Raw genomic sequence first — 56732 nt, 5'->3', positions numbered from 1 at the left:
GCATCTGCAATTGCGGTCGCATTCGCGCCGGTCACATGGTCAATAGCCCCGTTGGTACGATACACTTACCCCTTCTATTGCCTGGGGTTCTTACTCGCCCATTCGGTCGAGTGGAAGACAAGTATCATCGGGCGCCACAAGTCAGTTTTAGTTACCTTGCTTTCGATAGCAGCGTTCATATGCTTTCTGAATTGGGGAAAAAATACGTATGTCTACAACAATCTTGTTTTGATATACGACGAAGCGTCAGCGAAACACGTGTTGCTAATGTTCGCCGGCTCGGGAGCGGCGTCTGCGGTAGCTATGCAATTAATATTCCTATGCTGGAGAGCTAGCCATTCAACTCGATTAGCTCATTTTGTCGCGGAGGAGCTTGGTCAGAGCACACTGCTGCTTTACCTGGTCCAGGGTGCCGTTTTTCGCCTCATGGATTTTATACAGTTCGGAGAACCCTGGAATATCACGACTAGAATTGGGGTCGCAAGCGTGGTTGGAGCTGCGATTGTTGTCACAGGGATGACAATTCGCAGGATTGTGCGCCACCTTGGATATCTGTCGCCATGGCGAAAATTTATCTGGCGACGCTGTTCAAGCGGCGCTCTGCCGTTTGGTTTCGATAACCTCAATTCCGTCTGGGAACACCTACCTTCTTGCAGAAAGCGCCGCGGCCACGAGACGGGAGAGCGTCAAGGAAGAAGCTGATCAAAACCTGATATTTCAGTGCAGACGCGGGATTCGAAAACCGCTCTCTCCGCCGGTACATGCCGAAATCATCAAGGTTCAATTTCGGATACGCTCCATAGTCGGTCGGCGGTAGCGGACCTCTGGCTCAATCCACCACGCTACTTAAATAGCGCGCTGCCGCATCGACAGCTCCTATTCGGGAATCGAACTTACCCACAAGATTATTTTGTTGGTATTTTTGTTGTAAACTTCGGAGATATATGGACTCCAAAGGTTTGAAAACAAAGTCAAATTCATTTCACTTGGATTCCGCCTCTGGGCACCATTTTTCTTGGGTCCACTCTGAAGAAATCAGGTGACTGACCTCTTACCGGCGGCTCCAGACGGATCTCGGGACGCTGAATATGCCGGTGCGCCTCCGCAACCGAACTATGACCTGTCGGCGCGCACAGTCTCCACGCCCAGCGAGCCGGCCGGAAGCGGCTGCAGCAGTTCGGCTTCCGGCTTCGTCAAATCGAGCCAGGCGGACCAGTTCTCGGGCTGAAGGACCACGACTTGCCGATTGTGATAGGGCGCGATATCCAGTCCAGGCTCGGTCGTCAGCATGGTGAAGGTTGGCGGCTTGTTGCCGACGGCTTCACGCCAGAGCCCTGCGATGGCCATGAACGGAGAGCCGTTGAGGGTGAAGCGATGCTTGGCCTTCGGATATTTGGTGCCGGTGAATTCGAAGAAGCCGGATGCCGGCACGAGACAGCGTTTGCTGCCCCCGAATTGCCGACCTTCGGAGCGGAAGTTAAACACCGGTCCGCCTTTCGGTCCGGCCGGTGGAAATCCGAACGTCATCGAAACCAGTTCAACAACGCCGGTGTCGCCGGCGGCGCGCATGATCGGGGCCGGATCATTGATGTGGATGTCGTCCGCCTGCGGCAGGTCGAGTTCGGTTTGGTGGGTGGGGATCTCGAGGGCCAACGACTCCAGCATCCGGCAATATTCAGCCCAGAGAATATGCTGTTCATAATCGTTGCACATGGAAGGCTCCGGACCGGACTGCCAAGTCTACGTTACGGCAAACAAAACGGCGATGAAAAGCAACGGGCCGCTCTAGGCATCGCGCTCAACCAGTATATCGGCCTCGATCGCCGCATTGACGAAGGCGGCGCGGGCATAGCGGGCCTCTTTCAGGCCTTCGAGTGCGCCAAGGCAAGCTTTGCGGGCCGCGACGTGATAGCGGCCCGTCTTCACCGGCCAGCGGTTGATGAGGATGTCGGCGGCCTGGGCGACACGCTCGACCTTGTAGATCGTGTTTCTGGACCTGCCGAGCGCGACGCGAACCGGCTCATCGAAATGCTGGTCTTGCATGCTTTCCCTCCCGAACGCGACCGCAAGTCAATTCGGGAGAGCCCGTTCGGTTCCACAGGCACGATTTGCCAGCACAAAAACCCCGCTTGCCGAAATCACTTTGCGCGCATGGGCCAGATCGCGGATTTGATTTGCTTGGTAATCCCCTCTTCCTAGGGCAAACTGCCTGCCGGGGCTGCAGGAGGAGAAATGCGAGCACGCGCAGCTACGATCGGCGATCTCGAAAGTGTTTTTCGGGATTTGTCCACGCGTATGTCGGACGAGTATGCGGCCGCCGGCAAGGACAGCAAGGCCGCCTACGACAATCTGATGATGAATTTGAAGGAAGGCCGCGCTCACGCGCTGGTCGAGGGCGACAAGACGGTGGCGATCATCGCCTGGCATGAGAACAGCGACGCCGCCGACACGCTGTTTGCCGCGCAGGAGGGTTTTTTCAGCGCCGCGACGGTCCGCTTCTGCCGGCGCCACATCCGCCATGTCCAGGCGCTCGCCGGCAACCTTCCCATCCACTCGCGCAGCTGGCTGCAGCGGGCCGACGTCGCCAAATGGTTCCGCGTCATCGGTTATGTCGAGCGCGGCCAGGAGAACGGCGCCACTGTGTTCGAATTGCCGCCAGCCCGGGCAGCGCAATCGATGCGTGCCGCATAGGGCTGCGCCCTCACGGAGGCAATCATAGAAAAGCCCACCGCCAAGAAGGCGATGGGCCGCATTCGCCTGCAGCGGGCTTAGATTTCGGGCTGATCGAGCGCCTCGTAAATCAACCGTTCCAGCGAACCGAAGTCCTCTTCGATCTCGCTGACCTCAAGGCCTGAATGCCGAGCATCCAGGGCTGCCAGCGTGGTCAGGATTCGAGCTGTTGCCTTGTCGACAGGCAGTTCACCCGGCAGGTGCTCGTGTATCCAGCCTTGCATAAAATCAACGCCGCGCTCGCTCATCTGTTTATCCATCTGGTCCCCAACGATTATTCACCCAAAATCACCCCGGAGGCGACAATCTGGGCTGTCAGCCTGGTGAGCTTCCCCCGCTTCACGAGCGTCGGTTTTTCGTAGGTTTTCTTCATACCAATGCCCTTCGCGACAGTTCGCTCGTCAGCAACAACGTCTTTCGCAAGGCCGCGTTCCATGGCCGACGCTGAGCCCGACGCCCCTGAGTTGGAGAACTCGTCTTCTGTCGAGCATGTTGCGCCACCATCGCGCCGCGTGGCATCTGTCGCTGCCGCTCATTGTGATGCAGAACAGGATTATGGCGCAGCCGCCCAATATTAACCGACAATCGGCCCCGGGCACAGGCGTCAGTCTGAACCGGGCGCTTTCCAAGCTTGGTCTGTGTTCGCGCAAGCAGGCCGAGCTGCTGATCGCCGAGGGGCGCGTGCGGGTCGGCGGCAAGGTGGTGCGCGATCCGTCGCTTCGCGTCGATCTCAATCGTGACCGCATTGCCGTCGACGGCGCGCGCATCGCTGCCGAGGCAAAGGTCTATCTGATGATCAACAAGCCGCGCGGGCTGGTCACCACCCGCGAAGACCCGCAGGGGCGCGGCACCGTTTATGACTGCCTCACCGGGCTCGACCTGCCTTTCGTGTCGCCGGTCGGGCGCCTCGACAAGGCCAGCGAGGGCCTGTTGCTGATGACCAACGACACGCGTTGGGCCAATGGCCTGCTCGATCCGGCGTCGCATGTCGCCAAGACCTATCACGTGCAGATCGGCGCCGCGCCCGACGAGCCGATGCTGGCGCGGTTTCGCGAAGGCGCTGATGTCGACGGGGAACTGCTGACCGCAAGCTCGATCGATCTGCTGCGCAGCGGCGGCCGTACTGCGTGGCTGGAAATCGTGCTCGACGAGGGCCGCAACCGCCAGATCCGCCGCCTGCTCGGCGCCTTCGACGTCGAGGTGCTGAGGCTGATCAGGGTGGCGATCGGCGCGTTGCATCTCGGCGAGCTCGCCAAGGGTCAGGCGCGGCATCTGACATCAGAGGAATTGGCGCTGCTGGCGACTGCGGGACTGCGTTAGCCCCCTCACCCGGATTGCAACCGAATTGCGAAGGGCAATTCGGACAATCCGACCTCTCCCCGAGGGGAGAGGAGATCAACGCCGACGCTGACATATGCCTCTTCTCCCCTCGGGGAGAAGGTGGCCGCGAAGCGGCCGGATGAGGGGCCTCGCGCATCCGTCAGAAGTACAGCCAGGACTATTTCTGGTTCCACTTGCGGATGACGGGCTCGGTCAGGTCGTGCTCGTAGCCGAGGATGCTGATGCTGGCGGTGTCGAGTACGAAATGCGCGCCGCCATCAGGCGGCAGGCCGAGCCAGCGTGCTGCCAGTACTCTGAGGAAATGCGAGCTCGAAAACACCAGCACGTTTCCCTCGATGGCGCGCATCCGGGCGATGATTGTGTCGGCTCGCGCCCCGACATCCGCGGCGGTCTCGCCGCCGGGACAGCCATCGCGAAACAATTGCCAGCCGGGACGCTTGGCCAGAATCTCTTTGGTCCTTACGCCCTCATAGGCGCCATAGTCCCATTCCTGCAGATCGTCCTTCTTCACCGCAGCAGAACCGAAGCCGGCAAGCGTGCAGGTGTTGAAGGCGCGCTGCGACGGGCTCGACCACACCGCCTCAAAGGACAGGCCCTTGAGCCGGTCCGCGACGCCGCGGGCGGCGGCCTCGCCCGCCGCCGTCAACGGGATGTCGGTGCGGCCCGTGTGCTTTCCCGACGCGCTCCATTCGGTCTCGCCGTGACGGACGAGGTAGATCTCGGGATACGCGCTGCTCATTCACTCACCTTCGGCTTGGACCCGAGCGCACCCTAGCCGGGAACGCCCAGCCCGCACCAGCTGTGCCGCACTCCGGCTCCAAAACAAAAAGCCGCAGCCGGCGAACCGGCTGCGGCCTCATGTACGAACGTCAGCGTTCCGTAATCAGGCGGGCTGCAGATCGCCCGACAGCGCCAGGTCGGCCTCCTCGGACAATGTGCCGGCCATGGCGGCGGCGAACTTGGTCTGGTCGAGTTCACCTTCCCAGCGCGCCACGACGATGGTCGCCACCGCATTGCCGACGAAATTGGTCAGCGCCCGGCACTCCGACATGAAGCGGTCGACGCCAAGGATCAGCGCCATGCCGGCGACCGGCACCGTAGGCACGACCGAGAGCGTGGCGGCGAGCGTAATGAAGCCGGCGCCGGTGATGCCGGCAGCACCCTTGGAGCTCAGCATGGCGACGAGCAGCAGCAGGATCTGGTCGCCATAGGTGAGCGGCGTGTCTGTCGCCTGGGCGATGAACAGGGCGGCCAGCGTCATGTAGATGTTGGTGCCGTCGAGGTTGAAGGAATAGCCGGTCGGGATGACCAGGCCGACCACCGAACGGGTGCAGCCGGCGCGCTCCATCTTGGCCATCAGGCCGGGAAGTGCCGCTTCGGACGACGAGGTGCCAAGCACCAAAAGCAGCTCTTCCTTGATGTAGCGGATCAGCGCCAGGATCGAGAAGCCGTTGTACCATGCGACAGCGCCAAGCACGACCAGCACGAAGAGCAGCGAGGTCAGGTAGAAGGTGCCGATCAGAAAGGCGAGGTTGGCGATCGCGCCGATGCCGTATTTGCCGACGGTGAAGGCCATGGCGCCGAAAGCGCCGATGGGGGCGGCCTTCATCAGGATGGCGACCAGGCGGAAGATCGGCGAGGTCAGCGCCTGCAGGAAGTCGACGACCGGGCGGCCGCGCTCGCCGACTAGAGCGAGCGAAATTCCGAACAGCACCGAGAAGAACAGCACCTGCAGGATGTCGCCCTGCGCAAAGGCGCCGGTGATGGTGTCGGGGATGATGTTGAGGAGGAAGCCGACGATGGTCGTGTCATGCGCCTTCTCGGTGAAGGTCGCGACCTTCGAGGGATCGAGCGTCGCCGCATTGATGTGCATGCCGGCCCCAGGCTGGACGACGTTGGAGACGACCATGCCGACGACCAGCGCCAGGGTCGAGAACACCAGGAAGTAAATCATCGCCTTGCCGGCGACGCGGCCGACCTTTTTCAGGTCTGAGACGCCGGCAATGCCGGTGGTCACCGTCAGGAAGATGACCGGCGCGATCACCATCTTGACCAGCTTGATGAAGGCATCGCCGAGCGGCTTCAGCGAAGCACCGAGTTCGGGATAGAAATGACCGAGCAGAACGCCGGCGGCAATCGCCGTCAGCACCTGCACGTAAAGATGCCGGTAAAAGGGTACTTTGCCGCGCGGTTCGGCGGCAGCGAATGCTGGCTGCATGACGTCCTCCATGGCGCCCCGATCGAAAGCTCGACCTCCCGGGGCAAGTTGTTTTGACCTCCAGCAGCCTCGCGACTGCTGAATGGATCATTGCAACTGCCGTGCCAGACCGCGTGGCGAGGTCGTACTCCTTGATTTTGTTGATTATTTCGATCGATCGAGGTTAATGTCGCTCAGACGCAAGGGCGGACATCCGCATGGCTGAATTGTGCTTTGTGCGAAATCATGCACAAATGGGCGATGCTGCAACGCCCTGCCGCTGCCTTGTCATCGACGCCGGAGCAACTCGGCAAGCGGGCACGCCGCGCCTGGCTGCTGTTTGCGGGCATAGCGCTTGTGTTCGTGGCGACGGCGCTCACCGGCGCTGGCCTCTATGCGCGCCGTGCCGAGGTCGCGACGCTGGCGGCGCAAGGCCGCACCGATGCCAATCTGAAGGTTGCGCTGCTGCGCGCGGTGCTGGAAAGCCCGCGGGCGCTGCCGCTGCTCCTTTCCGAGGATCAGCAGGTGCATGACGCCCTGCAGAACAAAGGCGCAGTCGCGATCGACGTGCTCAACCGCAAACTCGAAGGGCTGGTCTCCGGCACCAAGGCGTCAGTGCTTTACGTCACCGGCGTCGACGGCTTCGCAATCGCTTCCAGCAACTGGCGTGAGGCGACCAGCTTCGTCGGCAACGACTATGGTTTCCGCGCCTACTTCTCCGGCGCCATGCAATCCGGAACCGCCGAGTATTTCGCCCTCGGCAATACGAGCAAGCGCCCCGGCCTCTATATTTCGCGGCGCGTCGGCAATGCGGCCGCCCCGCTCGGCGTCGTCGTTGTCAAGATGGAATTCGACCAGCTCGAGGCCGACTGGCACGAGGCCAATCGCCCAGCCTATGTCAGCGATGATCATGGCGTCGTGCTGATCACCAGCGTGCCGTCCTGGCGTTTCATGACAACGGCACCACTTGCCGGCCCGCTGGCTGCCACCATCCGGAGCAGCCAGCAATTCGGCAACGCGCCGCTGATCCCGCTGCCGATCACCCGCCCTGAGGCATTAAGCCCTGACGTATCGATGGTGCATGCGGTGACGCCCGGCGGCAGCGATGCCGAATATCTCAGACTTTCGACACTGGTCCAATCGACGCCATGGCGGCTCGACTATCTCGTCCCGGCCGAAGCGCCGATCGCGGCTGCGGTGCGTGAAATGCGGCTGCTGGCGCTGGGCGTGGTGGTGCCGCTGCTGGCGCTGGCCGGCTATCTCCTGTGGCGACGGCAGTCGGCGCAGATGCGCATTGCCGCCGAACAGGCGGCGCGCATCGAGCTCGAACGCCGCGTCGTCGAGCGCACGCATGATCTGAGCCTGGCGCGCGACCGGCTGCAGGCCGAGATCACCGATCACCGCAGCACGGAGGCCAAGCTGCAGGTCATGCAGCAGGAACTGGTGCAGGCCAACCGCCTTGCGACCCTCGGCCAGGTTGCCGCCGGCGTCGCGCATGAGATCAACCAGCCGGTGGCGACGATCCGCGCCTATGCCGACAATGCGCGTGTGTTCCTGGAGCGCAAGCAGACCGCCTCGGCCGAGGAGAACCTTGGCGCGATTGCGGCGCTGACGGAGCGCATCGGCGGCATCACCGAGGAGTTGAAGGTCTTTGCCCGCAAAGGTCGCACCGCGGCCGAGCCGGTCGAGTTGCGCAGCGTCATCGAAGGGGCGGTCGTGCTACTCAGGAGCCGCTTTGCCGGCCGGCTGGACGCGCTTGACATCACGCTGCCACCGCAGACACTCAAGGTGATGGGCAACCGGCTGCGGCTGGAGCAGGTGCTGATCAATCTTTTCCAGAACGCGCTGGAGGCGCTGGACGGCCGCGACGGCGCCAGGGTGCAGGTGTCGGCGCAGGAAACGGCCGACGGCGTGGCGCTTGCCGTCGCCGACAACGGACCGGGCATTTCGCCCGCTATCCTCAAATCGCTGTTCACGCCGTTCAATACGTCGAAGGAGAAAGGCCTTGGGCTCGGCCTCGTCATCTCGCAGGATATCGTCGCCGATTATGGCGGTCGCATCGAGGTGGCGAGCGGCAGAGACGGCACGCGCTTCACCGTTCACCTCGCCAAGGCTCGATGATGGACACCGCACCGGTCATCCTGATCGACGACGACAGGGAGCTGCTGAGAGCCACTCGGCAGACGCTGGAGCTTGCCGGCTTTTCGGTGTCGGCCTTTGCTTCCGCTGCCGAGGCGCTGGCCGGGCTCGACGCCAACTTCTCCGGCGTGGTGGTGTCAGACATCCGTATGCCCGGCATTGACGGCCTGCAGCTCTTCGATCGCGTTTTGCAGCTCGATCCTGACATTCCGGTGATCCTGGTCACCGGGCATGGCGACATCGCGGTTGCAGTCAAGGCAATCAAGGACGGCGCCTACGATTTCATCACCAAGCCGTTCGCCGCCGACCGGCTGGCGCAAAGCGTGGCGCGCGCAGCCGAAAAGCGCCGCCTGGTGATGGAGAACCGCGCCTTGCGCGAAAGCGCCGAACAGGCGCAGGACGGGCTGCCGCTGATCGGCCAGACGCCAGCCATGGAGCGGCTGCGCCGCACGCTGAGGCAAATCGCCGATACCGATGTCGATGTGCTGGTAACCGGAGAGACCGGCTCCGGCAAGGAGGTGGTGGCGAGCCTGCTGCATCGCTGGAGCCGGCGCGCCAAGGGAAATTTCGTGGCGCTGAATTGCGGCACGCTGCCGGATACGGTGATCGAGAGCGAATTATTCGGCCATGAGGCCGGCGCCTTCACCGGTGCACAGAAGAAGCGGATCGGCCGCATCGAGCATTCGAGCGGCGGCACGCTGTTCCTCGACGAGATCGAAAGCATGCCGGTCTCGACCCAGGTACAGATGCTCAGGGTGCTGGAAATGCGCGAGGTGACGCCGCTCGGCACCAACGAAGTGCGGCCGGTCGATCTGCGTGTCGTTGCCGCCGCCAAGGTCGATCTCGGCGATCCCGGCCAGCGCGGCGCCTTCCGCGAGGATCTCTATTACCGGCTCAACGTGGTGACGATCTCGATCCCGCCGCTGCGCGAGCGCCGCGACGACGTCGCCTTGCTGTTCTTCTATTTCGCCGAGCGCGCCGCCGCCCGCTTCCACCGTCCGGTACCCGTTGTGCCGGCTTCGGTACATCGCCATCTCGGCCAGCATGACTGGCCGGGCAATGTGCGGGAGCTGGCGCATTTCGCCGAGCGTTTCGTGCTTGGGCTTGAGGAAGCGGCGCAAGCGTCGCTTTCCGCCTCGGCGGAAACGGACGACGCCGGTTCGCTGCCGGAACGGCTGGAACGCTATGAGGCCGATGTGATTCGCGAGACACTTGGCCGCAATGACGGCGATGTCCGGCGTACGATCGAGGCGCTCGGCATCCCGCGCAAGACCTTCTATGACAAACTGCAGCGGCACGGCATCGTGCGCAGCGATTTTTCCAGGTAATGGGGTGTGAGCCTCTATCTCTTTGTTTCGGCGCAATTCCCAAGGGAAAGCGCTACGCGCTTTTCCCGGGAAAACCGATCACACTTTTCCTGGAATTTGCTTTAAAAGCGTGGCGGATTTTGCGACCCTGTCCGAAAAAACCGTGGCAAGTCGGCATCAGAAGGTGTTGAAGACCGCATCGGCCGCCTTCGGCAATGCGCGATCCGGTTGCGCTCGGCAGATGTTGATGATTTGTTGCCGGTCAGCGGAGAATGAGTGATGCGAGAACCTGTCGGTCAAGATGAATATGGGTCGACCAGTCCCTTCGATCCGGACGATCTGCCGAATTTGAACGCGATCGGCCCGGCCATGGGCGGCGGCAACGACTTCGAGAAATACGCCGTCGCCGTGATCATCGTGTTCGGCGCGCTCATCATTGGCGGGCTGATGGCCGCTTCCATGACCTTCGGCCACCGCAACGGCTTCCTGTTTGCGCTTGGCGGCGCGACCGCCGCCTGGATATCGGGCAATGCGCTGCTACTCGACCGGCCGCGCATTTACGCGCTGTTCGTTGGCATCGCCGCGCTGATGCTGGTCGGATCGACCCTCACGCTCGTCCTTTGATCGGTCCTTGTTTGATCGTGACCTAGTATCCTAGAGCCTCGCCGGATGCGGCGCGGCTGTCGATGGCGCCGTTGTAGCGGGCGCCGCCACCCTTCTCGATTTCCGCAAGGCTCTTGCCTCCGACAAGAATGCCGGCCGCCTGGCCCCAGGTCGAATCAGCGAGATCGAGGTGGTAGCCCATGCCGGCCAACAGCTTTTCGGTGTCGGGCGACAGGCCGAACGGTTCGACATAGATCGTATCGGGCAGCCACTGATGATGGATGCGCGGCGCGTCGATCGCCTCCTGGATGTTCATGCCGTGGTCGATGACGTTGACGATGGCTTCCAGCGTGATGGTGATGATGCGTGAGCCGCCAGGGCTGCCGATGACCATGAACGGCTTGCCGTCCTTGGCCACGACAGTCGGGCTCATAGACGACAGTGGCGTCTTCTTCGGCTGGATGGCATTCGCCTCGCCCTGGACCAGACCGTAGAGATTGGGCACGCCGGGCTTCTGGGTGAAATCGTCCATCTCGTTGTTGAGCAGGATGCCAGTGCCGTCGGCAACGACACCGGCGCCGAACGAGCCGTTCAGCGTGTAGGTGACCGCGACTGCGTTGCCGTCATTGTCGATGATCGAATAATGCGTCGTCTCGTTCGACTCGCCAAAGCCCTTCGGCATCAGGTCCTGAGAGACTCCCGCCCGGAACGGGTCGATCTTGTCGCGGATGCCCTTGGCGTACCCCTTGTCGAGCAGTTTCGAGACCGGATTGTCGACAAAATCGGGATCGCCAAGTGCCGAGTTGCGGTCAACATAGGCATGGCGCATCGCCTCGACCATGACATGCACAGTCTCGGCCGAGTCGGCGCCGAGATAGGATAGCGGGTACCCTTCCAGCACGTTGAGGATTTCGCAGATGATGACACCACCAGAGCTCGGCGGCGGCGAGGATGTGATCTCGTAGCCGCGATAGGTGCAGCTCACCGGCTTCAGTTCGCGCACGGCGTACTGCTCGAAATCGGCCTTGGCCAGAATGCCGCCCTTGGCGCCACTTGCCTTGACGATGGCATCGGCGATGGCGCCTTTGTAGAAGGCATCGGCGCCTTTTTCGGAAATGGCGGCGAGCGAGGCGGCAAGGTCGGGCTGGAGGAGACGCTCGCCGGCGCCATAGGGCTTGCCGTCCGGCTTCAGGAAGATGGCGGCCGCGGCAGGGTCCTTCGCCAGCCGCGCGGCATTGCTTGCGAATGAAGCAGCGTCACCCTGGTCGAGAACGAAGCCATCCTTGGCATAGGCAATTGCCGGCGCCATCAAGTCCTGGCGTGGCAGCGTGCCGTATTTTTCGCGTGCCATCTCGAAACCGGCCACAGAACCCGGCACGCCTACCGCGAGATAGCCATCAAGGCTGGCGCCCTTCACCGGCTTGCCATCCTTGTCGAGATACATGGTCTTGGTTGCCGCCAGCGGCGCGCGCTCGCGAAAGTCGAGGAAGGTCGATTTGCCGTCCTTGAAGCGTATGGTCATGAACCCGCCGCCGCCGATATTGCCGGCATTAGGGTAGAGGACCGCGAGCGCATAGCCGACTGCGACCGCCGCATCGACGGCATTGCCGCCCTTCTTCAGCACCTCGACGCCGGCTTCCGACGCTAAATGCTGGGCGGTCACGACCATGCCGTGCTCGCCTTTGGCCGGTTGCGGCGAAGCGGCCTGGAGCGCGGCGGATGGCGCGAGCGCAATTGCGAGCGAAAGGGTGACGCCAATCAGCGTCCGGCGGGTCAAGGGCATGGCGGTGCTCCAAGTGCAGTGTGCTAGGAAAGACCCTCAAAGCCGCCAAGTCCACCGCCAATGGGACTGGACCAGATCAATTAGGATGTCTGCCTGTCAGACGATCCCGCCGCTGCCGCCCGCAACCGCAGGCCGCTCCGCTGCGACCTTCGCCCTGTATCCTGCCGCACGATAGGCGGCGACCGGATCGATGGCGCCGCCGCTCTTCAGCCGCGCCATGGCCAGGATCGGCTCGACATCGGCGCGGTAGGCGCTTTTGAGCGTTTGCGTCGCCATCAGCGCGTCATTGCCGTCCTGGAAACCTTCCAGCGCCTTGCGGTCGACCAGCAGCGCCTGGGCATAGGCGCGCTGCACCTCGACCGCCGACAGCATCAGGCTTTCGATGGGGTCGGTGACGTTGTGGCTCTGGTCGAGCATGTGGGCGGGGTCAAAGCCTTCAGCGCCGGAGAGCTCGGCATCGACCAGTTCGTTGAAGACGAGGAACAGCCGGTAGGGGTCGATCGAACCGGCATCGAGATCGTCGTCGCCATATTTGGAATCGTTGAAGTGGAAGCCGCCGAGTTTTTTGAACTGGATCAGCCGCGACACGATCATCTCGATGTTGACGTTGGGCGCATGGTGGCCGAGGTCGACCAGGCAGAAGGCCTTGTCGCCGAGCTCCCTGGCGATAAGGTAGTTGGTGCCCCAATCCTGCACGACGGTGGAATAGAAGGCCGGCTCGTACATCTTGTGCTCGGTGAACAGTTTCCAGTCGGCCGGCAGGCCAGCGTAGATCTCCTTCATGGCGTCGAGATAGCGCTCGAAGGCTTTGGCGAAATTCACCTGGCCCGGGAAATTCGAACCGTCGCCGATCCACACCGTCAGCGCCTTCGAACCAAGCGTCTTGCCGATCTCGATGCATTCGAGATTGTGCTCGACCGCTTGCCGGCGCGTGCCGGCATCGGCATGCGACAGCGAGCCAAATTTGTAGGAGAGCTTCTGATCCCTGGCGTCGGAGAAGGTGTTGGAGTTCATGGCGTCGAAGCCGAGGCCGAACCGCGAGGCCGCCTGCTTCAGCCGGCTCGGGTCGGCCTTGTCCCAGGGGATGTGCAGCGAGACGGTCGGTGTCGCCTGCGTCAACTGGCTGATGACGGCGCAGTCCTCGATCTTGTCGAAGATGTCGCGCGGCTCGCCGGCGCCGGGAAAACGGGCAAAGCGGGTGCCGCCGGTGCCGACGCCCCAGGACGGGATGGCGACGGCGAATTTTTCGACCTTGTCGCGGATGGCGTCGATGGTGATGCCGCGCCGGTCGAGACGTTCGCCAAGCGAGGCGTAGTCGCGTTCGAGGTCGGGCTTGCGGGCGGCGTTACTCTTTTCCACGACGTCAGCCGAGATGATCAATTCGGACACTGCACTTCCTCCCAAATTCGTTTCGTCGGCGCCGCCCCTCACCCTTACCCTCTCCCCGTGAAGAACGGGGAGAGGGGGTCGCCAGCGTTGGAGCTAGACCCTTCTCCCCGTCTCTATACGGGGAGAAGGTGCCGGCAGGCGGATGAGGGGCTGCGCAGCCCTCAAAGACAATCGCCTAGCGCGTAAAGCTCTGCGCGTTGCCGGCGTCGACATTGATGATGTTGCCGGTGGATTTGGCCGACATGTCGGAGGCGAAGAAATAGATCGCTTCGGCGATGTCTTCCGGGAAGACCGAGCGCTTCAGCATCGAGCGCGAGCGGTAGTGCTCCTCCAGATCGTCGGTCGACATCTTGTAGGCGGCGGCGCGCTGTTCCTTCCACTCGCCGGTCCAGATTTTCGAGCCACGCAGCACGGCATCCGGATTGACGACATTGACCCGGATCTGCGCTTCCGCGCCCTCCAGCGCCAGGCAGCGGGCGAGATGGATCTCGGCGGCCTTGGCGGTGCAATAGGCGGCGGCGTTGGGCGAGGCGGCCAGGCCGTTCTTGGAGGCGACGAAGACGACATTGCCGCCGATCTTCTGGGCGCGGAACAGCCGGAAGGCTTCGCGCGAGACCAGGAAATAGCCGGTCGACAAGATGTCCATGTTCTTGTTCCACAGCGCCAGCGTGGTTTCCTCGATCGGCGCCGAGGACGCCAGGCCGGCGTTGGAGACCAGGATGTCGATGCCGCCGAACTCGACTGCCGTCTCGGCAAAACCTGATATGACCTGCTCTTCGGCAGTAACGTTGATCAGCACCGGGCGGACGAAATCCTTGCCATAGGCCTCGGCCAGCTCGTCGTTGGCGCTGGCGAGAGCGGCTTCATCGATGTCGGCCAGCACGACGCATGCACCCTCGCGCAGCAGCCGGTTGGCCGTTGCCCGGCCGATGCCGCCGGCGCCGCCGGTGACCAGTGCGATCTGGCCGGCTAACGACTTCGGCTTCGGCATGCGCTGTAGCTTCAGATCCTCGAGCAGCCAGTATTCGATGTCGAAAGCCTCCTGCGCGGGCAGGCCGACATAGGACGAGACGGTCGAGGCGCCGCACATGACGTTGATGGCGTTGACGTAGAATTCACCCGAGATGCGGGCCGTCGCCTTGTCGCCGGCGAAGGTGAACATGCCGACGCCGGGCATCAGGTAGACCACGGCATTGGGATCGCGGATGGCGGGCGAGTCCGGGTGCTTGCAGCTGTCGTAATAGGCTTGGTAGCCGACACGATAAGCGGCAATGTCATCGGCAAGGCGCGCGATGACCGCATCGACATCAGGCTTGGCCGGATCGAACTCGATCACCAGCGGCCGGATTTTTGTTCGCAGGAAGTGATCCGGGCATGAGGTGCCGAGTGCGGCCAGCGGGCGCAAATCCCTGGAGTTGACGAATTCGAGCACGGCGGGCTGGTCGTCGAAATGACCGAGCTTGTGGCCCTTTTCCGAGATCAGGCCGCGAATCCTCGGCATCAGTTTCGCCGCAATGGCGCGGCGCTCAGTGGCATCGAGCGACTTCACCGCCTCGCCGCCGAAGATCGCGAGACCCTCGGAGCGGCGCTCGAACCATTCGATCGCCTGGTTGATGACCGAAATCGTCGTCTCGTAGCATTCCTTGGGTGTGTCGCCCCAGGTGAACAGGCCGTGGCTTTCGAGAATGACGCCTTTGGCCTCGGGATGTTCGACGCAGAATTTTTCCAGCCACAGGCCGAGTTCGAAGCCCGGCCGCTTCCACGGCAGCCAGCCGATGGCGTCGCCGAAGATCTCCGTGGTCAGCGCTTTGGAGTCCTTGGCGGCGGCAATGGCGATGATGGCATCGGGATGCATGTGGTCGACAAAAGGCTTCGGCACATAGGCATGCAGCGGCGTGTCGATCGAAGCCGCGCGCGGATTGAGGTTGAAGGTGCAGTGGGGGAGGTAGCCCACCATCTCGTCCTCATGCGCGACACCACGATAGAGGCTTTTGAGCGCGCGGAGCTTGTCCATGTAGAGCGTGGCGAAGCCGTCAAGCTTGATCGAGGCGCTGTCGCCGCCCGAGCCCTTGACCCAGAGCACTTCGACCTCGGCGCCGGTGAGCGGGTCCTTCTGCCGGATCTTGGACGAGGTGTTGCCGCCGCCATAGTTGGTGACGCGCTTGTCGGAGCCGAGCGTGTTCGAGCGATAGACCAGAAGCTCAGGCCCGCTCATCCCTTCGGCTTTCGCATCGTCCCACAGATTGGCAAGGCGCGAGCCGGAGCGCTTGTCGAGCATGATTATCCTCCCTGGGACGCAAAAAGGCGCGATCCATTTTGCCGGAAATGTCTACGCAAGCACGCTGTTTGTCAATCACAAACGATCAATATCAATCATATTGCACTGCACAATGAAATTATATGATCGGAAATGATTGACACTGGTTGTTTTCTAGTGCCTCATGACCATGCAGGGAGGAACCATGCACGAAAAAGAGCGCCACAGGATCATTCTGTCCGCCGTCCAGGAAAAGCCTGTGGTGACGGTGCAGGAGATGGTCGACCTGACGGACTCGTCCGAGGCGACAATCCGGCGCGATATCGCAGCCCTTCACGTGCAAAAGCGCCTGCGCCGGGTGCGCGGCGGCGCCGAGGCAATCTCGCCGCCACAGTTCATCGGCCTCGCCGGCCGGCCCTTTTCCGTCAACGAAACGCTGAATGCGTCGCAGAAGCGGGCGATTGCGCGCGAAGCGGTGGAGCTCTGCACAGACGGCGAGCCGATCATCATCAATGGCGGCACCACCACCTTCCAGATGGTGCATTTCCTGACCGGATGCCGCATGCCGATCTTCACCAATTCGTTCCCGATCGCCGAGCATCTGCTCAAGCATTCGAAGAACACGGTGATGCTGTCGGGCGGCACGATCTACCGCGAACAGAACATCATCCTGTCGCCCTTCGACAATGACGTGACGCGCAATTTCTATGCACGCCGCATGTTCATGGGTGCGCAGGGGCTCGGCCCGCTCGGTCTGATGGAAGGCGACCCGCTTCTGATCCAGGCGGAGCAGAAGCTGATCGACCAGGCCGACGAGCTGGTGGTGCTGGTCGATTCCTCGAAATTCCGCCAGCGCTCCAGCCTGATCCTGTGCGGGCTGAAGCGCATCGCCACGGTCATCACCGATGACGGCATCGAGGATCGCGAAGCCAACATGCTGGAAACCGCAGGTGTGACGCTGATCGTCGCCCGCAAGTCGGCAAAGGAAGAATCTTCGCTGCAGGCCTGAGACCAACCGCAGCGACGATGGAATGCAACGCTCAAAGGGAGGAAATACAATGAGCTTCTTGAAGAAATTGATGGTGACCGCGGCATTCTCGGCCGCCATGTTCGTGAACGCCGCCTATGCCGAGAACGTCAAGATCGCGCTGGTGGTGAAGTCGCTCGGCAACGGCTTCTTCGACGCCGCCAACAAGGGCGCCGAAGAGGCGGCCAAGGAACTCGGCGATGTCGACATCATCTACACCGGCCCGACCAAGGCGACCGCCGAAGCGCAGATCGAAGTGGTCAATTCGCTGATCGCGCAGAAGGTCAACGCCATCGCGATTTCGGCCAATGACGCCGACGCGCTGGTGCCGGTGCTGAAGAAGGCGATGGAGCGCGGCATTACCGTCATCTCGTGGGATTCGGGCGTCGCCAAGGAAGGCCGCCAGCTGCATCTCAACCCGTCCGACACCGGCCTGATCGGCGAGACCATCATCAAGCTTGCCGCCGACTATCTGCCGGAAGGCGGCGAAGTCGCCATCCTGTCGGCTTCGTCGACCGCGACCAACCAGAACGCCTGGATCGAAGCGGCCAAGAAGGTGCTGCCGGAGAAATTCCCCAAGATCAAACTCGTCGCCACCGTCTATGGCGATGACGATTCGGCCAAGAGCACCGACGAAGCCAAGGGCCTGCTGAAATCCTATCCGAACCTCAAGGCGATCATCGCGCCGACCACCGTCGGCGTCGTTGCCGCCGCCCAGGTCGTCACCGACGCGAACCTGATCGGCAAGGTCAATGTCACGGGTCTCGCACTGCCGTCCGAGTTCAAGAAGTTCATCGACAACGGTGCCAGCCAGGCGGTTGCGCTGTGGAACCCGATCGACCTCGGCTACTCCGCCGTCTACCTCGCCCATGACCTGGCGGTGAAGAAGGAAGAGGCAAAGCCGGGCGCCACTCTGTCGATCGGCCGCGTCGGCAAGGTCACGCTCGACGACTCCAACTCGGCTGCGATGGCTCCGCCCTTCCAGTTCGACAAGTCGAACATCGAGAAGTTCTCCAAGATCTATTGATCCTGGCGCCTTCGATCTGACGCGGCGGGACCAAATCCCGCCGCGACTTTAAACGACCTTTTTTCAGGGCTTGATACGGAAATGGACACGACAGCCCAGCACGGCACGGTGAAGGAGGAGCCCCCAGCTCCGGCCCCGCGCCTGACGCTGTCCGGCGTCTCCAAGAGCTTTCCCGGTGTGCGCGCGCTGCACAATGTCAGCCTGTCGCTCTATCCGGGCCAGGTGACAGCGCTGATCGGCGAAAACGGCGCCGGCAAGTCGACGCTGGTCAAGATCATGACCGGCATCTACCAGCCCGACACCGGCACGATCAGCATTGACGGCCAGCCGGTGACCTTGCCCAGCGCGCATGCCGCCTTCGGCCATGGCGTCACCGCCATTCATCAGGAAACCGTGCTGTTCGACGATTTGAGCGTCGCCGAAAACATCTTTCTCGGCCACGCGCCACGTACGCGCTTCGGCACCATCGATTGGCGCACTATGCGCAAGAATGCGCGCGAAGTGCTCGACACCATGCATGCCGGCCATATTGATGCCGATGCACGGCTGAAGGACCTCGGCATCGCCAACAAGCATCTCGTCGCGGTGGCGCGCGCCATGTCGATCGACGCGCAGATCGTCATCATGGACGAGCCGACCGCGGCGCTCTCGATGAAGGAGATCGAGGAGCTTTTCCTGCTGATCGAATTCCTCAAGGAGGAAGGCAAGGCGATCCTGTTCATCAGCCACAAGTTCGACGAGATCTACCGCATCGCCGACCGCTACACGGTGTTCCGCGATGGCGAGATGGTCGGCGAAGGTCTGATCAAGGACGCCGGCCAGAGCCAGATCGTGCGCATGATGGTCGGCCGTTCCGTCGATCACATCTTTCCGCAGCGCAAGGCCGAGATCGGCGCGCCGGTGCTGTCGGTCTCCGGCCTGTCGCACCCGACCGAATTCAACGATATCGGCTTCGAGCTGCACAAGGGTGAGATCCTCGGCTTCTACGGCCTTGTCGGCGCCGGGCGGAGCGAGGTGATGCAGGCGATTTCGGGTATCACCCGCATATCCGGCGGCACTATCACGCTGGAAGGCAAGGCGATCGCGCCAAGATCGGCGGCGGATTCGATCGAGGCCGGCATCGTCTACGTGCCGGAGGAACGTGGCAAGCAAGGCGTGGTGATCGGCCTGCCGATCTTCCAGAATGTCTCGCTGCCTTCGCTCAAGCGAACATCCAAATCCGGCCTGCTGCGGCTGGCGGAAGAATTTTCGCTCGCCCGCTCCTACACCGAGCGGCTGGACCTGCGCGCCTCCTCACTCAGCCAGGATGTCGGCACGTTGTCGGGCGGCAACCAGCAGAAGATCGTCATTGCCAAATGGCTGGCGACAGCGCCCAAGGTGATCATCCTGGACGAACCGACCAAAGGCATCGATATCGGCTCCAAGGCCGCCGTGCACGGTTTCATGGCCGAGCTCGTGGCCCAGGGCCTGTCTGTGATCATGGTGTCGTCGGAACTGCCCGAAATCCTCGGCATGTCCGACCGCGTCGTGGTCATGCGTGAAGGTCTTGTAGCGGCGGTCTACGACAACAAGGGCCTCGACGCCGAAACGCTGGTCAGGACGGCAGCGGGGATCGCGGCATGAAGGCTCTCCTGAAATACCGCGAGATCTGGCTGGCGGCAGCCATCGTCGTTTTGATCGGCCTGATCTCGACACGCTTCCCGGCCTTTGCCGACCCCGGCAATCTCGGCCAGGTGTTCAACGACACCTCGATCCTGATGGTCCTGGCGCTGGGACAGATGGTTGTCATCCTGACGCGGTCGATCGACCTGTCGATGGCCTCCAACCTGTGCTTCACCGGCATGGTGGTGGCGATGCTGAACGCAGCGCATCCGGCGATCCCGATCCCTCTGCTGATCGCTATCGCGCTTGCCGTCGGACTGGTGCTTGGCGCCATCAACGGCCTGCTGGTGTGGCGGCTGAACATCCCTTCGATCGTGGTGACTTTGGGCACGCTGACCATCTATCGGGGCGCCACCTTCGTCCTGTCAGGAGGCGCCTGGGTCAATGCCGACAAGATGAGCCCGGAGTTCATCGGCTTCCAGCGCGCGGCTTTCCTCGGCATCCCGGTGCTGTCGTGGATCGCCATCCTGGTCATCGCACTGTTCTTCATCCTGATGACGCGCACCGCGCTCGGCCGCTCGATCTACGCCATCGGCGTCAACCCGACGGCGTCGGTCTATGCCGGCATTGATGTCGGTCGCACCAAATTCATCGTCTTCTGCATTTCCGGCATGATCGGTGGTCTCTCTGGCTATCTCTGGATTTCGCGCTATGTCATCGCGTCGGTCGAGGTCGCCAATGGCTATGAGCTCAACATCATCGCCGCCTGCGTCATCGGCGGCATCTCGATCGCCGGCGGCATCGGCTCGGTCGGCGGCGCGGTGCTGGGCGCGCTGTTCCTCGGCATTATTTCCAACGCACTGCCGGTCATCAACATCTCGCCCTTCTGGCAGATGGCGATTTCGGGCAGCGCCATCATCCTGGCCGTCGTGCTCAACGCGCGTGGCGAACGCCAGCAAGGTCGTATCATCCTGCGGAAAGCGGAGGCGGCATGAGCGGTACTTTGCTTCGTTTCCCCGGAAAGATCGGACTGTTGCCGTCCGCAACAGTCCTGTTTTCAAAGTCAGCGCTGCCCCTCACCCTTACCCTCTCCCCGTATAGAGACGGGGAGAGGGGGGCGCCAGCGTTGGAGCTCCTCCCTTCTCCCCGTCACTATACGGGGAGAAGGTGCCGGCAGGCGGATGAGGGGCAGCGCCAAGGTTGCAAGGGTGTCGCCACATGACCGACATCACCAACACCCCTTCCCCGCGCCACATCCCCGACCGGCTCGACAAGCCGCTCTCCTCGGCGATCTTTTCCTGGGAGGCGCTGCTGGTCGTGGTGGCGGTCGCGATCTTTGCCGTCAACAGTTTCGCCTCGCCCTATTTCCTCGACGCCTACTCGCTGTCGGATCTGACCTTCAATTTCACTGAGAAGGGCCTCATCGCCTTTGCCATGGCGCTGCTGATTATTTCGGGCGAGATCGACCTTTCGGTCGCCGCTATCATCGCGCTCGCCTCGACCATGATGGGCATGGCGGTGCAGGCCGGCGCGGACACACCTGTGCTGGTGCTGATCGGCATCCTCGTCGGGCTCGGCTGCGGCGCCTTCAACGGGCTATTGGTGACCCGACTTGGCCTGCCATCCATCGTCGTCACCATCGGCACGATGAGCCTGTTTCGCGGCATCGCCTTCATCATCCTCGGCGACCAGGCTTACAAAGGTTATCCCGAGAGCTTCGCGTTCTTCGGCCAGGGTTACGTCTGGTGGGTGGTGTCGTTCGAGCTGGTGCTCTTCCTCATCGCGGCGATGATCTACTGGTTCCTGCTGCATCGCACCAGTTTCGGCCGCCGCGTCTTCGCCATCGGTAACAATCCGGTCGCCGCACAGTTTTCCGGCGTGCGCGTCGACCGCATCAAATTCATCCTGTTTTGCCTGACCGGGCTGATGGCGGGCATCGCCTCGGTGCTGATCACCTCGCGTCTCGGCTCGACGCGGCCGTCGATCGCGCAGGGGTATGAGCTCGAAGTCATCACCATGGTGGTGCTCGGCGGCGTCAGCATTCTGGGCGGCTCCGGCAGCATTTTGGGCGTCGTGCTCGCCGCCTTCATCATGGGGCTGGTGACCTTCGGGCTCGGCCTGCTCAATGTACCCGGCATCGTCATGTCGATCTTCATCGGCCTGTTGCTGATCATCGTCATCGCGCTGCCGATCGTCTGGCGGCGGCTGCGTGGTGTCAGCTGATGCCTGAGAAATACGCCTTCAAGATGCAGCTTAAGCCCGGCATGAAGGCCGAGTACCAGAAGCGCCATGACGAGATCTGGCCGTCGCTGGTCGCGCTGCTGAAGCAAGCCGGCGTCTCCGACTATTCGATTCATCTCGACGATGAGACCAACATCCTGTTCGGCGTGCTGTGGCGGCGCGACGATCATGGGATGGCCGACCTGCCGAAACATCCGGTTATGCAGCGCTGGTGGGCCCACATGGCCGACATCATGGAAACGAAGCCCGACAACGAGCCGGTGGCCGTGCAGCTGGAAACAGTGTTCCATATGGCATGAGTGGGCTGCGCCACATCGCCGTCATCGACATCGGCAAGACCAACGCCAAGGTGGCGCTGGTCGATCTCGTCACGCTGAGCGAGGTGGCTTTGCGCCGGATGGCCAATGCGCCGCTGCGGCAGCCGCCCTACCCGCATCACGATGTCGAGGCGCTGTGGACATTCATCCTCAACAGCCTGGCCAGCCTCAATCGCGAGCAGCGCATCGACGCCATTTCGATCACCACCCATGGCGCAACAGGTGTGCTGGTCGACGCTTCTGGTGAACTGGTGCTGCCGGTGCTCGACTACGAGTTCGACGGACCCGACAGGCTGGCGGCGGAGTATGACGCGATCCGTCCGCCCTTCACTGAAACCGGGACTCCGCGTCTACCCCTCGGCCTCAATCTGGGTGCGCAATTCTTCTGGCAGCAGAAGCGTTTTCCCTCGGAATTCGCCAGGGCCGCCGCGATGCTGATGTACCCGCAATACTGGGCGCTACGCCTGACCGGCGTCGCCGCCAATGAGGTGACCTCGCTCGGCTGCCACACCGATCTGTGGGATCCGTGGACAGCCGATTTTTCGTCGATGGTCGACAGCCTGAAATGGCGCAGCCTGATGGCGTCGGTGCGGTCGGCCAGGGATCGCCTCGGGCCGATCCTGCCGGCGCTTGCCGCGCGAACCGGGCTTGGTGCGCAGACGCCAGTCTTTTGCGGCTTGCACGATTCCAATGCCTCGCTGCTGCCGCATCTTCTCTCCGACAAGCCGCCCTTTTCCGTCGTCTCGACCGGCACCTGGGTGGTGTCGATGGCCGTCGGCGGCAGGGAGATTGCACTCGATGCGGCGCGCGACACGCTGGTCAATGTCAGCGCGCTGGGCGCTCCCGTACCCTCGGCGCGCTTCATGGGTGGCCGTGAGTTTTCCCTGCTGACCAAGGACAAACCGCAGGATTGCAGCGGCAGCGATGTGCTCGCCGTTCTGACAAGAAAAATGCTGCTTTTGCCGTCGACGCAGCGGGGATCGGGGCCGTTCCCGCACCATGCCGCGGCATGGCTCGATGCCGACGGCATCAGCAAGGGCGAGCGCTTCGCCGCCATCTCGTTCTATCTGGCGCTGATGACGGCGACCTGCCTCGAGCTGATCGGCGCCGATGGCCCGACCACCGTGGAAGGACCCTTTGCCCGCAACCGCCTCTTTGTCGGCATGCTGGCCGCGGCGACCGCGCGTATCGTCATCGCCTCCGAGGCGGCCACCGGCACCAGCATCGGAGCGGCGCTGCTGGCGACGGATCAGGTAGTAGCGCACGGCAAAGGCGAGAGAATAGAACCGCAAACCGACCCGCTTTGGGCAGACTATGTCACCGCATGGCGCGCGGCGGTGGAAGCGCAGGGCTGATCACAGAATCCGCTTGCCGAAGGCCGACATGACGAAGTTGACGACATCGGTAGCGATCCTTGGCTCCAGATCGGCGACCAGCCCGGAAACATTCATCGACAGCAGCCCGCCGGAGAGCGCGATCGCCTCCATCGCCTGATGCGTTTCGCGCACCGTCAACCCGCCAGAGCCCTCCGCCCAGCCCGCGAATTCAGTGGCCGTGGGCGAATAGCTGACGTGAAACCCTTGCGTGCCTGACGTCGCGATGCGGATCGCCTCATGCATGAGGTCGCGGATGCCCATGGCGTCGATGTCGGTCATGGTGAAGGCCGAGACACGCGAATCCTTCAGCACCCGCGCTTCGGCCGGATCGGCGTGGCGCAGGCCGATGATGACGACATTTTCCGGCGACAGCTGCGGCTGCAGCGCGCCGGCCTTGTGGTCGAGACCTAGTGTACGCGCCAGCACAGAGGCTTCCGGCAGATCTCTGCCCTCTCCATCCTCCGGCATCAGCGCGGCGATGGAATCGATCCAGATCAGGCCGAAGGAATGCGTGGCGCGCGCCGTCGCGGTCAGTGCCTTGTGGGCGATGCGGCGATCGGCGCCGGCAGCGAGCCGGATCAAGCCCGATGGCGGGCGCTCGACATCGGCGAGTTCCACCACATCGAAATTCATCGCCTCCAGCCGCGCGCCGGTTCCCTCTCGCGCAAGGATGCCGGCGGCTTCTTGTTCGGCCGAGATCGACACCATCTTGCGGCCGGAGAAATCCGCCACGTCGTGCATCGGCGCCTTCTCGACATATTCCGAGGTCATCGCCAAAAGCATGGCGCCATAGTTCATGCGGAAGGCGACGCGGTCACCGACGGCGGGGCGCGGATCGGCGTCCTGCACGTCGAGCAGCAGGTGGTCGCTGGAGGCGCCGAGTACGCGTATGCCCTTGGCAATCGGCGTCAGCCCTTCGACCAGCACATCTTCGCGGCCGATATTGGCGATGGCGCGCAATCGGTCGCCTTCGTCGGCGAAGACCGGCTGGTTGCCGAAGGCGTCGTAGCCGGACGTGCCTATGGGTCGTGATGGCTTGAGCTTGACCTCGATGATATCGCTGGTCAGCCGGCAGGCATCAGGTTCGAGTTCCGGCCACGGCACGTCGCGGAAGGTCTCGATGCCGCCTTGCAGGATCGCCTCGCCGACCCTGAGATTGTTGATGCCGGCGGGAAGCTTGCCTTCAAGCAGCAGCGTCAGCGACGACGAGGCGCCGCCCGAAATGAAGTCGAGGCTTTTGCCGGACAGGCGCTCGGTCTTGTAGGCATGGGCGACAAGCTGGCCGAGATTTTCCGGCGTCGGCATGATGGCGCCAAAGCAGCCGAGATTGGTGCCGATGCCAGCAATGCGCACGCCCTTGAACGCCAGGATTTGCTCGACGGTCGGGATCAGGTCGCTCGGCCAGATACCCTCTCGGAGGTCGCCCAGATCGATCATCAGCATGATGTCGTGGATGCGGCCCATGCGCTCGGCGATGCGCGATATCTCGCGGATCGTGGTCAGCTCCGACTGCAGGCTGATGTCGACGGTGCGCACCAATTCTTCGACGCGCGCCATCGGTGGACTGCGCAGCAGCATGATCGGCGCGCTGATGCCGCTGTCACGTAGCCGGCGGATGTTTTCAAAGCGAGATTCGGCGATGCCGGCAACACCGCCGCGCAGCATGGCGCGCGCCACCTGCGGCATGCCGCACGTCCCCTTGGTGACGCCGAACACCTTGATGCCCGACAGCGCGCAGCGATCGACGATGGTGCGCGCATTGCGCTCGATGCGGCCAAGGTCGATGGCGACTTGCGGTCCCGACATACCTAGCCTCCGTAGACCAGACCTTGCGGGTCGATCTCCGGCTTGCGGCCAGCGACGAGGTCAGCCAGGAACTTCCCGGAGCCGCACGCCATGGTCCAGCCGAGATGGCCGTGGCCGGTGTCGAGATAGAGGTTTTTGTATCGCGCCTGACCGATGACCGGCACGGAGTTCGGCATCATTGGCCGCAGACCCGCCCAGAGCACGGCCTTCTTCTCGTCGAAGGCGCCGGGAAACAGGTCCTTGCCGGTCCGGAACATGGCGGCGAAGTCGCTTGGACGATGGGTGCGATCGAAGCCGGTGAATTCGGCGGTTGAAGCCAGCCGCAAGCGGTTGCCCAGCCTGGAATAGGCGATCAGTTGGTCCTCGTCGGCGCCGCCCATGGTCGGACCCTTGCTTTCGTCCTCCAGCGGAATGGTCGCGGTGTAGCCCTTCACCGGATAAACCGGCAAGTCGATGCCGTAGCGGCGGCCGAGCACACCGCTCTCCGGCCCCATGGAGATGACCACGGCATCACCTGCGATGGGACCGGCCGAGGTCATCACTGCACGTACGCGGTCGCCGTCGATATCGAGTCCTTCGACCGTGGTGTCGAACAGGAATTTGACGCCAAGCTTTTCGCGCGCATAGGCGGCGAGATTGTCGACGAACAGCCTGGAATCGCCCGTCTGGTCGATCGGCGAATAGACACCGCCGGCGATCTTTTCCTTCACGCCGGCGAGGCCCGGCTCCAGTTCGATCAGCCGGTCGCGGCCGACGATCTCGATCGGCAGGCCGTGCTCGGCCAGATAGCGATAATTGTCGGTGCCGGTGTCGAGACTGTGCTGCGAGCGGAAGAAATAGAGGATGCCCTTCTTGCGCTCGTCATAGTGGATGCCGGTGTCGGCCGAGATGGCATTGATGCAGTCTCGCGAATAGAGCGCCAGCCGCAACTTGACGCGGCTGTTGGCGCGCAGGCGGGTCGCCGTGCATTGGCGCAGGAAGCGCAGGCTCCATGCGAGGAAATAGGGATCGAAGCGCAGCCTGACCTTGATGCCGAGATCATGGTTCCACAGCGCGCGCAAAAACGTCTTGAGCGCCGCCGGCGAGGCCCAGGCGGTGGCGTCGCCGGGCGAGACCAGGCCGGCATTGGACTGGCTGGTGCCGCGCGCCGGCGCCGGATGCCGCTCGACCACGGTGACCTCGTGGCCGTCGGCGGCCAGATAATAGGCAGCCGCCGTACCGACAACGCCGGCCCCGAGCACCGTTATCCTCATGCCACCCCCCCAAAGCTCTTCGCGGCGAAGCGCCTCCACGCTTTGCTTGCGAATGCCTTCAATAGCGCTTCGCCGCGCGCCTTGCGAGCCCTTGGGCGGACCTAGCTCAGCCCCGCGCTGAGTTCTTGCCGGTCAGGATGCGCTCCCAGGCGAGCGCATCAGTGACGATCTGATCGAGATCGTCGCGTTGCGGGGTCCAGCCGAGTTCGGCGCGGGCAAGATCCGAATTGGCGACCACGGCGGCGGCGTCGCCCGGACGGCGGTCGCCCATCTTGACCTCAAAATCCCGGCCGAAGGCGCGGCGCACGCTGTCGATGACCTCGAGCACTGAATAGCCATGGCTGTAGCCGCAATTGGCGACGAGGCTCTGCCCCCCGGCGCGCAGCCGCTCCAGCGCCAGGCGATGCGCCGCGGCCAGGTCACTGACATGGATGTAGTCGCGCATGCAGGTGCCGTCCGGCGTGGGATAGTCGGTGCCGAACACCTGCATGAAGGGACGCTTGCCGAGCGCGGTCTCACAGGCGACCTTGATCAGATGAGTGGCGCCCGGGGTCGACTGGCCGGTGCGGCCCTTGGGATCGGCGCCGGCGACATTGAAATAGCGCAACGCTGTGTAGCGCAAGGGGTGCGCGAGCGCCGCATCGCGCAGCATCCATTCGCTCATCAGCTTGGACAGGCCGTAGGGCGATTCCGGTGCCAGGCGGGCATCCTCGCGCACCGGCTCCAGCCCCGCGCCGCCATAGACGGCGGCGGTGGAGGAGAAGATGAAATGCGGCACGCCGTCACGCACCGCGGTTTCGATCAGCGTGCGGGTCTTCGAGGTGTTGTTCTCGTAGTAGGCGAGCGGATCGACAACCGATTCGGGAACCACGATCGAGCCGGCGAAATGGATGATCGCGTCGACCTTGTTGTCCCGGATGATCTGGCCGACCAGTTCCCTGTCGGCGACATCGCCGACAACCAGCTTGGCCTCCGGCGCCACCGCCCATTCGAAGCCGGTGGAAAGCCGGTCGAGCACGACGACGCTTTCACCGGCGTCCAGCAGTTCCCAGACCATGTGGCTGCCGATGTAGCCGGCGCCGCCTGTCACCAAAACCGTCATTCCGTATCCTCGCTATTCAAGATTTATCGGAAACTGTCTCAAATGCCGCCTTACTGGAAAGACCGCCGCAGGGCTATACAAGACCGGTGTGTTAAGTCCGTAACAGTCTCAGCAGCCCAAGGCATCGTAGTGAAACAAAGTTGATGCACATCAAGGGAATAAGCCACGATCCCGGATCGTTAGGAACAGTGGCGGGGCGTGGCATTTTGACCAAACAGGCCCGGTGGACGACGAATGGGCCAATCATTATGATCCCGCGCAAAACTGGGAAGGCGATATGAACTATCAGCGGTTCTTCGAGGAAGCGATCGACCAGCTTCATGCCGAGCGGCGCTACCGCGTCTTCGCCGATCTCGAGCGCATCGTCGGCAAGTTTCCGCGCGCCATCTGGCGTTCCAATGGCCGCGCCGAGGAAATCACCGTCTGGTGTTCCAACGACTATCTCGGCATGGGCCAGAATCCCGATGTCATCGCCGCGTTCCAGAATGCGGCCGGCAAGATGGGCTCGGGCGCCGGCGGCACCCGCAACATTTCCGGCACCAGCAACCCGCTGGTCGAGCTCGAAGTGGAACTTGCCGACCTGCACGACAAGGAAGCGGCCCTAGTCTTCACCTCCGGCTTCGTCTCCAACGAAGCCTCGATCTCGACCATTGCGCGGCTTTTGCCCAACTGCCTGATCATCTCGGACGAGTTGAACCACGCTTCGATGATCGAGGGCGTACGGCGCTCTGGCGCCGAAAAGAAGATTTTCCGCCACAATGACGTCGCGCATCTCGAAAGCCTTTTGCAAGCGGCAGGCCGCGAACGCGCCAAGCTGATCGTCTTCGAGAGCGTCTATTCGATGGATGGCGACATTGCGCCGATCAGAGAGATCGTCGAACTGGCCGAACGCTACAATGCCATGACCTATGTCGACGAGGTCCATGCCGTCGGCATGTACGGACCGCGCGGCGGTGGCATCACCGAGCGCGAGGGGCTGGCCGACCGCATCGACATCATCGAGGGAACGCTGGCCAAGGCATTCGGCACGCTGGGCGGCTACATCGCCGGCAACAGCGCCATCATCGATGCGGTGCGCTCCTACGCGCCGGGCTTCATCTTCACCACGGCGCTGCCGCCGGCGATCGCCGCTGCCGCCACCACCTCCATCCGCCACCTGAAGCGCTCACAGGCCGAACGCGATGCGCAGCAGCGCCAGGCGACGCGGACCAAGGAGGTTCTGTCTGCCGCCGGCCTGCCGGTAATGGAGTCGCCCACCCATATCGTGCCGGTGCTGGTCGGTGACCCGGAACTCTGCAAGATGGCCAGCGACCGCCTACTTGGCGTGCACGGCATCTACATCCAGCCGATCAACTATCCGACCGTGCCGCGCGGCACCGAGCGGCTGCGCATCACGCCGACGCCGTTCCATTCCGATGCACTGATTGCGGGACTGCAGGACGCGCTGGTCGAGACATGGGATGCGCTCGGCATTCCCTACGGCTCCGCAGGCCGGCCCGCTGTCGCCAAGAGCGACCGGATTGTTCCGCTGCTGGTGCCGAAGTCGGGCGGCTGAAGCCGCCGCCCTTTCAGCTCAAACAGTCTTCATCCACTTCGCCAGCCGGTGTGCCGCTTCCTCGAGTTGATCGAGGCGGCGGTGGAAACACAGCCGCAAAAACGCTTCGCCGCCGGGACCGAAGGCGGTGCCGGGGGCCAGGCCGACATTGGCCTTGTCGACGATGTCGAAGGCGGCCCGGCGCGGGTCAGTGAGGCCGTCGACCGTGAAGAACAGATAAAACGCGCCTTGCGGCACGGTGAACCGCGCCTTGCCGGTGGCGCCGATTACGCCGCAGACGAGATCGCGCGCCGCGTGCGCGCGCTCCACCTGCTCGACGATGAAGGCATCGCCGTGGTCGAGGGCGGCGACGGCGCCGCGCTGCATGAACTGGGCGACACCCGAGGTCGAATACTGGATCAGGTTCTCGAACACCTGCTGCAGGTCGGGATGGGTCTTGATCCAGCCGATGCGCCAGCCGGTCATCGCCCAATTCTTGGAAAAGGAGTTGACGAACAGGATGCGGTCTTCCGCCGTCGAAATGTCGAGGAAGGACGGCGCGCGGCCGTGGCCGTAGTGGAATAGCGAATAGATCTCGTCGGCGATGATCCACAGGCCCTTTTCGCGGGCGAGGTCGAGGATCGCCTGCAGCGTTTCCCTGTCGGCGGTCCAGCCGGTCGGGTTCGACGGCGTATTGACGAACAGCGCCTTGGTGCGCGGCGTGACCGCAGCTGCGATCTTGTCGACATCGCAGGACCAACCATTGCCGGACTGGTCGAGCGTGACCGCCACGGGGGTAGCGCCGGAGACACCGGCGGCGGCGGCGAAATTCGGCCAGGCCGGCGACAGATAAATGACCTCGTCGCCGCTGCCTGCGACAGCGGCGAGCGCCAGCTGGATGGCATGCATGCCGGAACCGGTGGCGATGAATTCCTCTTCGGCGAAATTCTTGCCGAAATGCCTGGCATAGTAGCGCGAAAGCGCTTGCCTGAGCTCCGGAATGCCCTTCTGCCAGGTGTAGAAGGTCTCGCCATTGGCGAGCCCCTTGGCGGCAGCCTCCGAGATGAAGGCAGGCGTCGGCAGGTCGCCTTCACCGGCCCAGAGCGGGATCATGCCCGCGCGCGTACGGCCGTAATTGACGACGGCGACAATGCCGCTTTCAGGGGCGGCCACCGCTTCGGCGCGCAAGCTATCGATCAGGGTCATGGACAGGTCCGTTTTGATATCGAGCGAGTGCTCATAGAGCGGTTCATCGTTTGAAGGAAACGCCGAACCGCCCCATGTCTTTGTTTTTACGCAGTTCCTCAAGGGAAAGCGCTACGCGCTTTTCCCGGGAAAACCGTTTCACACTTTTCCTGGAATTGCTCTTAGCAGATACGAAAACAGAAAACCCCGGCCGCGAACGACCGGGGTTTTGGTCCAGAAATCTGACCTTGGGCTATTTCCTGGCGAGGAGATCGCGAATTTCGGTGAGCAAAGCGACATCGGCCGGCGGCGGAGCAGCCGGGGCGGCGGGCTTCTCGCGCTCAAGCCGCTTGCGCAGATTGTTCACCGCCTTGACCATCAGGAAGATGATGAAGGCGAGAATAACAAAATTCAGCGCCACTGTGATGAAATTTCCGTAGGCGAACACCGCGCCTTCCTTGCGTGCATCGGCAAGGTTGGTCGAATGGACTGTTGACGACAGGCCGATGAAATAGTTCGAAAAGTCGACGCCGCCAAGCGCGCCGATGAAAGGCATGATAATGTCGTTGACAAGAGAATCGACGATCTTGCCGAAGGCAGCGCCGATGATGACGCCGACGGCCAAGTCCATCACATTGCCCTTGGAAATGAATTCCTGGAATTCTTTCAGCATCCGACCCTCCTTGTCATGGCAGGCCGCGCTGCCGCCGTCCTTCCGGCGCCGGCCCGTGCATACCATAACAAAAACCTGCGGTTGCAACAGAAGCAAAAGTCGGGAAAACACCGCTTTCTCCTCACCTTAGGTGATGGCGCGACGGGTGACAGGCAGCCGCCATGCGCCGAAAGCCGCGATGGACTCGACCCCAAAGCTGTGATTGCGTCTGAGTTGGCCGGATGAAAGCTGGCCTAGGAGGAACTTTCGGGCCGTGCAGGGCTGGTTCATCGTCATCATTGCTGTCGCCTATGTGACGCTGCTGTTCGTCATCGCCAGCCTCGGCGACCGGCGTTCGGCGGCTTCCGGGCCCGACCGTGCCCGGCCCTTCATCTACGCGCTCAGTCTGGCCATCTACTGCACGTCCTGGACCTTCTTCGGCTCGGTCGGCCTGTCATCGGAGCGCGGCCTCGAATTCCTCGGCATCTATACCGGCCCGGTGCTGGTGTTCGTGTTCGGCTTTCCGCTGCTCAACCGCGTCGTGCGGCTGGCCAAGAGCGAGAAGATCACCTCGATCGCCGACTTCCTCGGCGCCCGCTATGGCAAGAGTTTTGCCGTCTCAGCGATCGCCACGCTGATCGCCACCATCGGCGCTGTGCCCTATATCGCGCTGCAGTTGAAGGCGATTTCCGGTTCGGTCGGCCTGATGGTCGAGCACTATACGGGATCGCCGCCCTCCTTCGATCCGTTCGTCAGCGACATCTCGCTGGTGGTGGCCATGCTGCTCGCGCTGTTTGCGGTGCTGTTCGGCACCCGTCATGCCGATGCCACCGAACACCAGGACGGACTGGTGCTGGCCGTGGCGGTCGAAACCGTGGTCAAGCTCGCCGCCTTCCTGGCGATCGGTCTGATGGTCACCTTCCTGATCTTCGGGGGGCCGGGCGACATGATCGACAAACTGGCCGAGAACAACCAGGTGCGGCAGGCGATGGGCTACAACACCTCGCTCGCCACCTGGCTGGTGCTGACCTGTTTGAGCGGCTTTGCCATCATCATGCTGCCGCGCCAGTTCTACGTCACCATCGTCGAGAACCGCGGCGAGGCCGAATTGCGCACTGCGACCTGGGTGTTTCCGCTCTATCTCGTGGCGATCAACCTGTTCGTGCTGCCGATTGCCTTCGCCGGCCTGGCGCTGGTCGGCACCAGGACCAGCAGCGATCTCTATGTGCTGTCGCTGCCGCTGTTCAGCGGCCATGACGTGCTCGCCATGGCGGCCTTCATCGGCGGCCTGTCGGCGGCGACCGCCATGGTCATCGTCGAAAGTGTGGCGCTGTCAATCATGATCTCCAACGATCTCGTCATCCCGCTGTTCGTGCGCCGGCTGCTCAAGACCACGACCTCTGAAAATGAGGACTGGTCGACACTGATCCTCAATGTGCGGCGCGGCGCGATCTTCATCCTTTTGTTCATCGCCTTCCTCTACTACCGCGAGAGCACCAACGCGGCGCGGCTGTCGTCGATCGGCCTGATGTCGTTCGCGGCCATCGCCCAATTCGCGCCGGCGCTGATCGGCGGGCTGATCTGGCGCGGCGCCAACGGTCGTGGCGCTGCACTCGGCATGGTCGCCGGCATCCTCATCTGGGGCTACACGCTGCTTTTGCCTTCGCTGTCGGCGCCCGATGCCGACATCGTCGTGCAAGGGCTGTTCGGCTTCGAGGCGCTGCGGCCGCAGGCCTTGTTCGGCACCGTCGCCGAGCCGTTGAACCACGGCGTGCTCTGGAGCCTGTCCGTCAACACGCTGTTTTTTGTCCTCGGCTCACTGTCGCGCGCGTCGGTGCCGCTGGAGCGCATTCAGGCGTCGATCTTCGTGCCGCGCGAGTCCGGCCCGATGCCCAGCCTGCGCCGCTTCCGCACCGCCATTACCGTCAACCTCCTCAAGGACACCATATCGCGCTATCTCGGCGTCGAGCGTACCGAGCGCTCCTTCCAGTCCTTCGAGAAAAGCACCGGCGTCTCGCTGCATGGCAATGAGCAGGCCAGCATGGATGTCATCCGCTTTTCCGAGCAGTTGCTGGCGAGCGCGGTCGGCTCGTCTTCGGCGCGGCTGATCCTGTCGCTTTTGTTTCGCCGCAACGACCGCGAATCCAAGGATGCGTTCCGCCTGCTCGACGACGCCACCGAGGCGCTGCAGCACAATCGCGACCTGCTGCAGATAGCGCTCGACCAGATGGAACAGGGCATCACCGTCTTCGACCGGGATTTCCGCCTGATCTGCTGGAACAGACAATATCGCGCGCTGTTCGACCTGCCCGACGAGATGGGCCAGGTCGGCGTCTCGCTCGACCTTATCCTGCGCCATCTGGCCGAGCGCGGCGACATCCCGGCCGACCAGCGTGTGGCGATGCTCAACCGGTTGACCAGCTTCGTCAGCCCGTGGCAGATGGAATTGAAGACCAGCGGCCGCATCCTGGAACTGCGCTCCAACCCGATGCCGGATGGCGGTATCGTTGCCACCTATGCCGACATTTCGGGACGCGTCGAACAGGATCTGGCGCTGAAGCGGGCCAATGAATCGCTGGAGCAGCGGGTCAAGACGCGCACCATCGAACTGACGCGCGTCAATGAGGAGTTGGCGCAGGCGCAGATGCTGGCCGAGGAGGCCAATCTCGGCAAGACGCGCTTCCTCGCCGCCGCCGGCCACGACATCCTGCAGCCGCTCAACGCCGCCCGGCTCTACTGCTCGTCGCTAATCGAAAAGGCCGGCAAGGGTCCGGCCGGCAAGGCCGCCGTCAACATCGAATCCTCGCTGGAATCGGTTGAGACGATCTTAGGCGCCGTGCTCGATATTTCGCGCCTCGACGCCGGCGCGATGAAGCCCGACGACAGCGCCTTCCGCCTGGACGGGCTGCTGCGCCAGATCGGCAACGATTTTCAGCCACTCGCCGCCGAAAAGAAACTCGACCTGACGATCATGGCCTCGTCGCTAAGCGTGATGACGGACCGCAATCTCTTACGCCGGCTGATCCAGAACCTGGTCTCCAACGCCATCAAATACACGCGCCATGGCCGCATCCTCGTCGGCGTGCGGCGGCGCGGCGAGCTCGCCGAGATCCAGGTGATCGACACCGGCATCGGCATTGCCGGCGACAAGCTGAACACGGTCTTCAACGAGTTCACCCGGCTCGACGAAGGCGTGCGCGAGGCCGCAGGCCTCGGACTCGGCCTCTCCATCGTCGACCGCATCGCCCGGGTGCTCAGGCTCGAGATCCGGATCTTTTCCAACCCCGGCAAGGGCACGCGCTTTTCCGTCATCCTGCCGGTTGCGGCGGTTGAGGCGCCGCGGCGCGAGGTCGAGCCCAAGGCGCCTGCCCGCACCGCGAACTCGCTGGCCGGCCTGCGCGTCATGTGCATCGACAATGACGCCCGCATCCTCGACGGCATGCGGCTTTTGCTCGAAGGCTGGGGCTGCAGGGTCGGCACGTTTTCCGGCTCGGAGGATTTCGCCAGGGCCGACATCCATCGTCCCGACATCGTGCTTGCCGACTATCACCTCGACGGCAGGAGCGGTCTCGATGTGATAGCGCGGCTACGTGAGATCCACGGCCGCGACCTAGCGGCCGTGCTGGTTACCGCCGACCGCTCCACCGAGGTCCGTGCCGCTGCCGCCGCCCTCGACGTGCCGGTGATCAACAAGCCGCTGAAGCCGGCGGTGCTGCGCTCGATGATGGCCAGGGTCAGGCCGTTGGCGTCGGCGGCGGAATAATCGCGTCGGATATGGGTTCTTGCGAAGGGGGCCTCACCCTATCGTATAGGGCCGTGCCAGCCCCCTATGCGAAGCCCACTCCTCAGCTATGCCCAAGGCTCGCAATATAGGCGCAGAACATGTCGGCCATCGCATCGGCATAGGCTTCGATCTCCGCGTCGGTACGAGGGCTGCCTGAAAAATCCTTGCCCACGGCGCTCAGCGTCGCGCCGATCAGGCCACCCGCCAGATCCCGGACCGCTTCCGGTGCCTCAGGTAAGGCTTCACGCAGGAAGTTCTGAATGGTGCGCTCGCCGGCGTCCCTTGCCTCATGCGCCTCGGGTGCGTCGCGATAAAGCGGGGCGGCGTCATTGAGCGCCCCGCGCACGGCAGCCTCTTCGCACTCCGAGCGGATGAAGGCATGGACAAGCGTGCGCAACCGCTCAAGCGGTGGCCGCTGATTGTCCTCGAGTATGGTGCGCAGCAGGCCGCCGGTCTGCTGCCATTCGTCGCTCTGCAGCCGGAACAGCAGTGCGGCCTTGTTGGGAAAATATTGGTAGAGCGAACCGACGCTCACGCCGGCCCTTTCGGCCACGCGCGTGGTGGTGAAACGCTGCGCGCCTTCGCTCGCCAAAACCTGAACAGCAGCTTCCAAAATCGCCGAGATAAGCTCGACCGCACGCGCCTGCTTGGGCTGTTTTCGCGAGGAAATAGAAAGGCTTGGACGTTCGGCCATCGTGCTGTCCGGCAATGCGAATTGGAAACCTGAAGGATTATTCGTATTTTTGGCACGACACAAGAACGCAATGATTTTCGACTGGAGACTTTTTCATGACCACCCTCACCCCGATTGCACCCTTGCTCGCCCGCCTGTTCAAGGAGGCGGAAGCAGCGACGAGCCGAACTGCGGCCAGTTTCTCGCGCGACGAGCGGGAGCGCCTGCTGCGTAGCAAGACCGAATATGTCGACTTCTACGGACGGCTGAAGGACCTCTGGCTCGCGGTTTCGCCGGAGACCGGCACGCTGCTCTACATGCTGGCGCGCAGCAGCGGCGCCCGCGTCATCATCGAGTTCGGCACCTCGTTCGGCATCTCGACGCTCTATCTGGCAGCCGCCCTGAGGGACAATGGCGGCGGCCGTCTGATCACCACCGAGTTCGAGCCCTCCAAGGTGATGCGGGCCAAGGCCAATCTGACAGAGGGCGGCCTTATCGACCTGGTGGAAGTCCGCGAGGGCGACGCATTGCAGACGCTCAGCGCCGATCTCCCTGAAACGATCGATCTCTTGCTGCTCGACGGTGCCAAGGCGATCTATCCGGAGATCCTGAGCCTGGTCGAAAGCCGGCTCAGGCCCGGCGCACTGGTGATCGCCGACAACGCCGATTTCTGCCCCGAATATCTGGAGCGCGTGCGCGCGCCGGCATCGGGCTACATGTCGACGCCGTTCGGCGACGACGTCGAACTGTCGGTGCGGCTGAGCTGAAGCCGCCGGCGGACTGGCTGCCGGCAACCGAACAAAGCTGAGCGCTCCGGCGCTCAGCTCACCGGCTGCAGCGGATCGCTGCCGATCTTGGACAGCTGGATCACCGCCTGGGTGCGGCTGTCGACGCCGAGTTTTTGCAGGATGGCCGAGACATGCGCCTTGACCGTCGCTTCTGAGACGCTGAGCTCATAGGCGATCTGCTTGTTGAGCAGGCCTTCGGCCAGCATGCCGAGCACGCGCGTCTGCTGCGGCGTCAGCGCCTGCAGCCGCTTGATCAGGTCCGATATTTCGGGGTCGCGCTCGACGCCGAGATCGATGCCGACGGGCGCGGCGATATCGCCGGCCAGCACCGTCTGCACAGCGCTGCGGATCTCCTCCATGCTGGCCGATTTGGAGATGAAGCCGGAGGCGCCGAGATCGAGCGCGCGCCGGATGGTCACCGGGTCATCATGCGCCGACACCACCACCAGCGGCACAGCCGGGTGGATGCCACGCAGCGAGATCAGACCGGACAGGCCACTGGCGCCTGGCATCGACAGATCGAGCAACACCAGGTCGACATCCTCATTGGCCACGACCAGCGCCTTGGCGCTTTCGAAATCGCCGGCCTCATGGATGGCGGCAACATCGCCGACGCCGGCAAGCGCCTCTTTCAGCGCGCCGCGGAAAAGCGGATGATCGTCGGCGATGACGAAGGTGTAGCCCGACGGCAAATATTCCTCCCAAATCCCGTTGTTGATTAGTGGCTTTTGCGGGACCGGACGATTATGCGGCGAAGCGTTCTGTTTTCAAGCGGCAATGGCCGGATGCGGCTCAGGTCTTTTGCGAATTGAGCTTGGCGCCGTCGCCATTATCCTTGTCCATCTCCTTGACGATGCCCATGAAGCCACGCAGCATGCGCTCCATGTAATTCATCGTCTTGTCGAAATCCTCCTCGCTCGGCAATTTCGATTCGAGGCGGGCGGACAGCGAGTTCTCCAGCTTGGTGACACGCTCGTCCATGGCCTTCATCAAGGCCTGCAAACGGTCGACCTCATCCTGGAAGGCTGCGCGCTCGTCGGCAGCCATCTTGCAGACCAGCTGGCCGGAGCGCTCCTCGCAGATCGACATGGCGCCGGTCTCGGTGTCCATGCGGACATAGCCGTTGGCCGATTTTTCCAGCCGGTAGCGATCGGTCTCCTCGGACCAGGCCGATGCCGCGACCAGCGAGACCAGTGCGGCGGGGATCAGTATGTGCTGCAGACGCATGTTCCATCCTCCACGAGCCAGTGTACGAGAGCCTATCACAGCTTTGCGCCGTAAATGCGGAAGAGTTGCCCTTCCCCGCATGAGCCATCCGGACTATAGCGCAACCATGTCTCAGATTATCTACAAGATCGCGACCGCAGCGCTTTGGCGTGAGGCCGAGAAAAACGGCCGCTTCACCGGCGCTCCGATCGACACCGCCGACGGCTTCATCCATTTCTCCACAGCAAGCCAGGCGCGCGAGACGGCGGCCAAGCACTTCGCCGGCCAGACGGATCTGGTGCTGGTCGCCATTGACGGGGCTCGGCTGGGTGATGCGCTGAAATACGAGGTCTCGCGTGGCGGCGCGCTGTTCCCGCATCTCTATGGCCTGCTCGAGATGAACGCCGTCCTCTGGGTGAAACCATTGCCGCTCGGCGCCGACGGCGCACATCTATTCCCGGACATGGAGGTCGAATGAGCGTGCTCGACCGCATCGGCCAGAAACTGCTGTTCAGCTTCGATCCGGAAACCGCACATGGCATGTCGATCGCCGCATTGCGCTGCGGCCTGCCGGTCGGCGCGCGGGCAGTACGCGACGACAGGCTGAAGGTCAGCCTCTGCGGTCTCGATTTTCCAAACCCGCTCGGCATGGCCGCGGGCTATGACAAGAACGCCGAAGTGCCCGACGCGCTGCTTGGCCTTGGCTTCGGTTTCGCCGAAGTGGGCACGGTGACGCCGCTGCCGCAGGCGGGTAACCCGAAGCCACGCATTTTCCGGCTGATCGAGGATGATGCCGTGATCAACCGGCTGGGCTTCAACAATGAGGGCCACGAGGCCGCCGAGAGGCGCCTTGCCGCACGCAAGGGGCGCGGCGGTATTGTCGGCGTCAACATCGGCGCCAACAAGGACAGCGCCGATCGCATCGGCGACTATGAGCTGGGCGTCTCGCGCTTTGCGAAATACGCCAGCTATCTCACCGTCAACATCTCGTCGCCAAACACGCCGGGCCTGCGCACCATGCAGGCGCGCGAACAGCTCGGCGAGCTTTTGTCCCGGGTCGTGGCAGCGCGCGCGGCAGCTTCGGCAAAACCGCCGATCTTCCTCAAGATCGCACCTGATTTGGTCGAGGCCGAACTGGAGGACATCGCCGCCGAGATCAGCGAGAAACAGATCGACGGCGTCATCGTCTCCAACACGACGCTGGCGCGGACCGGATTGCGAAGCGCCGCTGTCGCCGGCGAAGCCGGTGGTCTTTCGGGAAAGCCGCTGTTCGAACGCTCAACCATCGTGCTGGCCAAGATGCGCAAGCTGCTCGGGCCGGAGCGGGCCATTATCGGCGTCGGCGGCGTCGATTCCGCCGAGGCTGCGCTGGAGAAAATCCGCGCCGGCGCCGATCTGGTGCAGCTCTATACCGGCATGATCTATGGCGGGCCGGCACTGCCAGGGCGAATTCTGACCGGGATGGTGCGATTTGCCGACAAGGAGCGGCTCAAGTCGCTGCGCGAACTGCGCGATGCCGGTCTCGACCGGTGGACTGCAAAGCCGCTTTAGAAGGCCGTGCGCACCCTTCGCGACAAAATCGTCAGCAGGCTGAAGCCGCGCACCAGCAGGAAGACGTGCAGCGCCGCCCACAGGCCGTGATTGCCCAGGGACGGCGCCAAGGTGACCAATGCGGCGCTGAAGGCCAGGAAAGACAAGAGCATCATGTTGCGCATGTCGCGCGACCAGGTCGCACCGATGAAGACGCCGTCCATCTGGAAGGCCAGCACGCCACTGAACGGCGTCAGGGCCGCCCATGGCAGATAGACATCCGCGACGTCGCGAACGTCCTGCGACGTGGTGATCAGGGCGACCAGGCCGGCGCCGCCGAGCCAAAAGATCAGCGTCGCGGTTCCCGCCAGGCCGAAACCCCAGAACAGGGTCAGGCGCACCGCCCGGCGGAACGAGGTTTCGGCGCGCGCGCCAATGGCGCGTCCGGCCAACTGTTCGGCCGCCGTGGCAAAACCGTCGAGGAAATAGCCGGCGACAAGGAAGAAGTTCATCAACACGGCATTGGCGGCCAGCGTCAGCGTTCCGAACTGCGCGCCCTGGCGGGTGAACAGCGCGAAGGCGGCGAGCAGCGAGAACGAGCGGATCATGATGTCGCGGTTGAGCGACAGCATGCGCAGGAAGGCAGCCATGTCGAGAAGGCGATGCCGCGGCAGGCGCGGTGCGGCCCGGAACCGCCAGACGACGATGGCGAGGCCCAGCAGCATGGCCAGCAATTCGCCGGTGACGGTCGCCCAGGCGACGCCGGCGACGCCCCAGCCGAGCTTCAGGCCGAGCAGGATGCAGAGCACGATGTTGATGCCGTTGAGCACCGCCTGCAGCATCAGCCCAAGCCCGCCCTCGCCGCGCCCGAGCACATAGCCGAGGATGGCGTAGTTGATCAGCGCAAAGGGCGCGGCGAGCATCCTGATCCTGATATAGATGCCCATGGCCTCGCTGACGCGCGCTTCGGCGCCGATGAATTTCTGGCCCGCGATGGCTATCAGCGGCGCAAAGGCGACAAGCACGATGCCGGCGGCGACCGCGATCAGCACGGCGCGCCAGAACACCGCCTGCTCCTCCAATTCGTCGCCGCGCCCGAAAGCCTGGGCGACGAGGCCGGTCGTGCCGGAGCGCAGGAAATTGAAGGTGTTGAAGACGACGTCGAAGACCAGCGCGCCAGCCGCTAGGCCGCCGAGCAGGGCCGCGTCGCCAAACTGGCCGACCACCGCCGTATCGACGATGCCGAGCAGGGGCGTCGTCAGATAGGCGAGCGTCATCGGCACGGCGATGGCAAGCACCGACCGGTTGGTGACGGCGAAAGGTCTCGCGTCGGCTGGGGTTGCACCCGTGTCCAAGGGATAGCTGCCTTGCTGATTGCGGCTTGATCGAACAGCCGATGTGCCCCATTTTCCGGCCACCGCGCAATTACCCTTGTCGTGATGGCCAACCGAAATCTTCGGCCTGGCGCGAGCCCGCCGGATCCAGTGCATGCCCCTGCAGATCGTCCACCACCCCGATTACGACGCCGGCTTCGCGGTCAATCATCGCTTTCCGATGAGCAAATATCCGCTGCTGATGCAGGCCTTGCACGTGCGGGGTCTGATCCAGGCCGAGGCGCTGTCGATGCCCGAGCCGGCGCCGGCCCGCTGGCTGAAGTTCGCCCATGCGGCCGACTATGTCGACCAGGTCATCACGTGTTCGGTGCCTGAAAAGATCGAGCGCGAGATCGGCTTTCCCGTGGGGTCACGTGTTTCGCTCAGGGCGCAACTCGCCACGGGCGGCACGGTGCTGGCGGCACGGCTGGCGCTTGCCGACGGTATTGCCTGCAACACCGCCGGCGGCAGCCATCATGCACGGCGCGCGCAAGGCGCCGGCTTCTGCACCTTCAACGATGTCGCCGTCGCTTCGCTGGTGCTGCGCGCCGAAGGTGCCGCCGAAAACATCCTGATCGTCGATCTCGACGTGCATCAGGGTGACGGCACCGCGAACATCCTGAAAGACGAACCACGCGCCTTCACCTTCTCCATGCATGGCGAGCGCAATTATCCCGCGCGCAAGATCGCCTCCGATCTCGACGTCGCCTTGTCGGACGGCACCGGCGATACCGCCTATCTCGAACGGCTGGGCGCCATCCTGCCGGAGCTCTCGGCCAAGGCGCGCTGGGACATCGTCTTCTACAATGCCGGTGTCGACGTCCATGCCGAGGACCGGCTTGGCCGGCTCTCGCTCAGCGATGATGGCTTGCGCGCCCGCGACGCGATGGTGATCGGCCATTTCCGCGCGCTGGGCATTCCGGTCTGCGGCGTCATCGGCGGCGGCTATTCAACCGACGTGGCAGCACTGGCGGCCCGCCACGCCATCCTGTTCGAGGTGGCATCGAGCTTCGCCTGAGGAACGAAAGTTACTTCCGGTAATTGGCAATCCTCAAGAAAATAAAGACCGGCACGACGATCGCGGCCCCAAGCAGGATATAGCCGAGGAAGCGGTCAATGGCGTGGAAACCCAGGTTCCACAGGTCGATGAAGAATTTCTGGACGCCATAAAAGACGTCCATCGGCGTCCAGCCGAAAGCGTTCATCACCAGGCCGACGAGGAACGATACGACCAGCAGCTTGACGATCACCCTGACGGGCGAGTCGCCGAGAAAGCGCGTCAATGCGGACAAGGGCCTGCCTCCAGATTCGGGTGCCCGGATTCGGGGTACAGGTCCACGAATACGCACTTGGCCGCCCGGCATCAAGCCGGGGCGGCTTCGCTGTCGCCCGAGCAACCGTGCAGCAGGTCCCTCCGACATATTGCGGACAGGCTGTGAGGTCAGCCGCTAGGGTTAGACCTTCTCCAAATGCCACCCTAGCTCGCGCCGCCGAAGATGCTCCGGCCGGCCGGGTTTCCAACAGCCGTTTCCGAAGAGCTGTCCAAGAGCGATTGCCCGAAGCAGGCCCATCATGATATCGAGAGGCCGACGCGGGTATGATGTAATGGTAGCTTGTCAGCTTCCCAAGCTGAACGCGAGGGTTCGATTCCCTCTACCCGCTCCAGCAAAAATCAATGATCTAGACGGCGTTTGCCGGCGACTGCCGCAGGCCTGCGCATTGCGAACCTGTTCATGCCTGCACCCCGGAGCATATGGGAAGGTGCATTGCCACCTCATCGGCTTCCATCCGCATCAGGGTGTGCGACAGGCCGCCATGCTCGGCTATCCACTGCCGCACCCAATCGGGGTATTGCGAGAGCAGGTAGTTGGCAGCGACGGCGTTCTCACGAGCACCGACGCCGTATGGCAGATGGAAGCCGAAGGATGCACGCGGGGTAGCGCAAAGCTGCTCGACGGGCAGGGACAGATAGAGCGTGCAGGCGCTGTCGCACGCCCCGTCAAAGTGCACTGGCTCGTCGGCGGCGCGCAGTTTGGCGACGTGCAAAGCGAAGGTCACGATCTGGCCCCCGGGATTGCCTTTCACCGTCTCCGCGTTCGCGGGCAGCGCCGTCAGGGTGGCGGCGAAGAGCCCAATCGCCATGGTCTTCAACGTCCATCCAAGCTTTGCAAGCGGCAGTTCAGTGTGCATCCTGTGGCCTCGCGTTTGTTTCGCGACGCCAACGCTAGCATCAAGATGGTTAACATTAGGCAACGCTCATCAATCTTCCGATCAGTCTGTTACACTGGCGCGAACGAGATCCCCTCCACCCGCTCCAATCTGCGGCGCAGGGCTGAGCGCGTGACCCGTTGTCCAATTTTCTTGGGAGCCGCAAAGGATCACATTGGCGGGCCACGCCAATGCCGCCATCCGTGTGGCCGCACCAGGTCCGGCTATAGTCCCGTTCCGCGCAAGGATGGAGTTCCCGGCCGTTATCCCACTTCGCGCAGGATGAAGTCGTGCAGCATTTTGGCGGCCGGCGACAGCGCGCGGTTCTTCACCGTGATCAGGCTGTAGGGGCGGACCTCGATGTCGAACTCGGTCTGGACGACGTCGATGGCGCCGGCGAGACCGTCGGGGTTCTGGATGAATTTTGCCACCTGGATCGACACCGGGGCGATGGCATCGGACTGCGCCACCATGACCAGGGTCAGCAGCAGCGAAGAGGTGTTGAGGATGCGGTCCGGCAGCGCGATGTTGCGGTTCAGGAAATTGCTTTCCATCGCCTGGCGCAGCGGCGAGCCGCCGGACTGGAAGACCCAGTCATACGCAGCCGTATCCTCCAGCCGCACGGCCTTGCCGTTGCTCAGCGGATGGCCGCGGCGCACGATCAGGCAGGCCTTCTCGACGCCGATGACGCGCGATTCGAACAGCCGCGGATTGAGGTCGTCGGGGATGCGAGCGATGATGAAATCATGGCGTGAGGCGATCAGTTCGCGCGCCAGCACGTTCGACGTCTCGACCTGCATGGTGATCTCGATGCGCGGATAGAGGCGGCGGATCTCGCGGATCGCCGGCACCGCCAGTTCGATCGCCGGCGCCGTCACCGCGCCGAGGAACACCGAGCCCCCCTTGCCCGCCTTGAGCTCTGAAATCTCGCGGTCGGCCTCGCGCATTTCGAGCAGGATCGAACGGGCGCGCCGGGCCAGCGCCTTGCCGTAAGGGGTGAGCGTGATGCCGCGCGGCAGCCTTTCGCAGAGCTTTACCTCAAGCACCGCTTCCATCTCGGAGATCATGCGCGAGGCCGCGGGCTGCGAGATATTCATCACCTGCGCCGCCGCACTCACCCGACCGTGATCGTCGAGGGCCGCGATCATGCGCATGTGGCGCAGGCTGAGCCCACTGCGCAGAAGTGTTTCGCCACCGCCCGGCAATTCATCGTAACCAACTGAAATTTCTTGATGATTTTGCAATGCCGCCATGCTTTCCCTGCTCCCGCCAATGTCCCGACCTGCTCTAGTCATATACCGGTTTCGGTATAGCAACCACCGAAGATCGCATTTGACAGTTATGGCAAAGGGACACACCCTTCGCGCGTCCTCAAGACTTGACGGTCGATGACGAGCAGAATCGTATCGATTGAAATCAGGCGACTGAGGGCCGATTGGGAGGATACCGGAGATCGATATGACGGCGGCGGCGCTTTGGCGCATCCGCCCGACTGCGCGGCCCGCGAAGCCCCGAGGTGTCGCGTCCATCAACCAGGGAGAGTTTTACGTGAAAATCATCAAGACACTGGCCGCCGTCGCGGCCCTTGGCATCGCTGCCATGACCTACTCGGCGCACGCAGCCGACAAAGGCCTTGTCGGCGTGCTGATGCCGACCAAGACCTCGCAGCGCTGGATCAATGACGGCGACGCCGTCAAGTCCCAGCTCGAAGCTCTCGGCTACACGGTCGACCTGCAGTATGCGCAGGACGACATCCCCAACCAGCTCAGCCAGCTGGAAAACGAAATCACCAAGGGCCCGAAGGCGCTGATCATCGCCTCGATCGACGGCACCACGCTGTCGGACGCGCTGCAGAAGGCCGCTGACGCCGGCGTCGTCGTCGTCGCCTATGACCGCCTGATCAAGAAGACCGCCAATGTCGACTACTACACCACCTTCGACAATTTCGGCGTCGGCGTGATCCAGGCGAACTCGCTGGTGAAGGGCCTCAAGGAGCGCTTCCCGAACACCAAGCCGTGGAACGTCGAGCTGTTCGGCGGTTCGCCGGACGACAACAACGCCTTCTTCTTCTACAACGGCGCGATCTCCGTCCTGCAGCCGCTGATCGATGACGGTTCGATCAAGATCAAGTCCGGCCAGACCGGCATGGACAAGGTCGGCACGCTGCGCTGGCTCGCCGCCACCGCCCAGGCCCGCATGGACAACCTTCTGTCGGCCAACTACTCGGACGGCAGCCGCGTCGATGGCGTTCTGTCGCCCTATGACGGCCTGTCGCGCGGCATCACCGCCTCGCTGCGCGCTGTCGGCTACGGCACCGACGCCCAGCCCTGGCCGATCGTGACCGGCCAGGACGCCGAGACCGCCTCGGTCAAGCTGATCATCTCCGGCGAGCAGTACTCGACCGTGTTCAAGGACACCCGCGAACTGGCCAAGGCCACTGTCGAACTCGTCGACAAGGTGCTCTCGGGCGGCAAGCCGGAAGGCCTCGATGAAAAGACCTACAACAACGACGTCAAGGTCGTTCCTTCGATCCTTTTGACGCCGCATGATGTCGACAAGTCGAACTACCAGGCGCTGGTCGTCGACTCCGGCTACATCAAGGCCGACGAGCTGAAGTAAATTCGGTCGTAAAATCAGGGGTCCTGCTCAACGCAGGGCCCCTTTTCGTTCACCAGCGAGCCCGGTATTGTTGCCGACCTCGCCGGCAGTGTTTGCCGACCTCTCAAGGAGCGGTAGTTCCCATGGCCTCGACGATTTTGGAGATGCGCGACATCACCAAGACGTTCCCCGGCGTGAAGGCGCTGTCGAACGTCAACCTCAGTGTCGAGGAAGGCGAGATCCATGCCGTTGTCGGCGAGAACGGCGCCGGCAAATCGACGCTGATGAAGGTTCTCTCCGGCGTTTATGCAACCGGCACCTATGACGGCGCGATCGTCTACCGTGGCGAGGAATGCCATTTCAAGGGCATTCACGACAGCGAACACAAGGGCATCGTCATCATCCACCAGGAACTTGCGCTGGTGCCGATGCTGTCGATCGCCGAAAACATTTTCCTTGGCAATGAACACGCCAAATTCGGCGTCATCGACTGGAATGCCAACGAGACGCGCACCAGCGCCCTGCTGAAGAAGGTGGGCCTCAAGGAGGACCCCAAGACGCTGATCACCAATATCGGCGTCGGCAAGCAGCAGCTGGTCGAGATCGCCAAGGCGCTGAGCAAGGAAGTCAAGCTGCTGATCCTGGACGAGCCGACGGCGAGCCTGTCCGAAAAGGACAGCCAGGCGCTGCTCGACCTGCTGCTCGAGTTCAAGCGGCAAGGCATGACCTCGATCCTGATCTCGCACAAGCTCAACGAAGTGAACCGGGTCGCCGACAAGGTCACGGTCATCCGCGACGGGCGCACCATCGAAACACTTTCCAAGAAAGACATTTCGGAAGACCGCATCATCACCTCGATGGTCGGGCGCTCGCTCGACGATCGTTACCCGCCACGTGAGCCAAAGATCGGCGAGGTTGTGCTGCAGGTGAAGAACTGGTCTGTCTATCATCCGATCCATGCCGAGCGGCAAGTGATCAAGGGCATCGATATCAAAGTCCGCAAGGGCGAGGTGGTGGGTATTGCCGGGTTGATGGGTGCCGGACGCACCGAATTCGCGATGAGCCTGTTCGGCCGCTCCTATGGCCGCCATATCACCGGTGAAGTGCTGCTCAAGGGCAAGCCTATCGATGTCTCCTCGGTCAGCAAGGCGGTTGACCATGGCATTGCCTACGTCACCGAGGACCGCAAGACCTATGGTCTCAACCTGATCGATCATATCAAGCACAACATCACGCTGGCCAACCTTGGCGGCGTGTCGCGCCACGCCGTCATCGACGATTTGCGCGAACTCGCCGTCGCCAACGATTACAAGGCCAAGACCAACATCCGCTCGTCCAGCGTCTATCAGATGACCGGCAATCTGTCGGGCGGCAACCAGCAGAAGGTGGTGCTGTCGAAATGGCTGTTCGCCAATCCGGAAGTGCTCATCCTCGATGAGCCGACGCGCGGCATCGACGTCGGTGCCAAGTACGAAATCTACACCATCATCGCCCGCCTCGCCTCCGAAGGTAAGGCGATTATCGTCATCTCGTCGGAGATGCCTGAACTGCTCGGCATCACCGACCGCATCTACGTCATGAATGAAGGGCGCATGGTTGGAGAAATGGCGGCGAGCGACGCCAGCCAGGAAAAGATCATGCGCGCCATCGTTCGGGGAGAAGGAAAGCCATCATGACCACCGAAAGCGGTCCCGCGCCGAAAAGCGGCGTCGCCGAAGATGTGCAACAGGGGCCGCGCGTTGCCGTCTCGGCGCTGATCACCAATTTGCGCGACTACGGCCTGATACTGGCGCTGATCGCCATCATGGTGTTCTTCCAGTTCACCACCTCCGGCACGCTGTTCAAGCCGGTGAACCTGAGCAACCTGGTGCAGCAGAACTCGTTCATCATCGTGATGGCGCTGGGCATGCTTCTGGTCATCGTCTCCGGCCATATCGACCTCAGCGTCGGCTCCGTCGCCGGCTTCATCGGCGCGCTGGCGGCTATGATGATGGTCATCTGGCCACTTGGACCATTCAGCAATCCGTTGGTGGTTTCAATCGTCTGCCTGATCGTCGGCGGCCTCATCGGCGCGGCACAGGGCTACTGGATTGCCTATCACCGAATACCGAGCTTCATCGTGACGCTGGCGGGAATGCTGATCTTCCGCGGCATCTGCCAGGCGCTGCTGGGTGGCGGGTCTTCGGTGGGGCCGCTTCCAGCCGGCTTCAAGGCGCTTAGTTCAGGCTTCATCCCGGATGTCATCGGCCCCTTGACGCTGATCCCACCGACGGTAAATGCGGCCGGCAAGACCATTGTAGGTAGCGGCATGACCCTGCACATGACGACGATCGTGCTGGGCCTGGTCGCCGTGCTCGCCTATGCCTATTTCGGGCTCAAGGCACGGCGTACCCGCGAAGCGCACGGCTACCAAGCCGAGCCTTTCACGCTGTTCGTCATCAAGACCCTGGTGACCAGCGCGCTGGCGCTGTTCCTGGTCTACCAATTTGCCAGCTACAGGGGCCTGCCGATCGTACTCATGGTGATGGGCGCACTGATCGCGCTGTTCGTCTTCGTCACAAAACGCATGACGATCGGCCGCCGCATCTACGCCATGGGCGGCAATGCCAAGGCGGCGCAACTGTCGGGCATCAAGACCGAGCGGCTGACCCTGATGGTGTTCGTCAACATGGGTGTGCTGTCGGCGCTTGGCGGCCTGATCATAGCGGCGCGCCTAGGACAAGCCGTGCCTGCCGCGGGCCTCGGCAGCGAGCTCGACGTCATCGCCGCGGTGTTCATCGGCGGCGCTTCGGCGATGGGCGGCGTTGGCCAGGTGATCGGCGCGGTGGTCGGCGGCTTCATCATGGGTGTGATGAACAACGGCATGTCGATCATGGGCGTCAATGTCGACTGGCAGCAGGTGGTCAAAGGCCTGGTGCTGCTCGGCGCAGTGGTCTTCGACGTCTACAACAAAAACAAAGGTTAGACCGGGAGCGGAACCAGGACGGCATACGGGTCACATCGCGGCGCTGCCGGGCAGTGCAAGAAGTCCCCTGAAGGACCAGGATCGCGAGCGCAATCCGGACGAAGAGTTTAACCCGTGGCACGGATAGGTCCGCGCCGCGCCGGTAAGGTTTGTCAAAGCGGCAACCGAGCCACGACAATTGAGAGAGGGTTCATCATGCTGATTTCCCAGATCCTCGACGACGCCGAGACGATCCGCGTCGTTGCCCGCAATGGCGGCGGCAAGACCAGGGTCATCAATGGCGCCCGCAGCGTCTATTCGCTGGCGATGGAAGCCGCGCGCACCGGCACCGGGCTGGCCGCACTGATCGAGCGCAAGGGATACGGTGAAGCCGTCGACCTCGACGCCGTCTACAAGAAGGGCCGGCTGGTGTCGCCGATCAACCATCCCGATCCGGCGCATCTGCATCTGACCGGCACCGGGCTGACCCATCTCGGATCGGCGGCGACGCGCGATTCCATGCACAAGAAGCTCAGCGATGGCGGCGAGGAACAACTCACCGATTCCATGAAGATGTTCCGTATGGGGCTCGAAGGCGGCAAGCCGGCCAAGGGCCAGACCGGCGTGCAGCCGGAATGGTTCTACAAGGGCAACGGCACCATGGCGGTGGCGCCGGGCGCGGCGCTAATGTCGCCGGCCTTTGCGCAGGACGCCGGCGAGGAGCCGGAAATCGCCGGCATCTATGTCATCGGCGATGACGGTGCGCCGTTCCGCGTCGGCTTCACGCTGTCGAACGAGTTTTCGGACCATGTGACCGAGCGGGTGAACTATCTGTTCCTGGCGCATTCCAAGCTGCGCAATGCCTCGTTTGGGCCGGAGATCCTGATCGGCGATCTGCCGGCCGACATCAGAGGCGCTTCGCGCATCCTGCGCGACGGCAATCTTTTGTGGGAAAAGCCGTTTCTGTCCGGCGAAGCGAACATGTCGCACACCATCGCCAATCTCGAGCACCACCATTTCAAATATTCGGCCTTCCGCCAGCCCGGTGACGTGCATGTGCACATGTTCGGCACGGCGACGCTGTCCTTCGCCGACGGCATCAGGACGCAGGCCGGCGACGTCTTCGAGATCGAGGCCGGAGATTTCGGCCTGCCGCTGCGCAACCCGCTGGAGATCGAGCAGCCGGTGAAGGTGGCAGTGAAGGCGTTGTAGAGGGGGCAATCTCCCCCCTTGAGGGGAGATGTCGCCGAAGGCGACAGAGGGGGTTGTCGCGCGTGGAGCGCCGACGCCTTCCGCAGGCACCAGACGACGTTGGCGTTCTACGCGCAGCGACCCCCTCTGGCCTGCCGGCCATCTCCCCCTCAAGGGGGGAGATTAGCAGCCTCAATAAATATCAAAATCGAAATACTTCGCCTGGATCTTCTTGTAGGTGCCGTCGGCAACAATCGCGTCTATCGCCGCGTTGAGCTTGTCGCGTAGCGCCGTGTCTTCCAGGCGCACCGCGATGCCGGCTTGCGTCTCGGTGCCCTTGACGTCGCCGACCAGCTTGCAGCAGCCGTCGCTCGCCTTCTTCAGCCAGTCCATCAGCACGAACTTGTCCGAGATCACCGCGTCGAGACGGCCATTCTGCAGGTCGGTGATCGCCTCTTCCTGAGTCGGATAGAGTTTTGCCTCCGCACCGGCCTTGCCGTAGGCGTTCTGGGCGTAGTCGGCCTGGGTGGTCGACGCCTGCGCGCCCACCGTCTTGCCGGCAAGGGCGGCCGGTTCGGTGGACGTGAGGTCGCTGTCTTTCGGCGCCACCAGCGCCAGTGGCGTGGTGTAGTATTTGTTGGTGAAGGCGACCTGCTTCTTTCGCTCCTCGGTGATGCTCATCGAGGCGATGATGGCGTCGAATTTCTTCGCCTGCAGCGCTGGAATGATGCCGTCCCAGTCCTGGGTGACGATCTCGCATTCGACCTTCATTTGCGCGCACAGTGCATTGGCGATGTCGATGTCGAAGCCTTCGACCTTGCCGTCAGATGTAATGGTGTTGAAGGGCGGATAGGCGCCTTCGGTGCCGATCTTCAATTTCTCCTGCGCCTGCGCCAGCGAACCGGCCGCCATCACCAGCATGGCAGCGCTCGCTGCCGAAATGATCCATTTCGAAATCTGCATTTTGGCTCCCCTTAGGCGCCGGTCTCTGGCCGGCCACAGAAAGGCAGCCAAGCACGGTGAGCCAATGCAGGCAAGTATTTTGCCCAACGGTGATTGAGGGTTCAGACGGCGGTGCGGAAATGCTTGGAGAGCTTCAGGCCTTGCGCCTGGTAGTTGGAACCGAGATCGGTGCCGTAGAGCGCCTGCGGCCGCTTCAGCATATGCTCGTAGACCAGCCGACCGACGATCTGACCATGGTCAAGGATGAACGGCACTTCGTGGCTGCGCACTTCGAGCACCGCCCGGCTGCCGGTGCCACCGGCGGCCGAATGGCCGAAGCCCGGATCGAAGAAGCCGGCATAGTGGACGCGGAATTCGCCGACCAGCGGGTCGAACGGCGTCATCTCGGCGGCGTAGAGCGGCGGCACGTGCACCGCCTCGCGGCTGACCAGGATGTAGAATTCGTCGGGATCGAGCACCAGTTCGCCGGCGCCGCTCTTGAAGAGCGGCTCCCAGAAATCGACGGCGTCCTGGGCGCCGCGCTTGTCGACATCGACGAGGCCGGTGTGATGCTTGCCGCGATAGCCGACCAGCCCGTTGTGATCGCCGTCGAGATCGATCGACAGCGCAATGCCACCGCCGGAAATGTTTGGCGGCTCGGTCGCGACCAGCATCTCGGCCCGGTGCAATTCATTCAGCTCTGCCTCCGACAACAGCGCATTGCCGGTGCGGAAGCGGATCTGCGACAGGCGCGAGCCGGCGCGCACGACGATCGGGAAGGTGCGGGGGCTGACCTCGAGATAGAGCGGCCCGTGATAGCCGGCGGCGATCTTGTCGAACTCGTGGCCGCGGTCGGTCATCACCCGGGTGAAGATGTCGAGCCGTCCGGTCGAGCTCTTGGGATTGGCCGAGGCGGAAATATTGGCCGGCAGGGCGAGGCTCTCGAGCAGCGGTACGATGTAGACGCAGCCGGTCTCCAGCACCGCGCCTTCGGTCAGGCTGATCTCGTGCAGCTTCAGCCGCTCGAGCTTCTCCGACACCTTGTGGTTGGGGCCGGGCAGGAAGGAGGCGCGGACGCGAAAAGCCTTGTCGCCGAGCCTGAGATCGAGGCTGGCCGGCTGTACCTGGTCGACATCGAGCGCGCGCGGCGACTTCAGCGCGCCGGACTGGAACAGCGCCGAAATATCCTGATCGGGAAGAATGCCTGTCTGCCGCAATGGCTGGCTCCGCTCCAACTGGTACAAACCTCTTAATGAAGCCGGCAATTGACGCAAGCATGGCTGAGGTCTAAAGGGTCGTTATCCCGTGGTGATTTGGCCGGTCGGCTTGCAGCCACGTTAAACAAGTCGCTAAAGGACCGTCGGGCCGCAAGGCCGTATGGACCGGTTGCGACTTTCGCGGCCGGTTTTTTTGTGTCTGGAAGAAAAGCGATGAGCACCAAGAAGCGTAACTGGAAGCCTCAGACCGCACTCGTGCATGGGGGGACGCTGCGTTCCCAGTTCGGCGAAACGTCGGAAGCGATGTACCTGACCCAGGGCTATGTCTATGAGACGGCGCAGGCCGCCGAAGCCCGGTTCAAGGGCGAGGAGCCGGGCTTCATCTATTCGCGCTACGCCAACCCGACCGTCGACATGTTCGAAAAGCGCATGTGCGCGCTGGAAGGCGCCGAAGACGCGCGGGCAACCGCGTCCGGCATGGCTGCGGTGACGGCGGCGCTGCTGTGCAGCGCCAAGGCCGGCGACCATATCGTTGCGGCGCGCGCGCTGTTCGGTTCCTGCCGCTGGGTGGTCGAGACGCTGGCGCCGAAATACGGCATCGAGGCGACGCTGGTCGACGGCACCGACATCGCCAACTGGGAAAAGGCGGTCAGGCCGAACACCAAACTGTTCTTCCTGGAGAGCCCGACCAACCCGACGTTGGAAGTGGTCGACATTGCCGCCGTCGGATCGCTCGCCACCTCGATCGGCGCCAGGCTGATCGTCGATAACGTCTTTGCCACGCCCTTGCAGCAGAAGCCCTTGCTGCTCGGCGCCCACATCGTCGTCTACTCCGCGACCAAGCACATTGACGGCCAGGGACGCTGTCTCGGCGGCATCATCCTGTCGGACAAGAAGTGGATCGACGAGAATTTGCACGACTATTTCCGCCATACCGGCCCGAGCCTGTCGCCCTTCAACGCCTGGACGCTGCTGAAGGGTCTCGAGACGCTGCCGGTGCGGGTGCGCCAGCAGACGGAAAGTGCGGGCAAGATCGCCGATTTCCTGGCCGGACAGCCGCAGATCGCCCGCGTCATCTATCCCGGCCGCGCCGACCATCCGCAGGCCGACATCGTCAAGAAGCAGATGGCGGGCGGCTCGACGCTGATCTGCCTCGACGTCAAGGGCGGCAAGCAGGCGGCCTTTGCCTTGCAGAACGCGCTCGACATCGTGCTGATCTCCAACAATCTCGGCGACGCCAAGAGCCTGATCACCCATCCGGCGACGACGACGCACAAGAACCTCAGCGAGGAGGCGCGCGCCGAACTCGGCATCGGGCCGGGAACGCTGAGGCTGTCGGTTGGCCTCGAGGATACGGACGATCTGCTCGAGGACGTTGCACAGGCGCTTAAGGCGGCGAAGTAGCGGCCTGCTCCGAAAGCAAGGCAAAGGCCTGGGCGGCGCTCAGGCGCCCGACGAGGCCTCTTCCAGTTCCGTCATCGCCTTGGTGCGGATGGTCATGGCATTGCCGCGCCATTCGACCGCGCCGCCGAGCCAACCGCGCGACCAGATGGCGGGAAGCATCGCATCGCGCGCGATCATGGCGGTGACGATGCGCGGTGACAAATACCAGCCCTTGGCCCAGGCGAGCAGGCATTCCGGCACATAGGCAAAGGCCAGGACGCACAAAGCCGTGGTGGGCATGCTGACGCCGGCGCTTGCCGCCGCGACCAGTGCCAGCAGCAGCGGCACCGCCACACCCGTCAGGATCTCGGGCGTGAAGAACAGCGGGAAGGTGACGCGGCGCAGCCGCGCCCAGCGCGTCTGGCGCGACCAGATCTCGGCAAACGTACGCTGGCCGAGCGGCTGTTCGAAGGGGGAGGCAACGAGATTGACGCGCAGGCCGAGCCCATTGACCAGCTTGGTCGCGGCGGCATCCTCGGCGATCTCGGCGGCAAGCGCCTCGATGCCGCCATTGGCGTCGAGCATCGGCTTGTTCCACAGCATACTCTTGCCCTGGGCAAAACCGAGACCAAGGGCTTCGCCGGCATATTGCCAGCGCGCCTGCAGCGTGTTGAGGAAGGCGCATTCGACCTCGGCCCAAAAACCGTCCGGCCGCGAGCCGATCGGGGTCGAGCAGACAAGCCCGGTGTCCGGCCGCCAGGCCGCCATCAGATGCTGGACATAGTCGACAGGCATCAGCACGTTGGAATCGGCCAGGATGACCCAGTTGTGCTGCGCCGCCGCCCAGCCCTTGACGCAATTGTTGAGTTTCGGGTTGCTGCTGATGCGGTCATCGCCGATCAGCAGCTGCGCCGTCACCTTTGGAAACCGGACAATCGCCCGGTTTATCAGTTTGACCACCGGATCGTCGGCATGGGCGACGCAGAAGATCAGCTCGTAGCGCGGCCAGTCGAGCGAGAAGGCACGGGCAAGCGTCTCCTCGGTAAACGGTTCGACGCCGCGCGACGGCACCACGATCGACACCGGCGGCGCCTTTCTGGCCGGCGGAGCAATCTGGCGCGGCCGCTTCAGGCTGAGCGAGGCGAGCACAATGCTGGCGAGATTGGAAAGAAGCAGGAGTGTCGAAAGCAGCGCTGCTATGACTGTCAGTTCCATCGAGATCTGGTCACTCCGGGAAAAAGCGGCCAAGAATGGCCGTTTTCAACAGTTCGACAGAGCGCTGAGTCGCCCGATACGGTTCGTGCACACCATCATTGTCATGTGTCACTTAAATGACATTGTTGTTCGGCAACTGCGCATGAGGCCCTAATCCGGGAGTACGGCAAGAGCGCCGACAGGTCCGTTGGTGTCGTTTGGAGCAGCCTATGTACCGCGCCGTCACGCGCAACATCGAAGTGCAGGTCAGACCGTTCTATCTGGAGGATCGCTCCGATCCGTCGGAGAACCGCTATGTCTGGGGCTACCAGGTGACGATCGACAACCAGTCGGACGAGTTCGTGCAGCTTATGTCGCGCTACTGGCACATCACCGACGGCAGCGGCCGGGTCGAAGAGGTGCGCGGCGCCGGCGTCGTCGGCGACCAGCCCGAGCTCAATCCCGGCGACAGCTATCAATATACGTCCGGCTGCCCGCTCTCGACACCGTCGGGCTTCATGGTCGGGCATTACACCATGCGCAACAAAAGGGGCGAGACGTTCGACATCGCTATCCCGGCGTTTTCGCTGGATTTGCCGGGGACACGGCGGACGGTGAATTAGCGTCTTTCTCCCCGTTTACAGGGAGAAATGCCCGGCAGGGCAATGAGGGGCGGCGCTGGCTCGTGAGGTTATCTTCTACGCATATGACGGAGACCAGGCGCGCGACTATTCACCAATGGTCGCGCTGCCCCTCATCCGCCCTTCGGGCACCTTCTCCCCGTGAAACGGGGAGAAGGAAGAGGCCTTACTGAGCCGCGAATTCCGCTGGGTCGAAGTCATACTGCTTCGAGCAGAACTCGCAGGCGACGTGAATGCCGCCATCCTCGGTGCTCTCCTTGATCTCTTCGGCGGAGAAGCCTTCGAGAATGCCGCGAATCTTGTCGCGCGAGCAGGAGCACCGGTCGGCGACCGGAACGCCGCCGAAGACGTGCACGCCGTGTTCATGGAACAACCGGTAGAGCAACCGCTCGGCGCCGATGGTCGGGTCGATCAGTTCGGTCGGCTCGATGGTGCCGAGCAGGGCCACCAGTTCCTGCCAGGAATTGTCGGCCGGTTCATGCGTCACATCGCGTGGATCGCCGTCGCCGCCCGAAATGTCGGGCACGCGCATGCGCTCGGGCGACTGCGGCAGGAACTGCGCCAGGATGCCGCCGGCGCGCCATTGTTCGCGCGCGCCGCCGGGGCCTGGCGTCAGAAGCTTGGCCACAGAAAGCCTGAGCTCGGTCGGGATCTGCTCCGACTGACGGAAATAGGTGCGCGCGGCGTCCTCCAGCGTCTCGCCGTCGAGCTGGACGATACCCTGATAGCGCTGCGTGTGGGCGCCCTGGTCGATGGTCAGCGCCAGCACGCCGCTGCCCAGCAGCGTCTGCTGGGAGGTCTCGCCTGCGGCTGCCAACGCTTCCAACCGATCGGCGTCGAAGCGCGCATAGGCGCGCAATGCCGAGGGTGTGGAGAAATCCGCGACCAGCATGTCGACCGGCCCGTCGGTGCGGGTCTGCAGGATGAACTTGCCCTCGAATTTCAGCGAGGTGCCGAGCAGCACCGTCAGCACACAGGCTTCGGCCAGCAGGCGGGCAACCGGCTCGGGATAATCGTGACGGCCGAGGATGGCGTCGAGCATCGGCCCGAGCTGCACGGTGCGGCCGCGAACGTCGAGCGGGCCGACCTCGAACGGTACGACGTGATCGTCGCCGGCATAGCCGAACTCGCCGAGTTTGGGGTGATGTTCAGTCACTTGATGCGTTTCCAACATGACAAAGCTCCAGGGCGCGGCCATGCCGCCCTCTGGGATGCATGCGTCCAAACGCGCTTGATTTGCGTGATGCGGCGCAGATAGGCATCTCGCCGCCCCAGATCAAGCGCCCAAGCACGTCAGGCACCAAGGCACTTCAAGCTCCAAGACACCAGGCGAGCACGGCCTTCTGGGCGTGGAGCCGGTTCTCGGCCTCGTCGAACACCACAGAATGCGGCCCGTCGATGACCTCGTCGGTCACCTCCTCGCCACGATGCGCCGGCAGGCAGTGCATGAACAGGGCGTCGGGCTTGGCCCTTGCCATCAGCGCCGCATTGACCTGATAGGGCGAGAAGACATTGTGGCCGCGGGCGCGGTGTTCCTGACCCATCGACACCCAGCAATCGGTGACCACGCAATCGGCCTGGTCGACGGCTTCCTCGGGCGAGCGGGTGAAGCTGAGCTTGCCGCCATTGGTCTTCGACCAGTCGATATGCTTCTGCGCCGGCTCGCTGCCTTCCGGCACCGCGACATTGAGGTTGAAGCGGAACCGCGCCGAGGCTTCGAGCAGCGAATGCAGCACATTGTTGCCGTCGCCGGTCCAGGCGATGGTCTTGCCGGCAACCGGACCGCGATGCTCCTCGAAGGTCATGATGTCGGCCATCAGCTGGCAGGGATGGGTGTCGTCGGTCAGCCCGTTGATCACCGGGATGGTGGCGTTCTCGGTCAGCTCGAGCAGCCGCTCATGCGACGTCGTGCGGATCATGATGGCGTCGACATAGCGCGACAGCACTTTGGCGGTGTCAGCAATGGTTTCGGAGCGGCCGAGCTGCATTTCGGTGCCGGTCAGCATGATGGTCTCGCCGCCGAGCTGGCGCATGCCGACATCGAAGGAGACACGCGTGCGCGTCGACGGCTTGTCGAAGATCATCGCCAGCACCTTGCCCTCGAGCGGCCTGGTGCGCTCGCCGGCCTTGAGGCGCGCCTTGCGCACCACCGCGTCGTCCAGCATGAACCGCAGATCGCCTTCGGAAACGGC

At 63.1% G+C, this 56732-nt stretch carries 50 protein-coding genes, 1 tRNA gene, 1 pseudogene and 1 riboswitch (2 of these 53 running past the window's edge); of the genes and pseudogenes, 26 read left to right on the top strand and 26 right to left on the bottom strand.

The genetic code is table 11. The annotated features are described in order from the left end of the window. Window positions 1-558 (top strand): annotated as a pseudogene (nolL, locus tag AC04SG_RS05385) (nodulation factor fucose acetyltransferase NolL) (its annotated part extends 504 nt beyond the left edge of the window); the annotation flags it as partial. A 555-nt stretch (window positions 559-1113) separates the two neighbouring features. On the opposite strand, the gene AC04SG_RS05380 reads toward nolL, so the two are convergent. Then, window positions 1114-1713, bottom strand: coding sequence for an SOS response-associated peptidase (locus tag AC04SG_RS05380; protein ID WP_488550193.1), 600 nt, complete (start codon window positions 1711-1713; stop codon window positions 1114-1116). A 72-nt stretch (window positions 1714-1785) separates the two neighbouring features. After that, a complete protein-coding gene (locus AC04SG_RS05375; protein ID WP_112561894.1) occupies window positions 1786-2043 on the bottom strand; it encodes a DUF982 domain-containing protein in 258 nt (85 codons plus the stop codon). A gap of 189 nt (window positions 2044-2232) precedes the next feature. Here AC04SG_RS05375 and AC04SG_RS05370 point away from each other — a divergent pair, with 189 nt between their 5' ends. Further along, window positions 2233-2691 carry a hypothetical protein gene (locus AC04SG_RS05370; protein WP_477337984.1) on the top strand — a complete coding sequence of 153 codons (459 nt, stop codon included), beginning with the start codon at window positions 2233-2235 and terminating at the stop codon, window positions 2689-2691. A gap of 77 nt (window positions 2692-2768) precedes the next feature. On the opposite strand, the gene AC04SG_RS05365 is transcribed toward AC04SG_RS05370, so the two are convergent. Then, window positions 2769-2978 (bottom strand): DUF768 domain-containing protein, encoded by a 210-nt coding sequence (locus AC04SG_RS05365; protein ID WP_488550192.1) that lies wholly within the window; start codon window positions 2976-2978, stop codon window positions 2769-2771. Window positions 2979-3004: 26 nt separating this feature from the next. Next, window positions 3005-3166 carry a hypothetical protein gene (locus tag AC04SG_RS05360; RefSeq protein ID WP_488550191.1) on the bottom strand — a complete coding sequence of 54 codons (162 nt, stop codon included), beginning with the start codon at window positions 3164-3166 and terminating at the stop codon, window positions 3005-3007. Window positions 3167-3285: 119 nt separating this feature from the next. Here AC04SG_RS05360 and AC04SG_RS05355 point away from each other — a divergent pair, with 119 nt between their 5' ends. Beyond that, window positions 3286-4050 (top strand): pseudouridine synthase, encoded by a 765-nt coding sequence (locus AC04SG_RS05355; protein WP_488550190.1) that lies wholly within the window; start codon window positions 3286-3288, stop codon window positions 4048-4050. 178 nt (window positions 4051-4228) lie between these two features. Here the strand turns inward: AC04SG_RS05355 and AC04SG_RS05350 are convergent, their stop codons facing one another. Together AC04SG_RS05350 and AC04SG_RS05345 are read right to left on the bottom strand one after the other, a co-directional pair. Beyond that, entirely contained in the window at window positions 4229-4810 is a 582-nt protein-coding gene (locus AC04SG_RS05350) for a histidine phosphatase family protein (protein WP_488550189.1), read from the bottom strand. A gap of 144 nt (window positions 4811-4954) precedes the next feature. After that, entirely contained in the window at window positions 4955-6289 is a 1335-nt protein-coding gene (locus AC04SG_RS05345) for a dicarboxylate/amino acid:cation symporter (protein ID WP_488550188.1), read from the bottom strand. Between the two features lie 225 nt (window positions 6290-6514). Between AC04SG_RS05345 and AC04SG_RS05340 the strand changes: the two genes are divergently transcribed. From AC04SG_RS05340 to AC04SG_RS05330, 3 genes are all read left to right on the top strand, one after another. Beyond that, window positions 6515-8389, top strand: a complete 1875-nt coding sequence (locus AC04SG_RS05340; RefSeq protein WP_488550187.1) for a sensor histidine kinase — start codon at window positions 6515-6517, stop codon at window positions 8387-8389. Next, window positions 8386-9735 (top strand): sigma-54-dependent transcriptional regulator, encoded by a 1350-nt coding sequence (locus tag AC04SG_RS05335; protein WP_488550186.1) that lies wholly within the window; start codon window positions 8386-8388, stop codon window positions 9733-9735. Before AC04SG_RS05340 ends, AC04SG_RS05335 begins: the two co-directional genes overlap by 4 nt. 258 nt (window positions 9736-9993) lie before the next feature. Further along, entirely contained in the window at window positions 9994-10338 is a 345-nt protein-coding gene (locus AC04SG_RS05330; RefSeq protein WP_112561882.1) for a hypothetical protein, read from the top strand. Window positions 10339-10360: 22 nt separating this feature from the next. Here AC04SG_RS05330 and ggt read toward each other — a convergent pair whose 3' ends face one another. The 3 genes from ggt to AC04SG_RS05315 all read right to left on the bottom strand — a co-directional run bounded on the left by ggt (window position 10361) and on the right by AC04SG_RS05315 (window position 15767). Continuing rightward, on the bottom strand, window positions 10361-12100 hold the full coding sequence (gene ggt, locus AC04SG_RS05325; protein WP_488550185.1) for a gamma-glutamyltransferase: 1740 nt from the start codon (window positions 12098-12100) through the stop codon (window positions 10361-10363). Between the two features lie 96 nt (window positions 12101-12196). Beyond that, window positions 12197-13489, bottom strand: coding sequence for an L-rhamnose catabolism isomerase (gene rhaI, locus AC04SG_RS05320; protein ID WP_488550184.1), 1293 nt, complete (start codon window positions 13487-13489; stop codon window positions 12197-12199). 175 nt (window positions 13490-13664) lie between these two features. After that, complete coding sequence (locus AC04SG_RS05315; protein ID WP_488550183.1) at window positions 13665-15767, bottom strand: bifunctional rhamnulose-1-phosphate aldolase/short-chain dehydrogenase; 2103 nt, start codon at window positions 15765-15767, stop codon at window positions 13665-13667. A 184-nt stretch (window positions 15768-15951) separates the two neighbouring features. Between AC04SG_RS05315 and AC04SG_RS05310 the strand changes: the two genes are divergently transcribed. The 7 genes from AC04SG_RS05310 to AC04SG_RS05280 all read left to right on the top strand — a co-directional run bounded on the left by AC04SG_RS05310 (window position 15952) and on the right by AC04SG_RS05280 (window position 23315). Then, window positions 15952-16755: a DeoR/GlpR family DNA-binding transcription regulator gene (locus tag AC04SG_RS05310; RefSeq protein WP_488550182.1), complete on the top strand. Its 804-nt coding sequence runs from the start codon at window positions 15952-15954 to the stop codon at window positions 16753-16755. A gap of 49 nt (window positions 16756-16804) precedes the next feature. Next, window positions 16805-17800: a rhamnose ABC transporter substrate-binding protein gene (gene rhaS, locus AC04SG_RS05305; protein ID WP_488550181.1), complete on the top strand. Its 996-nt coding sequence runs from the start codon at window positions 16805-16807 to the stop codon at window positions 17798-17800. Window positions 17801-17881: 81 nt separating this feature from the next. Next, window positions 17882-19423 carry a sugar ABC transporter ATP-binding protein gene (locus AC04SG_RS05300; protein WP_488550180.1) on the top strand — a complete coding sequence of 514 codons (1542 nt, stop codon included), beginning with the start codon at window positions 17882-17884 and terminating at the stop codon, window positions 19421-19423. Continuing rightward, window positions 19420-20397 carry an ABC transporter permease gene (locus tag AC04SG_RS05295; RefSeq protein ID WP_488550179.1) on the top strand — a complete coding sequence of 326 codons (978 nt, stop codon included), beginning with the start codon at window positions 19420-19422 and terminating at the stop codon, window positions 20395-20397. The genes AC04SG_RS05300 and AC04SG_RS05295 overlap by 4 nt, the downstream gene beginning before the upstream one ends. A gap of 232 nt (window positions 20398-20629) precedes the next feature. Further along, window positions 20630-21625, top strand: coding sequence for an ABC transporter permease (locus AC04SG_RS05290; RefSeq protein WP_488550236.1), 996 nt, complete (start codon window positions 20630-20632; stop codon window positions 21623-21625). Then, entirely contained in the window at window positions 21625-21942 is a 318-nt protein-coding gene (gene rhaM / locus AC04SG_RS05285; RefSeq protein ID WP_488550178.1) for an L-rhamnose mutarotase, read from the top strand. Before AC04SG_RS05290 ends, rhaM begins: the two co-directional genes overlap by 1 nt. Then, complete coding sequence (locus AC04SG_RS05280; protein ID WP_488550177.1) at window positions 21939-23315, top strand: FGGY-family carbohydrate kinase; 1377 nt, start codon at window positions 21939-21941, stop codon at window positions 23313-23315. Before rhaM ends, AC04SG_RS05280 begins: the two co-directional genes overlap by 4 nt. Here AC04SG_RS05280 and AC04SG_RS05275 read toward each other — a convergent pair whose 3' ends face one another. From AC04SG_RS05275 to galE, 3 genes are all read right to left on the bottom strand, one after another. Beyond that, the gene (locus tag AC04SG_RS05275; protein ID WP_488550176.1) at window positions 23316-25142 is read right to left on the bottom strand and encodes an alanine racemase; all 1827 of its coding nucleotides are present in this window, start codon (window positions 25140-25142) and stop codon (window positions 23316-23318) included. A gap of 2 nt (window positions 25143-25144) precedes the next feature. After that, the gene (locus AC04SG_RS05270; RefSeq protein ID WP_488550175.1) at window positions 25145-26395 is read right to left on the bottom strand and encodes a D-amino acid dehydrogenase; all 1251 of its coding nucleotides are present in this window, start codon (window positions 26393-26395) and stop codon (window positions 25145-25147) included. Window positions 26396-26501: 106 nt separating this feature from the next. Continuing rightward, window positions 26502-27497, bottom strand: a complete 996-nt coding sequence (galE, locus tag AC04SG_RS05265) for a UDP-glucose 4-epimerase GalE (protein ID WP_488550174.1) — start codon at window positions 27495-27497, stop codon at window positions 26502-26504. 277 nt (window positions 27498-27774) lie between these two features. On the opposite strand from galE, the gene hemA reads away from it, so the two are divergent. Beyond that, on the top strand, window positions 27775-29052 hold the full coding sequence (hemA, locus tag AC04SG_RS05260; RefSeq protein ID WP_488550173.1) for a 5-aminolevulinate synthase: 1278 nt from the start codon (window positions 27775-27777) through the stop codon (window positions 29050-29052). An 18-nt stretch (window positions 29053-29070) separates the two neighbouring features. On the opposite strand, the gene AC04SG_RS05255 is transcribed toward hemA, so the two are convergent. Both AC04SG_RS05255 and mscL read right to left on the bottom strand, forming a co-directional pair. Next, window positions 29071-30237: a pyridoxal phosphate-dependent aminotransferase gene (locus AC04SG_RS05255; protein WP_488550172.1), complete on the bottom strand. Its 1167-nt coding sequence runs from the start codon at window positions 30235-30237 to the stop codon at window positions 29071-29073. Between the two features lie 232 nt (window positions 30238-30469). Beyond that, window positions 30470-30889, bottom strand: coding sequence for a large conductance mechanosensitive channel protein MscL (gene mscL, locus AC04SG_RS05250; protein WP_192258882.1), 420 nt, complete (start codon window positions 30887-30889; stop codon window positions 30470-30472). Between the two features lie 253 nt (window positions 30890-31142). Here mscL and AC04SG_RS05245 point away from each other — a divergent pair, with 253 nt between their 5' ends. Beyond that, entirely contained in the window at window positions 31143-34631 is a 3489-nt protein-coding gene (locus tag AC04SG_RS05245; RefSeq protein WP_488550171.1) for a PAS domain-containing hybrid sensor histidine kinase/response regulator, read from the top strand. A gap of 82 nt (window positions 34632-34713) precedes the next feature. On the opposite strand, the gene AC04SG_RS05240 is transcribed toward AC04SG_RS05245, so the two are convergent. Next, window positions 34714-35346, bottom strand: coding sequence for a TetR/AcrR family transcriptional regulator (locus tag AC04SG_RS05240; protein ID WP_192258903.1), 633 nt, complete (start codon window positions 35344-35346; stop codon window positions 34714-34716). Between the two features lie 95 nt (window positions 35347-35441). On the opposite strand from AC04SG_RS05240, the gene AC04SG_RS05235 reads away from it, so the two are divergent. Next, complete coding sequence (locus AC04SG_RS05235) at window positions 35442-36092, top strand: O-methyltransferase (RefSeq protein WP_488550170.1); 651 nt, start codon at window positions 35442-35444, stop codon at window positions 36090-36092. A gap of 53 nt (window positions 36093-36145) precedes the next feature. Here the strand turns inward: AC04SG_RS05235 and AC04SG_RS05230 are convergent, their stop codons facing one another. Both AC04SG_RS05230 and AC04SG_RS05225 read right to left on the bottom strand, forming a co-directional pair. Then, window positions 36146-36805 (bottom strand): response regulator transcription factor, encoded by a 660-nt coding sequence (locus tag AC04SG_RS05230; RefSeq protein ID WP_436258015.1) that lies wholly within the window; start codon window positions 36803-36805, stop codon window positions 36146-36148. Window positions 36806-36905: 100 nt separating this feature from the next. After that, window positions 36906-37340, bottom strand: a complete 435-nt coding sequence (locus tag AC04SG_RS05225) for a hypothetical protein (RefSeq protein WP_192258879.1) — start codon at window positions 37338-37340, stop codon at window positions 36906-36908. Between the two features lie 106 nt (window positions 37341-37446). Here AC04SG_RS05225 and AC04SG_RS05220 point away from each other — a divergent pair, with 106 nt between their 5' ends. Next, complete coding sequence (locus AC04SG_RS05220) at window positions 37447-37797, top strand: DUF952 domain-containing protein (RefSeq protein ID WP_488550169.1); 351 nt, start codon at window positions 37447-37449, stop codon at window positions 37795-37797. Continuing rightward, window positions 37794-38870, top strand: coding sequence for a quinone-dependent dihydroorotate dehydrogenase (locus AC04SG_RS05215; RefSeq protein WP_488550168.1), 1077 nt, complete (start codon window positions 37794-37796; stop codon window positions 38868-38870). The genes AC04SG_RS05220 and AC04SG_RS05215 overlap by 4 nt, the downstream gene beginning before the upstream one ends. On the opposite strand, the gene AC04SG_RS05210 is transcribed toward AC04SG_RS05215, so the two are convergent. Further along, a complete protein-coding gene (locus AC04SG_RS05210; protein ID WP_488550167.1) occupies window positions 38867-40204 on the bottom strand; it encodes an MATE family efflux transporter in 1338 nt (445 codons plus the stop codon). The two genes, AC04SG_RS05215 and AC04SG_RS05210, sit on opposite strands and share 4 nt — an antisense overlap. A gap of 133 nt (window positions 40205-40337) precedes the next feature. On the opposite strand from AC04SG_RS05210, the gene AC04SG_RS05205 reads away from it, so the two are divergent. Continuing rightward, window positions 40338-41240, top strand: coding sequence for a histone deacetylase family protein (locus AC04SG_RS05205; protein ID WP_488550166.1), 903 nt, complete (start codon window positions 40338-40340; stop codon window positions 41238-41240). Window positions 41241-41250: 10 nt separating this feature from the next. On the opposite strand, the gene AC04SG_RS05200 is transcribed toward AC04SG_RS05205, so the two are convergent. Further along, the gene (locus AC04SG_RS05200) at window positions 41251-41514 is read right to left on the bottom strand and encodes a DUF6460 domain-containing protein (protein WP_181056239.1); all 264 of its coding nucleotides are present in this window, start codon (window positions 41512-41514) and stop codon (window positions 41251-41253) included. A gap of 299 nt (window positions 41515-41813) precedes the next feature. Between AC04SG_RS05200 and AC04SG_RS05195 the strand changes: the two genes are divergently transcribed. After that, window positions 41814-41887: transfer RNA gene (locus AC04SG_RS05195), tRNA-Gly, on the top strand. Window positions 41888-41953: 66 nt separating this feature from the next. On the opposite strand, the gene AC04SG_RS05190 is transcribed toward AC04SG_RS05195, so the two are convergent. Both AC04SG_RS05190 and AC04SG_RS05185 read right to left on the bottom strand, forming a co-directional pair. Then, the gene (locus tag AC04SG_RS05190) at window positions 41954-42412 is read right to left on the bottom strand and encodes a hypothetical protein (protein ID WP_488550165.1); all 459 of its coding nucleotides are present in this window, start codon (window positions 42410-42412) and stop codon (window positions 41954-41956) included. Between the two features lie 281 nt (window positions 42413-42693). Continuing rightward, window positions 42694-43683, bottom strand: coding sequence for a LysR family transcriptional regulator (locus tag AC04SG_RS05185; RefSeq protein WP_488550164.1), 990 nt, complete (start codon window positions 43681-43683; stop codon window positions 42694-42696). A gap of 295 nt (window positions 43684-43978) precedes the next feature. Here AC04SG_RS05185 and chvE point away from each other — a divergent pair, with 295 nt between their 5' ends. The 4 genes from chvE (at window position 43979) to araD1 (ending at window position 49184) form a co-directional block, all read left to right on the top strand. Then, on the top strand, window positions 43979-45049 hold the full coding sequence (gene chvE / locus AC04SG_RS05180) for a multiple monosaccharide ABC transporter substrate-binding protein (protein WP_192258872.1): 1071 nt from the start codon (window positions 43979-43981) through the stop codon (window positions 45047-45049). Window positions 45050-45171: 122 nt separating this feature from the next. Further along, on the top strand, window positions 45172-46704 hold the full coding sequence (mmsA, locus tag AC04SG_RS05175) for a multiple monosaccharide ABC transporter ATP-binding protein (protein WP_352587353.1): 1533 nt from the start codon (window positions 45172-45174) through the stop codon (window positions 46702-46704). Further along, entirely contained in the window at window positions 46701-47993 is a 1293-nt protein-coding gene (gene mmsB, locus AC04SG_RS05170) for a multiple monosaccharide ABC transporter permease (RefSeq protein ID WP_112565523.1), read from the top strand. Before mmsA ends, mmsB begins: the two co-directional genes overlap by 4 nt. A 195-nt stretch (window positions 47994-48188) precedes the next feature. Then, window positions 48189-49184 carry an AraD1 family protein gene (gene araD1 / locus AC04SG_RS05165; protein ID WP_192258870.1) on the top strand — a complete coding sequence of 332 codons (996 nt, stop codon included), beginning with the start codon at window positions 48189-48191 and terminating at the stop codon, window positions 49182-49184. Window positions 49185-49355: 171 nt separating this feature from the next. Here araD1 and AC04SG_RS05160 read toward each other — a convergent pair whose 3' ends face one another. Both AC04SG_RS05160 and AC04SG_RS05155 read right to left on the bottom strand, forming a co-directional pair. After that, on the bottom strand, window positions 49356-50126 hold the full coding sequence (locus AC04SG_RS05160; RefSeq protein ID WP_192258869.1) for an ABC transporter substrate-binding protein: 771 nt from the start codon (window positions 50124-50126) through the stop codon (window positions 49356-49358). 101 nt (window positions 50127-50227) lie between these two features. Then, entirely contained in the window at window positions 50228-51322 is a 1095-nt protein-coding gene (locus AC04SG_RS05155) for a 2'-deoxycytidine 5'-triphosphate deaminase (RefSeq protein ID WP_488550163.1), read from the bottom strand. 78 nt (window positions 51323-51400) lie between these two features. After that, window positions 51401-51478, top strand: a riboswitch (SAM riboswitch). Window positions 51479-51535: 57 nt separating this feature from the next. On the opposite strand from AC04SG_RS05155, the gene AC04SG_RS05150 reads away from it, so the two are divergent. After that, on the top strand, window positions 51536-52726 hold the full coding sequence (locus tag AC04SG_RS05150; RefSeq protein ID WP_488550162.1) for an O-succinylhomoserine sulfhydrylase: 1191 nt from the start codon (window positions 51536-51538) through the stop codon (window positions 52724-52726). Between the two features lie 39 nt (window positions 52727-52765). On the opposite strand, the gene AC04SG_RS05145 is transcribed toward AC04SG_RS05150, so the two are convergent. Next, complete coding sequence (locus AC04SG_RS05145) at window positions 52766-53920, bottom strand: ceramide glucosyltransferase (protein WP_488550161.1); 1155 nt, start codon at window positions 53918-53920, stop codon at window positions 52766-52768. A 209-nt stretch (window positions 53921-54129) separates the two neighbouring features. Here AC04SG_RS05145 and apaG point away from each other — a divergent pair, with 209 nt between their 5' ends. Then, the gene (gene apaG, locus AC04SG_RS05140) at window positions 54130-54522 is read left to right on the top strand and encodes a Co2+/Mg2+ efflux protein ApaG (protein ID WP_112565540.1); all 393 of its coding nucleotides are present in this window, start codon (window positions 54130-54132) and stop codon (window positions 54520-54522) included. A 184-nt stretch (window positions 54523-54706) separates the two neighbouring features. On the opposite strand, the gene AC04SG_RS05135 is transcribed toward apaG, so the two are convergent. Beyond that, a complete protein-coding gene (locus AC04SG_RS05135; RefSeq protein ID WP_488550160.1) occupies window positions 54707-55738 on the bottom strand; it encodes an Hsp33 family molecular chaperone in 1032 nt (343 codons plus the stop codon). A 112-nt stretch (window positions 55739-55850) separates the two neighbouring features. Further along, window positions 55851-56732, bottom strand: the 3' portion of a protein-coding gene (gene argF / locus AC04SG_RS05130; RefSeq protein ID WP_192258864.1) for an ornithine carbamoyltransferase. Its footprint extends 30 nt past the window's final position; 882 of the gene's 912 nt are visible here — the last part of the coding sequence; the start codon falls outside the window, past its right edge — the gene reads right to left on this strand; it ends in the stop codon at window positions 55851-55853.

This window comes from Mesorhizobium sp. CNPSo 4684 (assembly GCF_057784315.1).
This window is presented reverse-complemented; position numbering and strand designations above follow the sequence as displayed.

Coding starts and splice junctions, on each gene's coding strand:
- AC04SG_RS05310 (WP_488550182.1), top strand. CDS start 15,952: ATGCACGAAAAAGAGCGCCACAGGATCATTCTGTCCGCCGTCCAGGAA.
- AC04SG_RS05135 (WP_488550160.1), bottom strand. CDS start 55,738: ATGGCCGCGCCCTGGAGCTTTGTCATGTTGGAAACGCATCAAGTGACT.
- AC04SG_RS05295 (WP_488550179.1), top strand. CDS start 19,420: ATGAAGGCTCTCCTGAAATACCGCGAGATCTGGCTGGCGGCAGCCATC.
- AC04SG_RS05160 (WP_192258869.1), bottom strand. CDS start 50,126: ATGCAGATTTCGAAATGGATCATTTCGGCAGCGAGCGCTGCCATGCTG.
- AC04SG_RS05315 (WP_488550183.1), bottom strand. CDS start 15,767: ATGCTCGACAAGCGCTCCGGCTCGCGCCTTGCCAATCTGTGGGACGAT.
- rhaS (WP_488550181.1), top strand. CDS start 16,805: ATGAGCTTCTTGAAGAAATTGATGGTGACCGCGGCATTCTCGGCCGCC.
- mscL (WP_192258882.1), bottom strand. CDS start 30,889: ATGCTGAAAGAATTCCAGGAATTCATTTCCAAGGGCAATGTGATGGAC.
- AC04SG_RS05190 (WP_488550165.1), bottom strand. CDS start 42,412: ATGCACACTGAACTGCCGCTTGCAAAGCTTGGATGGACGTTGAAGACC.
- AC04SG_RS05145 (WP_488550161.1), bottom strand. CDS start 53,920: ATGGAACTGACAGTCATAGCAGCGCTGCTTTCGACACTCCTGCTTCTT.
- hemA (WP_488550173.1), top strand. CDS start 27,775: ATGAACTATCAGCGGTTCTTCGAGGAAGCGATCGACCAGCTTCATGCC.
- galE (WP_488550174.1), bottom strand. CDS start 27,497: ATGACGGTTTTGGTGACAGGCGGCGCCGGCTACATCGGCAGCCACATG.
- AC04SG_RS05150 (WP_488550162.1), top strand. CDS start 51,536: ATGAGCACCAAGAAGCGTAACTGGAAGCCTCAGACCGCACTCGTGCAT.
- AC04SG_RS05360 (WP_488550191.1), bottom strand. CDS start 3,166: ATGGAACGCGGCCTTGCGAAAGACGTTGTTGCTGACGAGCGAACTGTC.
- ggt (WP_488550185.1), bottom strand. CDS start 12,100: ATGCCCTTGACCCGCCGGACGCTGATTGGCGTCACCCTTTCGCTCGCA.
- AC04SG_RS05215 (WP_488550168.1), top strand. CDS start 37,794: ATGAGCGTGCTCGACCGCATCGGCCAGAAACTGCTGTTCAGCTTCGAT.
- AC04SG_RS05350 (WP_488550189.1), bottom strand. CDS start 4,810: ATGAGCAGCGCGTATCCCGAGATCTACCTCGTCCGTCACGGCGAGACC.
- AC04SG_RS05220 (WP_488550169.1), top strand. CDS start 37,447: ATGTCTCAGATTATCTACAAGATCGCGACCGCAGCGCTTTGGCGTGAG.
- AC04SG_RS05255 (WP_488550172.1), bottom strand. CDS start 30,237: ATGACCCTGATCGATAGCTTGCGCGCCGAAGCGGTGGCCGCCCCTGAA.
- AC04SG_RS05240 (WP_192258903.1), bottom strand. CDS start 35,346: ATGGCCGAACGTCCAAGCCTTTCTATTTCCTCGCGAAAACAGCCCAAG.
- AC04SG_RS05370 (WP_477337984.1), top strand. CDS start 2,233: ATGCGAGCACGCGCAGCTACGATCGGCGATCTCGAAAGTGTTTTTCGG.
- AC04SG_RS05205 (WP_488550166.1), top strand. CDS start 40,338: ATGCCCCTGCAGATCGTCCACCACCCCGATTACGACGCCGGCTTCGCG.
- AC04SG_RS05225 (WP_192258879.1), bottom strand. CDS start 37,340: ATGCGTCTGCAGCACATACTGATCCCCGCCGCACTGGTCTCGCTGGTC.
- AC04SG_RS05270 (WP_488550175.1), bottom strand. CDS start 26,395: ATGAGGATAACGGTGCTCGGGGCCGGCGTTGTCGGTACGGCGGCTGCC.
- AC04SG_RS05345 (WP_488550188.1), bottom strand. CDS start 6,289: ATGCAGCCAGCATTCGCTGCCGCCGAACCGCGCGGCAAAGTACCCTTT.
- AC04SG_RS05355 (WP_488550190.1), top strand. CDS start 3,286: ATGGCGCAGCCGCCCAATATTAACCGACAATCGGCCCCGGGCACAGGC.
- AC04SG_RS05365 (WP_488550192.1), bottom strand. CDS start 2,978: ATGAGCGAGCGCGGCGTTGATTTTATGCAAGGCTGGATACACGAGCAC.
- AC04SG_RS05300 (WP_488550180.1), top strand. CDS start 17,882: ATGGACACGACAGCCCAGCACGGCACGGTGAAGGAGGAGCCCCCAGCT.
- AC04SG_RS05380 (WP_488550193.1), bottom strand. CDS start 1,713: ATGTGCAACGATTATGAACAGCATATTCTCTGGGCTGAATATTGCCGG.
- AC04SG_RS05280 (WP_488550177.1), top strand. CDS start 21,939: ATGAGTGGGCTGCGCCACATCGCCGTCATCGACATCGGCAAGACCAAC.
- apaG (WP_112565540.1), top strand. CDS start 54,130: ATGTACCGCGCCGTCACGCGCAACATCGAAGTGCAGGTCAGACCGTTC.
- mmsA (WP_352587353.1), top strand. CDS start 45,172: ATGGCCTCGACGATTTTGGAGATGCGCGACATCACCAAGACGTTCCCC.
- AC04SG_RS05275 (WP_488550176.1), bottom strand. CDS start 25,142: ATGTCGGGACCGCAAGTCGCCATCGACCTTGGCCGCATCGAGCGCAAT.
- AC04SG_RS05335 (WP_488550186.1), top strand. CDS start 8,386: ATGATGGACACCGCACCGGTCATCCTGATCGACGACGACAGGGAGCTG.
- AC04SG_RS05330 (WP_112561882.1), top strand. CDS start 9,994: ATGCGAGAACCTGTCGGTCAAGATGAATATGGGTCGACCAGTCCCTTC.
- rhaM (WP_488550178.1), top strand. CDS start 21,625: ATGCCTGAGAAATACGCCTTCAAGATGCAGCTTAAGCCCGGCATGAAG.
- AC04SG_RS05340 (WP_488550187.1), top strand. CDS start 6,515: ATGCACAAATGGGCGATGCTGCAACGCCCTGCCGCTGCCTTGTCATCG.
- mmsB (WP_112565523.1), top strand. CDS start 46,701: ATGACCACCGAAAGCGGTCCCGCGCCGAAAAGCGGCGTCGCCGAAGAT.
- araD1 (WP_192258870.1), top strand. CDS start 48,189: ATGCTGATTTCCCAGATCCTCGACGACGCCGAGACGATCCGCGTCGTT.
- AC04SG_RS05185 (WP_488550164.1), bottom strand. CDS start 43,683: ATGGCGGCATTGCAAAATCATCAAGAAATTTCAGTTGGTTACGATGAA.
- AC04SG_RS05235 (WP_488550170.1), top strand. CDS start 35,442: ATGACCACCCTCACCCCGATTGCACCCTTGCTCGCCCGCCTGTTCAAG.
- AC04SG_RS05375 (WP_112561894.1), bottom strand. CDS start 2,043: ATGCAAGACCAGCATTTCGATGAGCCGGTTCGCGTCGCGCTCGGCAGG.